The sequence below is a fragment of the Streptomyces pseudogriseolus genome, assembly GCA_002154585.1.
Taxonomy (GTDB): Bacteria; Actinomycetota; Actinomycetes; order Streptomycetales; family Streptomycetaceae; genus Streptomyces; species Streptomyces pseudogriseolus.
On record MUNG01000135.1, the window covers coordinates 1 to 48,857 of the forward strand.

Below are 48,857 nucleotides of genomic sequence, written 5' to 3' on the forward strand. Positions count from 1 at the left end.
GGTGTGCACACCGACCGGACCATGGATCCCGGAGGCACACTCATGGCACACCGTCTGCTGCCCGGCCGTCGCGCCCTGCTGAAGGGCACGCTCGCCGCCTCGGCGGGGCTGGCCCTGCCCGCGTTCACCCGGTCGGGGCGGCCCTCGGCCGAGTGGGGCGTCCAGGCGGGGGACGTCACCCGTGACTCCGCGCTGGTGTGGGTGCGGTCGGACCGGCCGGCGCGGATGATCGTCGAGACGTCGGCCACGGAGTCGTTCCGCAACACCCGGCGGCTGCACGGCCCGTTGATCGGCCCCGGCACCGACCTCACCGGCACCGCCCGCCTGCACGGGCTGCCGCCGGGCCAGCAGATCCACTACCGGGTGCTGCTCACCGACCCCGACGACCCGCGCCGTACGAGCGCCCCGGTCGCCGGCACCTTCCGTACCGTGCCGGACCGGCGCCGGGACGGAATGCGGTTCGTGTGGTCGGGCGACCTGGCGGGGCAGGGCTGGGGCATCAACCCGGCGTTCGGCGGTTACCGCATCTTCGACGCGATGGCCCGGCTCGACCCGGACTTCTTCCTGTTCAGCGGGGACACCATCTACGCCGACGGGCCCATCGCGGCGACCGCCGAACTGCCCGACGGCAGCCTCTGGCGGAACATCACCACCGAGGAGAAGTCCAAGGTCGCGGAAACCCTCGCCGAGTTCCGCGGCGCCTTCCGCTACAACCTCCTCGACGAGCACCTGCGCCGGTTCAACGCCCGGGTCCCGTCCGTCGTCCAGTGGGACGACCACGAGGTGCGCAACAACTGGTACCCGGGTCAGCGGATCGCGGACACCGACACCCGGTACACGGAGAAGAGCGTCGACGTGCTGGCGGCCCGCGCCCGGCGGGCGTTCGGTGAGTACTTCCCCGTGTCGACGCCCCGGGCCGGCGCCCGGGAGGGGCGCGTCCACCGGGTGGTGCGGCAGGGCCCGCTGCTCGACGTGTTCGTGCTGGACATGCGGACGTACCGGAACGCCAACTCGCCCGGCGACCAGGCCGTCGACCCGCAGGGCATCCTGGGCCGGGAGCAACTGGACTGGCTGAAGCGGGAGCTGGCGCGGTCGCGTGCGGTGTGGAAGGTGATCGCCGCGGACATGCCGATCGGGCTGATCGTGCCCGACACCACCGAGGGCCGGCCGCACGTCGAGGCGGTGGCGCAGGGCGATCCGGGGGCTCCGCTGGGGCGCGAACTCCAGATCGCGGAGCTGCTGCGGTTCGTCAAGCACCGGAGGATCACCGGGACGGTGTGGCTGACGGCCGACGTGCACCACACCTCGGCGCAGCACTACCAGCCCTCGCGGGCCGCGTTCGGCGATTTCGAGCCGTTCTGGGAGTTCGTTTCCGGGCCGCTCAACGCGGGCGCGTTCCCGGCGTCGGAGCTGGACGCGACGTTCGGTCCGGAGCGGGTGTGGGTGAAGGCGCCCACCGCCTCCAACGTCTCCCCCGCGGGCGGCTACCAGTTCTTCGGCGAGGTGGACATCGACGGCGGCAGCGGCGAACTGACCGTACGGCTGCGGGAGATGGACGGCTCGGTGCTGTTCACGAAGACACTTCAGCCGGGCCTTGTCGGTCAGTGACGCAGCATTCCGGACAGAAGCGGGCTTTACTCGTCAGTCACAGTACGTTCGTGATCACGAAACACGATTCCTTCACAGTGACTGTATGAGTCGAGACATGTCTGACGTGACGAACGACCGTGACGCAGGGCGCACGCCCCGCCGCTGGAACCCGCTGGCCCGTGCCGCGCGCTGCGGGGAGACGCTCCACGCATGGCGCACACGCCGCCACGGCCACGCGCCGCCTGCGCACGATACCGGCGGCGCTCCGCCGCCGTCCGAGCCGGCCGCGGTCGAGAGCGTGCTGTGGCGGATGCGGACGACGGTGCGGGACGAGCCGGGCGCGCTGGCCGCCCTGTGCACGGCGCTGGCAGAGCGGCGGGTCGACATCCTGAACCTCCAGACCCACCCGCTGGGCGCGCACACCGTCGACGAGTTCCTGCTGCGCGTGCCGGCGGGTACGGACCTCGCCGGGGCGGTGGCGGCCGGCGGGGGCACGGACACCTGGGCCGAGCGGGCCGACGCCCACGACCTGGTGGACGGCCCGACCCGGATGCTGGGGCTGGCCGCCCGCGCGGCGACGGACGCGGCCGAACTGCCGCTGGTGCTGCGCCAGTTGCTGGGGCGCTGCACGATCCGCTCGCACCCCGCCGCGGTGATCGGCGGCGGGGACGCCGTGCCGCCGGCGGGCGTGCTGGAGGACACCGTCATCCGGCTGCCCGACCCGGAGGGCGGTGTCCTCACGGTGGAGCGGCCGTACCTGCCGTTCACGCCCACGGAGTTCGCCCGCGCCCGGGCGCTGGTGGAGCTGGACGCCCGGCTCGGTCCGCGGATGCCGCGCGGCCGGGACGTGCTGACGCTGCCCGAGGGCCGTCGCGTCTCCGTGCGCCGCGCGGACACCGCCGACCTGGACGCCGCGCGGGCGATGCACGAGCGGTGCTCCGCGGAGACGCTGCGCCGCCGGTACCACGGGCCGGTCGGTGACGCGACCCGCTATCTCGACCACCTGCTCAGCCCGCGCTTCGGCCGCACGCTCGCCGCGCAGACCGCGTCGGGCGACATCGTCGCCCTCGGCCATCTGCTGTGGGACGGCGACGAGACCGAGGTGGCGCTGATCGTCGAGGACACGTGGCAGCGGCGCGGCATCGGCGCGGAACTGCTGTCCCGGCTGGTGGACATGGCCGTCGAGGCGGGGTGCGCCCATGTGTACGCCGTGACGCAGGCGTCCAACACGGGCATGGTCGCCGCGATGCGCGGCCTGGGCCTCCCCCTCGACTACCAGGTCGAGGAGGGCACCCTGGTCGTCACCGCCCGCCTGACGCCCGTCCCCTCCCACAGCGCACCGGAAGCGGGCGAGAGGGTCGCCCGCCACTGACCGGCACGGGAAACCGGCCCGGCACGCACCGCGTGCCGGGCCGTCCCCCGTCTCGGGCCGCCGGCCCGTCGACTGCCCCCGCGTGCACGGACACCGGCCGTGAGCCGGTGTCGCCCCGCAGCGGCTCAGGCGCCCGACGGGAGCCGACGTTCCCGGGCGGACCCGCAAGCGTTGGATCCCGGCCTGCCGGGCACCTCTGACCCCGGCGGGCCATCGGCCCCGTTCCCGCGTGTGCCGGGGCGCCCCCGTCCCCCGTGCACGAGGGCGGCCCCCACGTCCCTCGTCCAAGGGCGCCCCGGGGCACCGAAGTCGCCGCCCTCGCGGCGGCGTCCCTCAGCCCCGCGCCGCCGCTGCCTCCGTGCGGGCGGGCCGGCGGGCCGGTGTGCCCAGGGCCTGGTCCAGGTCGGTCCACAGGTCCTCGACGTCCTCCAGGCCGGCCGAGAGCCGGAGCAGGCGGTCGGAGACGCCCGCGTCCCTGCGGTCGTCGGCGTCGACGATGCGGTGACTGATGGACGCCGGGTGCTGGATGAGGGAGTCCACGCTGCCGAGGCTGACCGCCGGGGTGATGAGGCGGACGCCGGCGATCACCGCGTGCGGGTCGCCGTGGACCTCGAAGGCGACCATCGCGCCGCCGATGCTCGGGTAGTGCACCCGGGACACGCGCGGGTCCGCGGCGAGGCGGGCCGCGAGGTCGGCCGCGTTCGCGGACGCCGCCCGTACCCGGACCGGCAGCGTCGACAGGCCGCGCAGCAGCAGGTAGCCGGCCAGCGGGTGCAGCACCCCGCCGGTGGCGAACCGCACCTGCCGCAGCCTCCCGGCGAACTCCTCGTCGCAGGCGACCACGCCCGCCAGCACGTCGCCGTGCCCGCCGAGGTACTTGGTGGCGCTGTGCAGCACCAGCCGCGCCCCCTGCTCGGCCGGACGCTGGAGGACCGGCGTGGCGAAGGTGTTGTCGACGAGCAGCGGCACGGAGCCGCAGGCGTGGGCGACGGCCCGCAGGTCGATCTCGGCCAGCGTGGGGTTGGCGGGCGACTCCACCAGCACCAGACCGGTGTCGGGGCGCAGCGCGTCGGCGACCCCGGCCGGGTCGGTCCAGGTGACCTCGGAGCCGAGCAGCCCGGCGGTCAGCAGATGGTCGCTGCACCCGTACAGCGGGCGCACCGCGACGACGTGCCGCAGTCCCATCGATCCGCGGACCAGCAGGACGGCGCTGAGGGCGGCCATGCCGCTGGCGAAGGCGACGGCCGACTCGGTGCCCTCCAGGCGGGCGAGGGCGGTCTCGAAGCGGGCGACGGTGGGGTTGCCGAGCCGTCCGTAGACGGGCGGGCCGTCGGGTTCGGCGCCGGTGGTGGCGAAGGCGTCGATGCGGGCGGCCTCGGCCCGGCTGTCGTAGGAGGGGTAGGTGGTGGACAGGTCGATCGGCGGGGCGTGCAGTCCGAGTCCGGCGAGGTCGTCCCGTCCGGCATGCACGGCCTCGGTGGCGAGTGCTCTGGTGGGGCGTCGCGTGTCCATGCCGTTGTCCATGGCGGAAAGGGTGAACAACAGCCGGTTCTCTGGGGCCGGAACCCGTGCTACGTTCGCCCGATGGCCGAATCTGTCGTACTGGATCCGGTGGACCTCCACCTGCTGCGGCTGTTGCAGAACGACGCCCGGACCACGTACCGGGACCTCGCCGCGCAGGTCGGGGTCGCGCCGTCGACCTGCCTGGACCGGGTGACCCGGCTGCGCCGGTCCGGCGTGATCCTCGGGCACCGGCTCCAGCTGGACCCGGCGAAGCTCGGCCGGGGTCTCCAGGCGCTGCTGTCCGTGCAGGTGAGACCGCACCGGCGGGAGCTGGTGGGGCCGTTCGTGGAGCGCATCCGGGCGCTGCCGGAGTCGCTGACGGTGTTCCACCTGACCGGCCCGGACGACTACCTGGTGCATGTCGCGGTCGCGGACATGGCGGATCTGCAGCGGCTGGTGCTGGACGAGTTCACCGCCCGTCGGGAGGTGGCGCGGGTGGAGACGCGGCTGATCTTCCAGCAGTGGGACTGCGGTCCGGTCATGCCGCCTTCGCCCTCGGCTCAATCCGCGTGACGTGCGGCGGACGTCGTACCAGGATGGTCCGCATGTCACCAACCAACAGCGCGCTTCCCCGTCAGGTCGCCGACGCCTACGTCGACGAGCTCATCGCCCTCGATCCGATCACCGGGACGTACCTCGGCGTCAAGGAGAGTTCCTCCCGGCTGCCCGATCTCTCGCCGGCCGGTCAGGAGGCGGTCGCCGAACTGCTGCGGGCGACCCTCGCGCGGCTCGACGAGGCCGAGCGCCTGCCCGGCGCGGACAGCGACGCGGAGCGCCGCTGCGCCCGGCTGCTGCGGGAGCGGCTGACGGCCGAACTGGCCGTGCACGAGGCCGACGAGCACCTGCGCGCGGTCGGCAACCTGGGCACGATCGCGCACGCGGTGCGCGAGGTGTTCACGGTGACCCCGGCTCAGACCGAGGAGGACTGGCGGGCGATCGCCCAGCGGCTGCGCGCGGTCCCGGCCGCGCTGGCCGGGCACCGGGAGTCGCTGGCGCTGGGCCTGGAGCGCAAGCTGTACGCGGCGCCGCGCCCCACTCGGACGTTCGTCGGGCAGCTCGACGAGTGGGTGGACACCGGCGAGGGCCGCGGCTGGTTCGAGGACTTCGCCGCCGACGGCCCGGACGCGCTGCGCGCCGAACTGGACGAGGCCGCCCGCGCGGCGACCGCGGCGGTGGCGGAGCTGCGGGACTGGCTGCGGGACGTGTACGCCCCGGCGGTCGCGGACGCGCCGAACACGGTGGGCCGGGAGCGCTACGCCCGCTGGTCGCGCTACTACAACGGCACCGACCTGGACCTGGACGAGGCCTACGCGTACGGCTGGTCGGAGTACTTCCGGCTGCTGGGCGAGATGAAGAAGGAGGCCGAGAAGATCCTGCCGGGGGCGGAGACCCCGTGGGTGGCGCTGGCCCACCTCGACGAGCACGGCCGGCACATCGAGGGCGTGGACGAGGTCCGCGACTGGCTCCAGGGCCTGATGGACCAGGCGATCGACCGGCTCGACGGCACGCACTTCGACCTGGCCGAGCGGGTGCGGAAGGTGGAGTCGCGGATCGCCCCGGCGGGCAGCGCGGCGGCGCCGTACTACACGCAGCCGTCGGAGGACTTCTCGCGGCCGGGCTGCACCTGGCTGCCCACGATGGGGCTGACCCGTTTCCCGGTGTACGACCTGGTGTCCACCTGGTACCACGAGGGCGTCCCCGGCCACCATCTCCAGCTGGCGCAGTGGGTGCACGTGGCGGAGAACCTCTCCCGGTACCAGGCCACCGTCGGCATGGTCAGCGCCAACTGCGAGGGCTGGGCGCTGTACGCGGAGCGGCTGATGGACGAGCTGGGCTTCCTGACGGACGCGGAGGAGCGGCTCGGGTACCTGGACGCGCAGATGATGCGGGCGACCCGGGTCATCGTCGACATCGGCATGCACCTGGAGCTGGAGATCCCCGCGGACTCGCCGTTCCACCCGGGCGAGCGGTGGACGCCGGAGCTGGCGCAGGAGTTCTTCGGCGCGCACAGCAGCCGCCCGGCGGACTTCGTGGAGAGCGAGCTGACCCGCTATCTGACGATCCCGGGCCAGGCCATCGGCTACAAGCTCGGCGAGCGCGCCTGGCTGCTGGGCCGGGAGAAGGCCCGCGAGCGGCACGGCGACGCCTTCGACCTCAAGGCGTGGCACATGGCGGCGCTGTCCCAGGGGTCGCTGGGCCTGGACGACCTGGTGGACGAACTGGCGGCGCTGTAAGCCGGTTCCGGGCGTTCCGGCGCCGGTTCAGCGCCGGAAGCCGCCCTCGGAGTCGATGACCTGGCCGGTGATCCAGCCCGCCTCGTCGGTGGCCAGCCACGCGAGGAGGCGGGCCGGGTCGTCGGGCATGCCCCAGCGCCCGGCGGGGAAGCGCGCGGCGATCGCGTCGTAGATCTCGCCGGTCAGGTAGTCGGTGTCAACGGGGCCGGGGTTGACGGTGTTCACGGTGACGGCGTGCTCGGCGAGCGCGGTCGCCAGGGAGCGGGTGACCGAGGCCAGGGCGCCCTTCTGGAGGGCGTAGGCGATCTCGCCGGGCATGCCGCCCGCGATGTCCTGCCCGGACGTCATCATCAGCACGCGGCCGCCCGGGGTGCCCGGCGGGAGCGCGGCGCGGTGCCGGGCGTGGGCCTGGACGAGCAGCAGCACGGAGCGGGCGTCGACGGCCCAGTGCGCGTCGAGCATGGCGGCGTCGACGGTGTCGAGGTCGCCGTCGGAGCCGCTGAGGGCGTGGTTGGCGACGAGGATGTCGAGACGCCCGCCGAGCGCGTCGACGGCGCGGGCGTGCAGGGCGGCCGGTTCCGCGGGGTCGGCGAGGTCGCCGGGTCCGGCGAGGACGCGCGCGCCGGGGTCGGCGAGCGCCTCGCGCACGGAGGCGGTGACGTCCTCGGTCCGGTCGGCGCCCCAGGGCATGGCGGCGTCGTGCGGCACATGGTGGTGCAGGTAGACGCTCGCGCCGTACGCGGCGAGCCTGCGGGCCACGGCGTGTCCGATGCCGCCGCGCCGGCTCGCCCCGGTCACCAGGGCGGTACGGCCACGCAGCGGCAGGGGGTCACGGCGCAGGTCCTCGGGCGGGGGCGGGGGAAGCTTCGGCATGATCCCCATGATGGGCCGCGCTTCCGGCCCGGGCACGCGATTATGCGGCGCGCCCTCGCGTCAGGGCAGCGGCCGGAGGTGTACCAGGACCAGCCAGGTCTCCGGGCCGGGGCTGACCCGTGCGGCGCGCACGGTGTAGCGGCCGGGGCCGAGGCCGAGGCGGGTGTGGTCGGTGCCCTCGGCCTGCGTGCCGGGCCAGGCCGCGTCGAAGAGGACGACCGGGCCGGGCACCTTCCACTGCGTCTCCCGGTCCCACTGGGCGGTGGCGAGCGCGGCGGGGACGCTCGCCAGCAGGTCGTCCTCCGTGTGTCCGGCGACCCAGCGGACGAGGACGGAGTGCTCGGGGAGGTAGGCGGTCGCGGCCGGTTCGTCGCCCAGGACGAGGGCGGCGGCGTCACCGACCGGGAGCAGCCCGACGAGCCCGTCGACCTCGCACGCCCGGTCGTAGTCCGAGGCGAACTCCTCGCCGTCGGCCCCCGTCCAGAACGGCAGCACCGTCTCCGGCACCGCGACGAGCGGCCCGCCGCCCGACTCCACCCACTCGACCGTCCCCGGCTCCGCGCATCGCTCCATGGCGGAGAAACCTATCGGCTCGACTCCCTTGCCGGGCGGGCGGGTTCAGCATCCGCAGGCGTCGGCGTCCACGACGGTGGTCAGCGGGTCGGCGGCCCGCCGCTCAGGGCCGCGCGAGGTCTCGTACACGTACCCCTCGCGCACCCAGTACTCGAATCCGCCGAGCATCTCCTTGACGCGGTACCCGAGTTCGGCGAAGGCGAGAGCGGCGCGCGCGGCCCCGTCGCAGCCGGGTCCCCAGCAGTACGTCACCACCGGCACGGCCGGGTCGAGGAGGTCCGCGGCCCGCTCGGCGATCCGCGCGGTGGGCAGGTGCAGGGCGCCGGGCACATGGCCCTGGTCCCAGGCCCCTTCGGAGCGGGAGTCGAGCAGGACGAAGCCGGGGTCGCCGCCGGACGCGAGCGCGGCGGCCACGTCGGAGACGTCGGTGTACAGGGCGAGGCTCGCGCGGAAGTGCGCCGCGGCCTCGGCCGGGGCGGCGGGGGCGACCCGCAGGACGGAAGGCACGGTGGTCGTCGTCATGGCAGAGAAACTACGGGCGTGGACGGCCGGTCTGAAGGGACGAATCCCGGTGCGTGTCTTGCCTCGCCGGGGATTCCCCTGCTACTTCTCGGCGATGACCGAGTATTCCCCGGACGCCACCGACTGGCGCATTCTCGACGTCCTCCAGCGGGACGGACGCGCCAGCTACGCCGACCTCGCCCGCGCCGTGTCGATGTCCGCGAGCGCGGTCACCGAGCGGGTACGGCGGCTGGAGGAGGCCGGGATCATCCAGGGCTACGCGGCGGTGGTGGACCCGGAGCGGATCGGGCTGCCGGTCCTGGCGTTCGTCCGGCTGCGCTACCCGACCGGCAACTACAAGCCGTTCCACGACCTCGTCGCCGCCACCCCGGAGATCCTGGAGGCGCACCATGTGACGGGCGACGACTGCTTCGTGCTGAAGGTCGCCGCGCGGTCGATGCGGCACCTGGAGGAGGTGTCGGGACGGATCGGTGCGCTCGGTTCGGTCACCACCAGCGTGGTGTACTCCTCGCCGCTGCCGCGCCGTCCCGTGGGGCGGTGACCCGGCCGCCCCGTCACACCCCGCGCTGCCGCAGTTGGGAGCCGGTGCGGTCCTTCACGACCTCCAGCTGGGCGTGGATGCGGCGGCGCAGGTCGGGGACGTGGCTGACGATGCCGACGCTGCGGTCGCGTTCGCGCAGCGAGTCGAGGACGTCGAGCACCTCGTCGAGGGTCTGGTCGTCGAGGCTGCCGAAGCCCTCGTCGATGAAGAGCGTGTCGAGCCGTACCCCGCCCGCCTCGTCGGTCACCACGTCGGCGAGGCCGAGCGCGAGGGCGAGGGAGGCGAAGAAGGTCTCGCCGCCGGAGAGGGTGGCGGTGTCGCGCTCCCGGCCGGTCCAGGCGTCCACGACGTGCAGCCCGAGGCCGCTGCGGCCGCGCCCGGTGCGGTCGTCGGAGTGGACGAGGGTGTAGCGGCCGGACGACATGCGGAGCAGCCGGACGGTCGCGGCGGCGGCGACCTGCTCCAGGCGCGCGGCGAGCACGTACGACTCCAGGCGCATCCGGCGTTCGTTCTCCGCCGAGGTGCCGGCGGTGAGGGCGGCGAGGCGGGCCACCCGGTCGTACTCCTCGCGCAGCGGTCCGAGCCGGCGCACGGAGGCGGCGGCGCGGGCGGAGAGCCGGTCGAGTTCGGCGCAGCGGCGGGCGGCGGCGTCGCGTGCGGAGGCGGCCTCGCGGACGGCGCGGTCGGCGTCCTCGGCGGCCCGCTGGGCGGCGGCGAGGTCGGTGGCGGGCTCGCGGGCGGCTGCCGCGGTCTCGGGTTCGGCGAGGACGGCGCGTACGGCGGCCTCCTCGTCGTGCCAGGCGTCCAGCCGGCGTTGCAGCTGCCGGTGGGCGGCGTCGTCGAGGAGGGCGTCGGCGGCGGCCCGCGGGGTGTCGAAGCCCGCGCGGAAGGCGGCGTCGGCGAGGCGGGCGTCGGCGTCCTTGAGCCGCCGGGCCGCGGCCTCGGCGGCGCGGGCGGCGTCGGCGGCGTCGGTGAGCAGCGCGACCTGCCGTTCGAGCTGTCCGGCGCGCGCGGCGACGCTGGGGGCGTCTCCGCGCGCCTGCGCCAACTCCTGCTCGAGGGTGGCGCGTTCGAGGTCGAGGCGCTCCCGGTGGCCGACGCGGGCGGCGGCGCGGACGGCGGCGTCGCGCTGGGCGGCGGTGCGCAGTTCGTGTTCGCGTTCGGCGGCGCGCAGCTCCTCCTGGGCGGCGTGCAGCGCGGACGCGGCCTCGCGGGCGCGGGCGTACTCCCGCTCCACGTCGTCGAGTTCGCGGGCGAGCTGCTCGGCCGGGGTGTCCCCCGCCCCCGCGCCGGCCGCGGCCAGCTCCACCTGTACGGCGGCGAGCCGCTGGTCCGCCTCGGCGCGCCGGTCCTCGGCCTGCTGGTAGTCCTTGAGGGCGCGTTCCTCGGTGTCGCGGTCGACGTGTCCGGCGACCCTGCGGGCCGGGGCGGGGTGTTCGGTGGCGCCGCAGACCGCGCAGGGGGCGCCGTCGGTGAGGCCGGCGGCGAGTTCGGCGGCGATGCCGGTCAGCCGCTGTTCCTTGAGGTCGAGCCAGTGCTGCCGGGCGGCGAGGGCCTGTTCGCGAGCGGCGCGGGCCTCTTCGGCGGTGGCCTCGGCGTCCCTGGTGAGCCGGTCGCGGGTGCGGGCGGCCTCCAGGCGGTGGCGGGCGGTGTCGCGTCGCGCCGCGAGTTCCCCGGCGCGGGTCGCGGCCTGCTGGGCGGCGGCGATGCGGTCCTGGAGGGCGGTGCGCGTGGCCTCCCAGCCGGCGAGCCAGGCCTCGGCGTCCTCGCGGGCCTCGTCGTCGGCGCGTTCCTGGCGGTCCAGTCCGGCGCGCTCGTCGAGGAGTCCGGTGAGGCGGCGCTCCGCGCGGCGGGCCGACTCGAGGCCGCCCAGTTCCTCGGCGGCGCGGCGGGCCGCCGCGGCGAGCCCGTCGGGTCCGGCGTCCGCGAGGTGCGCGGGGAGCAGGGCGCGGGCGCGCTCCTCGGCGGCGGCCGCGCGGCGGTGCTCGGCGTCGGCGGAGTCCCGCAGTTCCAGGGCGGGGGCGACGGTTTCGGCCTTGCGGGCCCGTTCCATGCGGGCCTGGTCCTCGTCGTGGGCGCCGGACCGCTCCCGCAGCCGCTCCGCCCGCTCCCGCGCCTCGGCGAACCGGCGTTGCAGCCGGTGCCGTTCGCGCGTCTCGTCCAGGGCGCGGCCGGTCGCGGCGCGCACGGACTCGGCGGTGGCGAGCCGGCAGTGGGCGGCGGTGAGCTGTTCGCGGGCGGTGCTGCGGGCGACGGCGGCCGCGGTCAGCACGGCGTCGGCGAGGCCCGGTTCGCCCGGGGACAGCTCGGGCAGCTCTATGGCGCCGCCCGCGGCCTGCTGCATGCGGTGGGCGTCGGCGAGGAGGTCGGCGTCGCCGTCGCGCACCCGGGCCTCGGCGGCGCGGCGGCGGTCGGCGAGGCGCTTCTCCACGTCGGCGAAGCGCTGGGTGTCGAAGAGGCGGCCGAGCAGTTTGCCGCGGGCCTCGGCGTCGGCGCGCAGGAAGCGGGCGAAGTCGCCCTGCGGCAACAGCACGACCTGGCAGAACTGCTCGCGGCTCATGCCGAGCAGCTGGGTGATCTCCTCGCCGATCTCCTGGTGCGAGCGGCTGACGTCCTTCCAGGCGCCGGTGGCGGCGTCGCGCTCCCGCAGCCAGGTCTGCGCCTTGTCGACGGTGGTGCCGGCGCCGCCGCGCTTCTTGGGGCGCTCCCACGGCGGCTGCCGGGTGATCTCCAGGCGGCGTCCGGCGACGGTGAGTTCGAGGGTGACGGAGGTCCGGGTGCCGGGTGCGGCGTGGTCGCTGCGCAAGGTCGTGCCCTGGCCGCCCTGGCGGGCACCGGGGACGGAGCCGTAGAGGGCATAGCAGACGGCGTCCAGGACGGAGGTCTTGCCGGCGCCGGTGGGGCCGTGCAGCAGGAAGAGTCCGGCCGCGGACAGGGCGTCGAAGTCGACGCTCTGGGTGGTGCCGAACGGGCCGAAGGCGGTGATGTCCAGGCGGTGCAGCCTCACCGGGCCACCTCCCGCGCGGCCTCGTCCGCGCGGACGGCGTCGAAGGCGTCGCGCAGCACGGTGCGTTCGTGCGGGTCGGGTCCCGCGCCGCCGCGCACATGGGCGACGAAGTCCTCCGCGATCTGCCGGTCGTCGCGGCCGGCGAGACGGCGGGCGTAGGACACGTCGGGGTCGTCGGGCGGCCGGTCGGGGTCGAAGACGAGGGCGAGGGTGTGCGGGAAGCGCTCGGCGAGCCGGGCCATGGGGTCGGCGGGCCGGACCGGGTCGGTGAGGGTCGCCTCGACCCACGCCTCCTCGTGCGGGGCGAGTGCGGGGTCGGCGAGCAGCTCCTCCAGGGTGCCGCGGAGGCGAGCGAGGGGGCGGGGCGCGGGGCAGTCGACGCGCTCGGCGGTGACGGCGCCGTCGGCGGCCAGGTCGACGAGCCACATGGACTTGCGGTGTCCGGCCTCGGAGAAGGAGTACGCCAGCGGGGAGCCGGAGTAGCGGACGCGGTCGGTGAGGGTCTGGCAGCCGTGCAGATGACCGAGCGCCACGTAGTCGACGCCCTCGAACACGGCGGCGGGCACGGACGCGACGCCGCCGACGGCGATGTCGCGTTCGCTGTCGCTCGGTTCGCCGCCGGTGACGAAGGCGTGGGCGAGGACGACGGAGCGGGTGCCGGCCGGGCGGGCGGCGAGGTCGGCGCGCACCCGGTCCATGGCGGCGGCGAGGACGGTCTCGTGCCCGGCGCGCTCCACACCGAACTCGTCCCGGACCAGGGCGGGCTCCAGGTAGGGCAGGCCGTAGAAGGCGACGTCCCCGTGCGCGTCGGGGAGCAGCACGGGGGTGCCGCAGGCGGAGGGTTCGGTGCGCAGGTGGACGCCGGCGCGGCCCATGAGCCCCGCGCCGACCCCGAGCCGGCGGGCCGAGTCGTGGTTCCCGGAGATCATCACCGTGGGCACGCCCAGATCGGCGAGCCGGTGCAGCGCGTCGTCGAACAGCTCGACCGCGGCGAGCGGCGGCACCGCCCGGTCGTACACGTCCCCCGACACCACCACCGCGTCCACCTCGCGCTCGCGCACGGTGGAGACGAGGTGGCCGATGAACTCGGCCTGGGCGCCGAGCATGCCGACCCGGTGGAAGGACCGGCCGAGGTGCCAGTCGGAGGTGTGCAGGAATCTCATGGTCCCGGCAGCGTATCGGGCGCCTCCGACAACGCGGCCGGTTGCTCCCGTATCACCCGTCACGCCCCGGTCCGGTTTGGTCCGTTATCGACCCGGGAGGGGGGAACGCGGGGCGCGTCAGGCGTCCCCGTACGCCTCCCCGCCCAGTTCGAGGCGCGCGGTGCCGGAGGTGGCGTCGGCGAGCCAGGCGCGGAAGGCGTCCACGTCGGCGTCGGGGAGGCCGATCTCGATCGTGACCTCCTCGCCGTAGCGCACGTCGCGGACCTCGCGGCCGGTGGAGCGCAGGTCGTTCTGCACCTTGCCGGCCCGCTGGTGGTCGACGGTCACGGTGGCCAGCCGGAAGCGGCGCCGGGTGAGGGTGCCGACGGCGTCCAGGGCCTCGCCGACGGCGCCCCCGTAGGCGCGGATCAGACCGCCCGCGCCGAGTTTGACGCCGCCGAAGTAGCGGGTGACGACGGCGACGACGTAGCGCATGTCGCGGCGCAGCAGCATCTGGAGCATGGGGACGCCCGCGGTGCCGCCGGGCTCCCCGTCGTCGGAGGCCTTCTGGACGGAGGCGTCCGCGCCGATGACGTACGCCCAGCAGTTGTGGGTGGCGTCGGCGTGCTCCTTGCGGACGGCGGCGACGAAGTCCTGCGCCTCCTGCTCGGTGGCCGCCGGGGCGAGGGCGCACAGGAAGCGGGAGCGGTTGACCTCGGTCTCGTGCACAGCCGCGCGGGCCACGGTGCGGTACTCGTCCTGCATCCGGCCAGCCTATGCCGCCCCGGTCAGCGCCTGCCGCGTGGGACGGCGACCGACGTGAGCAGGGCGCCGCCGGGGACCAGGTCGCGCCAGCCGGCGCCGCGCCAGTCGAGCACGGCGACGGCGGAGGTCGGGAACTTGGCGCGGACCCGGGCCAGGGTGTCGTCGAGGCCGTCGGCGGCGAGGGTCAGCACGAGGTCCTCGAGGCCCGGGTTGTGGCCGACGAGCAGCAGCGTCTCGGTCTCGGCGGGCGTCTCGCGGATCACGTCGAGCAGGGCGGGGACGTCCGCGTGGTAGAGGCGCGGGTCGAGCCGGACCGGCGGGGGCGTGCCCCACTGCGCGGCGGCCAGCTCCCAGGTGCGGCGGGCGCGGACGGCGGTGGAGCACAGGGCGAGCCCGGGCAGGCAGTCCATGTCGGCGAGGGCCCGTCCGGCGGCGGGGGCGTCCCGCCGGCCGCGGGCGGCGAGCGGACGCTCGTGGTCGGCGACGCCCTCCGGCCGGGCGGACTTGGCGTGCCGCAGCACGACGAGCCGGCGCAGCGGTCCGGACGCCGCGCGCTCGATCACGCGGGGTGTCCGAGGTCGCGGGCGAGGTCGAGGCCGAGCAGCCGGTCGGCGTAGGCGTACGTCTCGAAGCGCGCGCCGTCCGCCGGGCCGGGGTCGTCCTCCACCGCGCGGAGCACGCCGAGCACCCCGGGGGTGTCCAGGTCGTCCTCCCAGGCGGCGCGCAGCTCGGCGCGCACCTCGTCGGGCACGGGGCGTGAGGGCCGCCGCGCCCAGTCGGCGACCGCGCTCCGCCAGCGGCCGAGGGTGTCACCGGCCCGGGCCAGCGCGTCCGCGTCGATCACCACGGGCACGCTCCTCGGGTGCGTGAGCAGCGCGAGGCGCAGGGCGGCCTGGTCGGCCTCGTCCGGCGCGCCGGGGGCCGACCAGGTCACGGGCGCGACGGCGATCCGTACGCCGTCGGGTCCGGCGCGCTGCTCGTCCACGACGCGCAGCACCTGCGCCTCGCCCAGCCCGGCGGCGCCCTCGCCGTCCTCGAAGGGCCGGATCCCGAGCGCGTCGGCCGCCGCGCGCAGCTCCGCGTGCTGCCGTTCGGCGGCGAGCAGCGCCCACACGGGGGTGCCGCCGAGTTCCAGGGCGCGCACGAGGAGGTCGGCGGCCAGCAGCACACGCAGGCCGGTGGGGTCGAGCCCCCGCGGGTGGGCCTCGACCCGGGTCAGGCCCCGGCGGGCGGGGGCGGCGTCCACGAGCTCGCCGGTTCGGGCGTCGGTGATGCGCAGCACGAGGTGAGCGTAGGCGCGCGAGCGGGCGCACGCAGGTATCTCGCCCGCTTTTCGCGCCGTCGCTTGCGCGGCGCCGTCCGGCGTGGCAGGCGCGAGGCGCCCGGCGGGCGGGCGCGCGGGGCAGGGAATCACCGGGCCGCGCGCCTCGTTGTCCGTGGCGACAGCTCACTTCAGATCCACGGGAGGCCGACGGTGTACGGCGACGACGCAACGGTCCGCAAGATCCTCACCGAGTCCGGTGACACCTGGGCCGTGGTCGGCCTGTCCTCCAACCGGCAGCGCGCCGCGTACGGGGTCGCGCAGCTGCTCCAGCGGTTCGGCAAGCGCGTGGTGCCGGTGCACCCCAAGGCGGAGACGGTGCACGGGGAGCAGGGGTACGCCTCGCTGGCGGACATCCCGTTCGACGTGGACGTGGTGGACGTGTTCGTCAACAGCGAGCTCGCGGGCGCGGTCGCCGACGAGGCGGTGGCCAAGGGCGCCAAGGCCGTGTGGTTCCAGCTCGGGGTGGTCGACGAGGAGGCGTACGGGCGTACGCGGGAGGCAGGCCTGGAGATGGTGATGGACCGCTGCCCGGCGATCGAGATCCCGCGGCTCGGCTGAGGGGGGTGCCCACGGGTTCCGGACGGGCGGGGTGACGCCATAATGGCGCGGTGACCGAGACGCCTCCCTCCACCAACTCCCCATCCCCGCAACGGTTTCCGGTCGTGGTGGTGGGCGCCGGGCCCGCCGGGCTCACCGTGGGGTGCGTGCTGCGGGCGGCCGGGGTGGACTGCCTCGTGCTGGAGACCGAAACGCGGGAGTTCGTCGAGGGACGGCCGCGGGCCGGGGTGGTCGAGGAACCGGTGGTGCGCGGCCTGGAGCGGCGGGGTCTCGCCGGGAACCTGCTGGAGCGGGCCCGGCGGGACACCGCCTGCGAGTTCCGCTTCGACGGGGAGCGCCACCGCTTCGGCTTCCATGAGCTGACGGGGCGTCACCACTGGGTGTATCCGCAGCAGCTCCTGGTGACCGACCTGGTGCGGGAGTACACGGACGTGCGCGGCGGGGCGGTGCGGTTCGGGGTGCGGGACGTGCGGCTGCACGGCCTGGACGGGGACCGGCCGTCGGTGTCGTACGTCTGCCCGGAGAGCGGCCGGCGGGAGGTCGTCGGCTGTGACTTCGTCGCGGGCTGCGACGGGGCGCGCGGGGTGACCAGGGCGGCCGTCGCCGGGCGGGCCCGGGTGGCGCGGCACGACTACGGCATCGGCTGGCTGGCCCTGCTCGCCGAGGCGCCGCCGTCCGCCGACCGTGTGCTGTTCGGCTGCCATCCGGACGGGTTCGCCGGGCAGATGCCCCGCAGTCCCGAGGTGACCCGCTACTACCTCCAGTGTCCGCCGGGCGACGAGCCGGAGAACTGGCCGCACGAGCGGGTCTGGGCGGAGCTGCGCCGCCGGCTCGCCGCGGCCGGCGCGGAGCCGCTGACGGAGGGGCGGCTGATCGAGAAGCGCGTGCTGGACATGCACGACTACGTCACCGAGCCGATGGCCTTCGGCCGTCTGTACCTGGCCGGGGACGCGGCGCACCTGGTCGCGCCGATCGCCGCCAAGGGCCTGAACCTGGCGCTGCACGACGCGTTCGCGCTGGGCGACGCGCTCGCCGCGCGGCTGCTGAAGGGCGACGGGACCGGTCTTGCCGGGTACTCGGAGAGCTGTCTGCGGCGGGTCTGGGACTACCAGGAGTTCTCGCAGTGGCTGTCGGAGTTGTACCACGGGGGCGCCGGGGGCGATCCGTTCCGTGCGGGCACGGCCCTGGCCCGGCTGCGCCGTCTGTTCAGCTCGCCGGCCGCGGCGGCGGCCTTCGCGGAGCGGTACCTGGGCACGGCCGCGCGCTACTGACACGGCTGCCCCGGCCGGCTCAGGCGGCGGGCTTCCCGAGGCCCTCCAGCACGACCGCGCCCGGCAGTTGTGCGAACGCCTTGCCCGGCACCAGCAGCTTCCCGCGCCGCCGCCCGCTGCCGACCAGCACGTACGGCAGGTCCACGACGGCCGCGTCCACCAGCACCGGCCAGCTGTCGGGCAGCCCGACGGGGGTGATGCCGCCGTACTCCATGCCGGTCTCGCCCGTCGCCGTGTCCATCGGGGCGAAGGACGCCTTGCGGACGCCGAGGTGGCGGCGCACCACGCCGTTCACGTCGGCGCGAGTGGTGGACAGCACGACGCACGCGGCGAGCGTGGCGTCGCCGCCGCGCTTGCCCGCGACCACCACGCAGTTCGCGGAGCGTTCCAGCAGGTCGGTGCCGTAGTGCTCGACGAAGACGGCGGTGTCGGCCCAGCGCGGGTCCGTCTCGACGTAGAGGATCTGGTCGGCGGGGACGCTGCCGCTCCAGGCGCGGACCGCGGCGGCGACCGGGGCGGTCAGCTCGTCGAGGCAGTCGGGGGCGGGAGTGGCCTGGTCGAAGTTTCCGATGGGTGCGCGCATGGCGGCACGGTAACAGCGGGCGGAGCGGGCGCCGGAGGGTGTCTCACTGCACGGGCGGCACCGACACCGCCATGATCATCACCATCGGCTCGTCGCCCGTGTTGCCGTACGTGTGGGGCGCGTTGGCCTCGAAGGAGGCACTGGCGCCGTCCGGCACCCGGTGCTCCGTCCCGTCGACGGTGAGCGTCAGCTCCCCGGCCGTGACATGGACGAGTTCGACGGTGCCGGCGGGGTGGGGGTCGGAGTCGCTGCTCTCCCCCGGCATCAGCCGCCACTCCCACATCTCCAGCGGTCCCGGCGCCTCGGTGCCGGCCAGCAGCCGGTTGTAGCTGCCGTGCTCGGTGTGCCAGAGCCGGACCGTCTGGTCGGCGGGGGTGATGCGGACCCGCGGGCCCCGCTCGTAGTCGAGCAGGGTGGGCACGCTGACGCCGAGTGCGTCGCCGATCTTGACGACCGTGCCGATGCTCGGGTTGGTGCGGGCCTGCTCGATCTGGATGAGCATGCCGCGGCTGACGCCCGCCCGCGCCGCGAGCATGTCCAGGGTGAAGCCGCGCTCGGTGCGCCAGCGCTTGACGTTGCGCGCCAGGGACCGGGTCAGCAGGTCGAGGTCCGCCACATTCCGTCCGTTTCGACTGTCCGGATGACCGGGGCCGGCCCGTGCGACTGCGGTGCGGTGCACCCGGTGGTTCACCGCACTGTACTGCGAGGTCGCGGCGGGTGTGACCGGGGCGTCAGGCGCCGGGTTCCAGTTCGGCCAGTCGCGCCGCGCCGTTCGCGCCCAGCCCGGCCTCGTCCAGCTCGGCGAGGCGGGCCGCGCTCTCCTCGTCGAGCTCGGACAGCGCCCGCAGCTGGTCGGGCGTGATGTCGTCGGGCAGCGGCACGGGCGGCGGGGTGCGCAGCGGCGGCTGCCAGCCCTCGCCGGAAGTCCAGCGGCGTACGACCCGGGCGGGCGCGCCCGCGACCACGCAGTGGTCCGGCACCTCGCCCCGGACGACCGCGCCCGCGGCCACCACCACGTTCCGCCCGACGCGCGCGCCCGGCAGGATCACCGCGCCCGTGCCGATCCAGCAGCCGGGGCCGATCTCCACCGGCTCCATCCGCGGCCACTGCTTGCCGATGGGCTCGTGCGGGTCGTCGTAGGAGTGGTTGGTGGAGGTGACGTAGACGTACGGGCCGAAGTAGCAGTCGCTGCCGATGGTCACGGTGGTGTCGGCGATGACATGGCTGCCGCGGCCGAGGACGACGCCGTCGCCGATGCGCAGGATCGGGTCGGGGCCGAGGTCGAGGCCGGGCATGAGGCCGGCGGTGAGGGTGACCTGCTCGCCGACGATGCAGTGCGCGCCGATCCGGATCCAGGGCTCGCCGAAGATCGTGCCGAGCGGGAAGGCGAGTCTGGTACCTGTTCCCATCGCGCCGAAGCGGAAGCGGCCGGGGTGCTCCGCGGTCACCGAGCCCGTGCGCTGCACCCAGGCCCAGCCCGCGTGGACCGCGCGCTGGGCGAGACCGCGCGGCCAGGACGAGAACGTGTTCTTGCGCTTGGGCACCCGCTCACCGTAGTCCGCGGGTGCCGCGGGCACGGCCCGGCGCCCCTGTGATCTTCACCCCACCGGGTGGCGTACCGTTCCACCGACGTCCGACGAGGAGGCGACGATGACGCACCAGGCTCTGATCACGGGTATCGGCGGCAGGGAGCCGCGGATCGACGAGGGGGCGTTCGTGGCGCCCACGGCGAGCGTGATCGGCGACGTGACGCTGCACGCGGGGGCGAGCGTCTGGTACGGCGCGGTGCTGCGCGGCGACGTGGAGTCGATCGCGGTGGGCGCGAGCAGCAACGTCCAGGACAACTGCACCCTGCACGCCGACCCCGGGTTCCCGGTGACCGTGGGCGAACGGGTCTCCGTCGGGCACAACGCGGTGGTCCACGGGGCGACCGTCGAGGACGACTGCCTGATCGGCATGGGCGCGACGGTCCTGAACGGCGCCGTGATCGGCGCGGGCTCGCTGGTTGCCGCGCAGGCGCTGGTGCCGCAGGGGATGCGGGTGCCCCCGGGCTCCCTGGTCGCGGGCGTCCCGGCGAAGGTACGGCGCGAGCTGACGCCGGAGGAACGGGAGGGGCTGACCCTCAACGGGACGATGTACGCGGAGCTGGCGAAGGCGCATCGGGATCAGCACGGGGGGTGACGCGCGGGGCGCGGCCGGTCCAGTGTGCTCGGCTGCGGCGCCGTCGTGGCTGGTCGCGCAGTTCCCCGCGCCCCTGAAGGGGCGCGGGGAACTGCGCGAACAACCCCCACCGGCCCGCACCTGGCCGCCGGCAGTCACCCCTACGGCGCCGACTCGGCTCGAACCGCTTCCTCGGCGGGAGCCGTCTCCGTGACGGCCGTCTTCTTGGCTTTGCGCTTGAGCATCAGCATCGACGTCAGCCCGATGAGTACCGCCAGCACCAGCCCCAGCCAGGAGAACCGCTTCAGCCACGACTCGGCGACGATGCCCACGTAGTAGATGACGGCCGTGGTGCCGCCCGCCCACAGGATGCCGCCGAGCACGTTGGCGATCAGGAACTTCCAGTACGGCATCCGCAGCACACCCGCGAGCGGCCCGGCGAAGATGCGGAGGAGGGCGACGAAGCGGCCGAAGAAGACCGCCCACATGCCCCACTTCTGGAAGGACCGCTCGGCGGTCGCGATGTGCGCCTCGCTGAAGTGGCGCGGGAACTTCCCGCCCAGCCAGGCCAGCAGCGGGCGTCCGCCCTTGCGGCCGATGGCGTAGCCGATCGAGTCGCCGATGATCGCGCCGGCGGTGGCGCAGGCGCCGAGGACCACCGGATTGATGTCGCCGTGCTGGGAGGCGAGCAGCGCCGAGGAGACCAGGATGATCTCGCCGGGCAGCGGGATGCCCAGGCTCTCCAGCCCGATGACGATTCCCACCAGCGCGTACACGGCGACCGCGGGTACGGTCTCGAGCCATTCCTGGACGTGCAACGCCTCTTCCTCCGGTCCGCCGATGCCGTGTGTCCGTGCGTGTGCGTGCCGCCCGGTCGAGGGGCACGGTCGGGAAGCCTACCGGGTCGCGGTGAACCGCCCCTTCAGGGCCGTGTGCCGGGCCACCGGGGGCCGGTCGGCCCATGCGCGGCGGCGGAAGACGGCGGGAGTGTGGAAGCAGCGGCTGGAGATGCCGACGACAGCCCGCACCTCGTATCCGGGAGGCCCGCCATGTTCGCTCCTCCGTCCCCCAGCCTGCCGCGTGCCCTGCCCGCAGAGCACCGGGAGAGGCTCATGGCCACCGCCCGTGAGGTGTCCTTCCCGCCGGGGACCCGGCTGTTCGAGGAGGGCGCCCGGGCGGACCGGTTCTGGGTGATCAGGACCGGCACCGTGGAGCTGGACATGCGCGTGCCGGGCCGCCGGGCCCTCGTCATCGAGCGGCTCGGGCACAACGAACTGGTCGGCTGGTCGTGGCTGTTCCACCCGCACGTCTGGCACCTGGGCGCCGAGGCGGCCACCCCGGTGCGGGCGTACGAGTTCGACGCCGCGTCCGTACTCGCCCTGTGCGAGGAGGACGCCGGTCTGGGCCGGGAGATCACCCGCTGGGTGGGCGAGGTGGTCGCCCACCGGCTGCACTCCTCCCGGGTCCGGCTGCTCGACCTGTTCGGCCCGTACGGCGCCGGCGCGGCCGTGTGAGATCCGCGACCGGCACGCCCCGGTCCGGTGGTTGCTACGTCCCCGTCAAAGGGCAGTGACCGAATCGTGTCAGGGCGCGGCTAGGGTGACTGCCCATGTGGCCAGGACAGCAGCCGCCCGGGGGCGAGCAGAACCCGCAGTCGAACAATCCGTACCAGCAGCCGGGGTACCAGCAGCCGAATCCGTACCAGCAACCCGGCTACCAGCAGCCGAACCCGTACCAGCAGCAGCCGCAGTGGGGCGAGCCGACCACCGTGGGCATGCCGCAGCCGGACGGCGGCGGTGGCGGGAACCGTACGAAGCTGGTGGCGATCGTCGCGGCGACGGCGGTGGTCGTGGCGGCGGGCGTGACGGGCTTCCTGGTGCTCGGCGGCGACAAGGACGACGAGGCCGACGGCAAGAAGGGCAAGCCGAGCGCGACCGCGTCCAAGGACACCTCCGCCGAGCCGACCGCCTCCCCCTCGGGGGACAACCCGCGCGGCGGCGAGGGGGAGAAGGCGACGATCCCCGGCTGGCAGGTCGTGGTGAACACCCGCTTCGGCACCAAGTTCGACGTCCCCGCCGACTGGGAGATCGAGACGCCGGACACCTCGGTGGGCTTCGAGTGGGAGGAGAAGAACGGTGAGATGGGCCGCACCACCGTCACCGCCCCCGCCTATCTGAAGTCGAAGTGGTGCACCGCCGACGAGAACAAGGACGGCCGCACCGAGGACACCGCGCTCGTCACCGCGGGCACCCGCGGCGAGAACGGCGCGAAGGACACCAAGGAGGCGGCCGAGACCCGCGTCCCGTGGTGGATCTTCGGCGGTTACACGCAGCCCGACAAGAAGAGCGTGAAGTTCGACGCGCCGAAGCCGTACACGACGAAGTCCGGCATCACCGGGCACGTGGCCACGGCGCACTCGGAGGGCACGCCGCAGAAGGGCAAGTGCGACAGCGAGGGCAAGGCGATCACGTTCGGGTTCAAGAACGGCGCGGGCGACTTCGTCACCTGGAACCTGTACGGCGCGGCGGGCGTGAAGGACGAGATTCCCGAGGCGACCGTGCAGAAGATCCTCAGCACGGTCCGGCTGACCGAGGAACCGCCGACGGAGTCGTGACGGTCCGGGCCCGCGGGTGGGCGGGCCCGGAACCCATTTGGCAAGACGGCCCTCGCCCGGCGATAGTCACCAGGTGCCGACCTCTGCCGCCCGCCGCCGCCCCGCCTGGGCCGGCCGCAACTACACGCTGCTGACCGCCTCCGCCGTGGTGACCAACCTGGGCAGCCACGGCGCGCTGATCGCCGCCGCGTTCGCCGTGCTGGGCGCGGGCGGCGACGGCGGGGACGTGGGCCTGGTGGCCGCCGCCCGCACCCTGCCGCTCGTGCTGTTCCTGCTGATCGGCGGCGCCGTCGCGGACCGGCTGCCACGGCACCGGGTGATGGTCGCGGCCAACGCCCTGAACTGCGTCTCGCAAGGCGCGTTCGCCGCGCTGGTCCTCGCCGGTGAGCCGCGGCTGTGGCAGATGATGCTGCTCAGCGCGCTCGGCGGCGCCGGGCAGGCATTTTTCAACCCGGCCGCCGAGGGCATGCTGCTCTCCTCCGTCGACGGCGAGCAGGCGGGCCGCGCGTTCGCGGTGTTCCGGATGGCGATGCACGGGGCGACCCTGGGCGGCGCCGCGCTCGGCGGGGCGATGGTCGCCGCGATCGGGCCGGGCTGGGTGCTGGCGGCGGACGCGGCGGCCTTCGCGGTCGCGGCGATGCTGCGGGCGTTCCTCGACGTGAAGCACATACCGCCGCGTGAGCCGGGCGGCGGTATGCTCGCCGACCTGCGGGACGGCTGGCGGGAGTTCACCGGCCGGCCGTGGCTGTGGGGCATCGTCGTGCAGTTCTCCATCGCCAACGCGGTCGTCGGCGCGGCCGACGCGGTCTACGGTCCGCTCGTCGCCCGCGACCATCTGGGCGGGGCGGCCCCCTGGGGCGTCGCGCTGGCCTTCTTCGGCGGCGGCACGGTGACGGGCGCGCTGCTGATGACGCGCTGGCAGCCGCGCCGTCTGCTGCTGGTGGGCACGCTGTGCGTGTTCCCGCTGGCCCTGCCGTCCGCCGCGCTCGCGGTGCCCGTGCCGGTGGCGGTGCTGTGCGCGGTGATGTTCCTGACGGGGCTGTCCGTGGAGGTGTTCGGCGTCTCCTGGATGACCGCGCTGCACCAGGAGATACCCGAGGAGAAGCTGTCCCGGGTGTGCGCGTACGACTGGTTCGGCTCGGTCGCCCTGGTCCCGGCGGCGATGGCCCTCGCGGGCCCGGCGGAGTCGGCGTTCGGCCGGCCGGAGGCGTTGTGGGGCTGCGCGGCGTTGGTGGTTGTCGTCACAGCGGCGGTTTTGACGGTTCCGGACGTCCGCAACTTGCGCCGCCGCAAGCACCAGGTCACGGTCGCTGCGGCGCCCACTACCGATGCGGACGCCTCACTCCCAGCCGGCTGAGACGCGCCGCGGGGGCAGGGGCCGGTACTTCGGCGTACGCCCGGTGGCGGGCCGTTCGCGCAGTTCCCCGCGCCCCCAAAGGGGCGCGGGGAACTGCGCGACCAGCCACGACGGCGCCGCAGCCCGCCGCTCAACCCACCGCGAACGCCCCCGAGGGCGGCAGGGGTGACGGGACCGCCGTCCCGTCGTGAACCACAGGCGCGTCGCCCACAAAGGCATCCAGCACCGCCCCCGCCTCCACCCGCGCCGGAAACGGATCCGCCGCGACCGCACGGGTCAGCGCCGGTACATCCAGCGCGCGGTCGGAGACCGCGAGAACCGCGTTCCCGAACCGCCGCCCCCGCAACACCGCCGGCTCGGCGATCAGCACACACTCCGCGAACCGCGCGGCCACCGTCGCCAGCTGCGAGCGCAGGAACGCGAACGGCGCCGCGTCCGCGAGGTTGGCGAGGTAGACCCCGCCGGGCCGCAGCACCCGCGCGACCTCGTCGACGTACCCGACGGTGGTCAGATGCGCGGGCACCTGGGAGCCGCCGAAGACATCCGCGACCAGAACGTCCGCGCAGCGGTCCGGGGCCGCTTCGAGCCAGGCGCGGGCGTCCACCGAGTGCACGGTGACGCCGGCGCCGGCCGGAAGCGGCAGATGCTCGGCGACGAGAGCCGCGAGACCCGCGTCGGCCTCCACCACCTCCTGCCGTGACCCCGGCCGGGTGACCGCCAGGTACCGCGGCAACGTCATCGCCCCGCCTCCGAGATGCACCGCGTCCAGCGGCGCCCCGGGCTCGCCGGCCACGTCGAGGACGTGGCCGAGCCGACGCGCGTACTCGAACTCCAGGTGCGTCGGCTCGTCCAGGTCGACGTAGGACTGCGGGGCGCCGTCGACGGTCAGCAGCCAGGCCCGCTCCCGGTCGACGTCGGGCATCAGCTTGGCGGTGCCGTGGTCGACGGCGCGGGACACGGGGATGGACTCGCTCACCGTCCCATTGTGCGGCCACCCCCGTGCCCGCCGATCGCTCAGCCGACCTCGGTCACCGTCCCCGCACCCACCGTGCGCCCGCCCTCGCGGACGGCGAAGCCGAGACCGGGCTCGAGCGGCACGTCGCGCCCCAGCTCCACGGTGGCGGTCACCGTGTCACCGGGCCGCGCCACCGCCGCCTCGCCGAGGTCGACGTTCCCGACGACGTCGGCGGTGCGGATGTAGAACTGCGGCCGGTAGCCGGTCGACAGCGGTGTCGTCCGGCCGCCCTCGCGGGCCGACAGCACGTACAGCCGCGCCGTGAACCGCCGGCTCGGCGTCACGCTGCCCGGCGCGGCCACCACGTGTCCGCGCCGCACCGCGTCGCGCGGCACCCCGCGCAGCAGCAGCGCCACGTTGTCCCCGGCCTGCGCCTCCTCCATCGGCTTGCCGAAGGTCTCCAGGCCGGTCACCACGGTCTCGGTGTCCGCGCCGAGCACCTGCACCCGGTCGCCGACCCGTACCGTGCCGCGCTCGACGGCGCCGGTGACGACGGTGCCGCGGCCGGTGATGGTGAGCACGTTCTCCACCGGCAGCAGGAACGGCGCGTCGAGATACCGCTCCGGCACGGGCACATAGGTGTCGACCGCGTCGAGCAGCGCCTCGACGGACGCGGTCCAGCGCGGGTCGCCCTCCAGCGCCTTGAGCCCGGAGACCCGGACGACGGGCGCCGCGTCACCGCCGTAGCCGTGCGCGGTGAGCAGTTCGCGGACCTCCAGCTCGACCAGGTCGGTCAGTTCCTCGTCGCCCGCGTCGGCCTTGTTGAGCGCGACGACGATGTGGTCGACGCCCACCTGCCGGGCGAGCAGCACGTGTTCGGCGGTCTGCGGCATGATCCCGTCCAGCGCGGAGACGACGAGGATCGCCCCGTCGAGCTGGGCGGCGCCGGTGACCATGTTCTTCACGTAGTCGGCGTGGCCGGGCATGTCGACGTGCGCGTAGTGACGGGTGTCGGTCTCGTACTCGACGTGCGCAATGTTGATGGTGATGCCGCGGGCGGCCTCCTCCGGGGCGCGGTCGATGCGGTCGAACGGCACGAACGTGCCGGCGCCCCGCTCGGCGAGCACCTTGGTGATGGCGGCGGTCAGGGTGGTCTTGCCGTGGTCGACATGGCCCATCGTGCCGATGTTGAGGTGCGGCTTGGTGCGGATGTACGCCGTCTTGGACATGGCGGTACCTGGAAGCCTCTCAGGTGATGACGCATCAGGTCCCGGGCGCGGCGATGCGGCGCGCGGCCGGGACGGGGACCCCAGGAACCTGGCCGACCCTCCCCCTGCGGGGTCCGCCGGGCGATCCGGGGAGGGTCAGCTTCGGGCGCCGTCGACTGCGGCGACGAGAACGGTGACGGCAGCCTTCGGGGCATCCGCGACGGCGGATGCTGCGAGAAGGAAGGCGTACCGGAACATGGGGACGATCCTCGCCGACGCCGCGCCCCGCGTCGAACCATTTTCCGCGCGGCGGAAAGCCGAGGTCACGTGACCGCGACGGACGGTGCGGTCACGCGCCGATGTTCTTCAGCGCCTCCCGTACCGACAGCGGCGCGAACCGGTCGCCCTCCCGCGCGAGGAAGCCGCGTACGGCGTCCGGGTCGGTCTTGGCGTACTCGCGCAGGGCCCAGCCGATGGCCTTGCGGACGAAGAAATCGGGGTGGCCGGACTGACGCAGGCAGTAGCCGAAGAGCCGTCCGGTGTCGGTGCGTTCCTTGTAGCGGAGCTGGTGCAGCAGCGCGGTGCGTACGAGCCACATGTCGTCGTCGGTGCTCCAGCGGTCCATCTCGGCGGTGAGCGCGGGGTCGGCGGCGACCAGCGGCCCGACGACGTGCGCGGCGAGCAGGTCGACGGTGTCCCACCAGGGCACGGTGGTGAGGAGGTGGCGGGCGACCGGCAGGAAGCCGGAGGAGCACCTCCGTACGTGCCGGCGGAGATGGTCGACGGCGAAGTAGTGGTACTCCCGCTCCGGCAGTTCCCAGCAGCGCAGGGCGACGGCCGCGCAGTCGGCCTCGGTGGGGCGGGGCAGTCCCGCCTCGACGGTGCGCGACAGCGCGCGGCGCACCGGTGTCTTCAGGCCCAGGAAGGGCGCGACGTCCTTCATGTACGCCCGCATGACGGCCGCCTGCCCGGGGTCGGCGGCGGGGGCGTAGGCGGCGACGAGCCGCTCCAGCACCGTGTCGGCCAGCGGGCTGTCCGGGATCCGCGGCGGCACCGGACGGTCTTCTGTGACGCGCATGAGACGCACACTACGGCGATCTCGTACATATGTCGGTTAGTGTCACCGGATGCTCGATGCCACCGACCGCTCTGGGGGCACCGCCACGGCCCGTCCCCGGGCCGGCTCGTCCGACCTGGTCGCCCTCCCCACGGCCGCTCCCGTTCTCGCGCCCGCGCCGGGTTTCGCCGGCCGCTGCGCGAGAGTCCTGCTGTCGCCGTGGTCACGGCTGTCGCTGCTGGTGGTCCTGCTGGCCTCGGCGGCTGCGGTGATGGTGGCGCTGGAGCCGCAGCGGCTGCTGACCGACGGCCTGCCGAACCGCCTCGGCGGCGCCGCGGCCGTCGTCGCCTACGCGGTGGCGTACGGGGCGTGCACGGTGGCGTTCGTGCCGCGCCCGCTGCTGAACCTGGCCGCGGGGGCGCTGTTCGGCTCCCAGTTCGGGCTGGTGGCCGCGCTGGGCGGCACGGTGCTGGGCGCGGGGCTCGCGTTCTGTCTGGGGCGGGTGCTCGGTCAGGAGGCGCTGCGTCCGCTGCTGCGCGGGCGCTGGCTGAAGGCGGCGGACCACCAGCTCAGCCGGCACGGTTTCCGGTCGATGCTGGCGGCGCGGCTGTTCCCGGGCATCCCGTTCGCCGCCGCCAACTACTGCGCCTCTGTCTCCCGGATGGGTCTGCTGCCGTTCCTGCTGGCGACGGCGCTCGGCTCGATCCCGAACACCGCCGCCTACGTGGTGGCCGGGGCCCGCGCCTCGACGCCGACGTCCCCGGCCTTCCTGATCGCGCTGGCGTGCATCGCCGTACCGGGTCTGGCGGGCGCGGTCGTGGCGTGGCGCAAGCGGAACCGGCTGCGCGCCCGCTGACGGACCGGCGCGCCACCTCCGCTCCTGCCCCGTCAGACCCGTTGCGGTCCGTCAGATTCGTTCCGGTCCTTCAGATCCGTTCGAGGATCATCGCGTTGGCGAGACCGCCGGCCTCGCACATGGTCTGGAGGGCGTAGCGCGCCCCGCGCTCCTGCATGGCGTGGACCAGGGTGGTCGTCAGGCGGGTGCCGCTGGCGCCGAGCGGGTGGCCGAGGGCGATGGCCCCACCGTGCACGTTGACCTTGTCCAGGTCGGCGCCGGTCTCCTGCTGCCAGGCGAGGACCACGCTGGAGAACGCCTCGTTGACCTCGAACAGGTCGATGTCGTCGAGGGCGAGACCGGCCCGGCGCAACACCTTCTCCGTGGCCGGGACGACGCCGGTGAGCATGAGCAGCGGGTCGGACCCGGTGACGGCGAAGCTGTACAGCCGGGCGAGGGGGCGCAGGCCGAGCCGGGCGGCCGTCTCCCCTGCCATGACGAGAACGGCGGACGCGCCGTCGTTGACGGGGCTGGCGTTGCCGGCGGTGACGTTCCACTCGATCTGCGGGAAGCGCTCCGCGAAGCCCGGGTCGTGGTAGGCGGGGCGGAGTCCGGCGAGGACCTCGGCGTTCGTGTCCGGCCGCACGCACTCGTCGCGCGTGACGCCCTCCAGCGGGGCCACCTCGGCGTCGAACAGCCCGGCGTCCCAGGCCGCGGCGGCCCGGCGGTGCGAGGACACGGCGAAGGCGTCCATCTGCTCGCGGGTGATCGACCACTTGGCGGCGATGAGCTCGGCGCTGATGCCCTGCGGGACGAGCCCCTCCGGGTGGCGGGCGGCGATCCCGGGGCCGAACGGGTCCTTGCCCTCGGGGACGTTGGACCACATCGGCACCCGGCTCATGGACTCCACGCCGCAGGCCACGGCGATGTCGTACGCGCCGGAGATGACTCCCTGGGCGGCGAAGTGCACGGCCTGCTGGGAGGAGCCGCACTGGCGGTCGACGGTGGTGGCGGGCACGGACTCGGGCAGCCCGGCGGAGAGGGCGGCGTAGCGGGTGGTGTTCATGGCCTGCTCGCCGACCTGGTCGACGGTGCCGCCGATGACGTCGTCGATCAGTTCCGGGTCCACGCCGGAGCGTTCGACGAGGGTGCGCAGGGTGTGGGCGAGAAGTTCGACGGGGTGGACGTGGGCGAGGGCGCCGTGGGGCTTGCCCTTGCCGATGGGGGTGCGTACGGCTTCGACGACGACGGCGTCACGCATGGTGCGGGCCTCCTCGGCCGGACCGTTCAGGACGGTCACCAGATTCGGGCTACCGGTGAGTAGGAATTTCCAACTCACCATAACGCCGAGCATTGGAAATTCAAACCCACTTCCGGTCATGCCCGTAAACTGGGCGCATGGCCCCCTCCAAAGACCCGCGTCCCTGCTCGATCGCCGACGCCCTCGCCCTCGTCGGTGAGAAGTACTCCCTGCTCGTGCTGCGCGAGGTGTGCCTCGGCAACGGCCGCTTCGACCAGCTCGTGCGCAACATCGGCGCGCCGCGCGACATCCTCGCCACGCGCCTGCGCCGCCTGGTCGACGCCGGGATCCTGACCAAGCGCCCGTACAGCGAGCGTCCGCAGCGCTTCGAGTACCGGCCCACCCAGGCGGGTTACGAACTGGAGCCCGTGCTGTGGACCTTGAAGGAGTGGGGCGACCGCCATCTGCGGGCGGACACCGGCACCCCGATGGTGCTCGAGCACCACTGCGGCCACGAGTTCGTGCCGGTCGTCACCTGCCGGGCCTGCGGCGAGGAGGCGCGGCACCGTGAGCTGACCGCGCACCCCCAGGCGCCGGGCTGGACGGTGGGCGGTCCCGCGGCCGCCTGAGCGTCACCCGGAAGGACGCGGGGGGCCATCGAACCTTCGCCGATGCTTCATCTGCGAGCGCTACAGTTCGCCCTCGGCGCGCCCGATGATCGACAACATCGCACCCGGCGGTGGGGGTGTGCCCTTCGACCTTTCCGCGATCGGCACTTGGACCCCGCTGCCCTATGTCATGGTTTGAATCACTGATCCTCGGACTCGTCCAGGGTCTGACCGAGTTCCTGCCCGTCTCCTCCAGCGCGCATCTGCGGCTGACCGCGGCCTTCTCCGGCTGGGAGGACCCCGGCGCGGCCTTCACCGCGATCACGCAGATCGGCACGGAGACCGCGGTGCTGATCTACTTCCGCAAGGACATCGGGCGCATCCTCTCCGCGTGGTCCCGCTCGCTGACCGACAAGGCGATGCGCCGGGACCAGGACGCCCGCATGGGCTGGCTGGTCATCGTCGGCTCGATCCCGATCGGCGTGCTCGGGGTGACGCTCAAGGACCAGATCGAGGGCCCGTTCCGCGATCTGCGGCTCACGGCGGCGATGCTGATCGGCATGGGCGTCGTCCTCGGCGTGGCCGACCGGCTCGCGGCGCGCGCGGAGAGCGGCGGTCGGCACCGGGTGGCCGCGCCCCGCAAGGAGCTGGGCGACCTGACGGTCAAGGACGGCCTCATCTACGGCGTGTGCCAGGCGATGGCCCTGATCCCGGGCGTCTCCCGCTCCGGGGCCACCATCAGCGGCGGCCTGTTCATGGGCTACCGGCGCGAGGCCGCGGCGCGTTACTCGTTCCTGCTCGCGATCCCCGCCGTGCTGGCGTCCGGTCTCTTCGAGCTGAAGGACGCGGCGGAGGGCGGGCACGTCTCCTGGGGCCCGACGCTGTTCGCCACGGTGATCGCGTTCGCCACCGGGTACGCGGTGATCGCGTGGTTCATGAAGTTCATCTCGACCAAGAGCTTCATGCCGTTCGTCTGGTACCGGATCGTGCTCGGCGTCGTGATCATCGTCCTGGTGGCCGTGGGCGCGCTCAGCCCGCACGCGGCGGAGTCGGCGGGCTGACGTTCCGGACGGGAACGCGGGTGCGGACCGGGCGCGCGGAAACGGTTCGCCGCCCGTCGGGCACGTCCCATACACCCGGGACGTGTCCGCGGCACGTGACCGAACCCATACGGGTCCCGTAGCCGTCCGGTAGCGCACCGTCAGTCCATGGCCCTAGGCTTGTCCGCATGTCCCCCGATTTAACGCCCCCTGGTTCCGTGCGGTCCGCCGCCGAGGTGAACGAGCAGATCCGCGCCCTGTGGCTGCGGGCGGGCGGCTCCCTGTCCGCCCAGGAGCGCGAGGAGTACGAGATGCTGGTCGTCGAGTGGGCGGCCGCCATCCGCGGACGGGTCGTCGAGGCGGCCTGACGGCCGCACCGGACCGCGTCCCCTGTCAGCGTCCGCCCGCGACCCGCAGTACCGTCCCCGTGGTGTACGAGGCGTCCGGCGACATCAGCCAGGCCACCGCCGCCGCGATCTCCTCCGCCTGTCCCGCCCTCCGCAGCGGGATGGTCCCGGCCATCTCGCGGACCCGGTCCGGCGCCCCCATCGCGGCGTGCATCTCCGTGTCGATCAGGCCCGGGGCGACCGCGTTGACCCGCACCCCGGACGGCCCGAGTTCTTTCGACAGCCCCACGGTCAGCGCGTCCACGGCCGCCTTGGTCGCCGCGTAGTGCACGTACTCGCCGGGGCTGCCCAAGGTCGCGGCGCCCGACGAGATGTTCACGATCACGCCCGTGCCGCGCGGCGTCATCAACTGGGCGGCCCGCCGCGCGCACAGCAGCGTGCCCACCACGTTGACGTCGACGACCCGGCGCAGCGTGTCCGTGGCGACCTCGGTGAAGGGCCCGAGCGGCCCGGTCACCGCCGCGTTGTTCACCAGCCCCGTCAGCGGCCCGAGTTCGCGCTCCGTCACCTCGAACAGCCGCTCCACGTCGGCCTCGTCGGACGTGTCCGCCCGCACCGTCACCGCCCGCGCCCCGGCCGCCCGCACGTCCTCGGCCACCTTCTCGGCGGCGCCGGTGTCCCGGACGTAGTTCACCGCCACGTCGTGTCCCTCGGCCGCCAGCCGCCGGCAGGTCGCGGCGCCGATGCCCCGGCCTCCCCCGGTGACCACCGTGACCAGACGCTTCACGAGTACCTCCTGGCGCAGAACGCGGGACGAAGATCCCCAGAGTCGCAGACGGGCCCGCCGGCGTCGCGCCCGGGCCCGCGGGCCGGGGAATGTCCGCGCACGCCCCTTGGCCGCGCTCCCCCGCATGGTCAACACTGAGCCGATGACGCAGCGTGTGGAGCTCGCGACCGTACGGGACCGGCTGGCCCTGGACGGGCTCGTCACCGACTACGCGGTGGCCGTCGACGACGGCGACTGGGCGGCGTACCGGCGGCTGTTCACCGCGGACGGGCGGGCGGACCACCGCGGTGCGGGCGGCATCGAGGGGGACGCCGGCACGGTGGCCGGGTGGCTGGCCGAACGGTCCGCGGAGTTCCCCGTGCGGCAGCTTCTTCTCGTCAACCGCCGCGTGCGGCTGGGCACGTGGGAGGGGGACGCCGGGGACACGGCCGAGATGCGGGCCGACTACGTCAGCCCCGCGTCCCGGGGCGGGGAGGCGGACGGGGCCGGCGGGCTCGACCTGCTGAGCGGCGGCCGGTGCCTGTTCACGACGGTGCGCACGCCCGACGGCTGGCGGCTGAGCCGGGTCGTGGTGGACGAGAGGTGGCGCAGCCCGACCGGCGGGCGGGCGGACGATGTGATCGACTGAAAGTCGTCGCGCGGCGCATCCGGCCGGGTCCGGGACGCACACTGGAGGCAGCACGGGGTAGGGAGGCGCCCATGAACAACGTCGGCCACCTCCTCGCCTCCCCGTGGCGCCGCTCGACCGCCGCCGCGGTCGCGGGCGCGCTGCCCGTCCTGGCGTTCCCCGCCCCGAACCTGTGGTTCGTCGCCTACGTCGCCCTGGTCCCCTGGCTGCTGCTGATCCGCACCGCGCCGACCGGACGGCGGGCCGCGTTCGACGGCTGGTGCGGCGGCTTCGCCTTCATGCTGGCCATGCACCACTGGCTGCTGCCCAGCCTGCACGTGTTCACGTTCGTCATCGCCGCGCTGCTGGGCGCGCTGTGGGCGCCGTGGGGGTGGCTGGTGCGCCGGACGCTGGGCGGCTCGCCGTCCGGGGGCCGGGTCGCCGCCGCGCTGCTCGTGGTGCCGTCGGGCTGGCTGACGATCGAGCTGATCCGCTCCTGGCAGGGGCTCGGCGGGCCGTGGGGCGTGCTGGGCGCGAGCCAGTGGCAGGTGGAGGCCGCGCTGCGGCTGGCGTCCGTGGGCGGGGTGTGGCTGCCGAGCTTCCTGGTGGTGGCGCTGAACGTCGCGGTGGCCGTGCTGGTCGCGATGCGCCGGGTGCGGGTGCCGGCCGTGGCGGGGCTGGTCGCGGTGGCCGCCGCCGGGTCCGCCGCGTGGGCCGGGGCGCCGCGCCCGGAGCCCACCGGGGAGCGGACGCGGATCGCGCTCGTCCAGCCGGGCGTCATAGCCGGGGCGGACAGCGCGGACCGCCGCTTCGACCGCGAGGAGCGGCTGACCCGGCAGCTGGCCGGCCAGGACGTCGACCTGGTCGTCTGGGGGGAGAGCAGCGTCGGCTTCGACCTCGGCGACCGTCCCGACCTGGCCCGTCGGCTGGCCGCGCTGTCCCGCGAGACGGACGCGGAGATCCTGGTCAACGTGGACGCCCGGCGCTCGGACCGGCCCGGCATCTACAAGAGCTCGGTGCTGGTCGGCCCCGACGGCCCGACCGGCGACCGGTACGACAAGATGCGCCTGGTGCCGTTCGGGGAGTACATCCCGGCCCGCTCCCTGCTCGGTTGGGCGACCTCCGTCGGCAAGGCGGCCGGCGAGGACCGCAGGCGCGGCTCCGAGCAGGTCGTCATGGACGTGGGCGACGGTCTGCGGATCGGGCCGATGGTGTGCTTCGAGACGGCGTTCCCGGACATGAGCCGCCATCTCGTACAGGACGGCGCGGGCGTGCTGCTCGCTCAGTCGTCCACGTCGACGTTCCAGGGCAGCTGGGCGCCGGAGCAGCACGCCTCGCTGGCCGCGCTGCGCGCCGCCGAGACCGGCCGACCGATGGTGCACGCCACCCTGACCGGGGTGTCCGCCGTGTACGGCGCGGACGGCGGGCGCATCGGCCCGTGGCTGGGCACGGACGCCTCCGTGGCGCAGGTCTACGAGGTGCCGCGGGCGCAGGGCACCACCCTGTACGTCCGGTTCGGCGACTGGCCCCCGCAGGCGGCGCTGCTGGTCCTCGCGGTGTACGGCGCGGTGCAGCTGGCGCGGTCCAGGGCCTTTCGTTTGGATCAGGCCGGCCGTGAGGCGCGGTGCCTCGTCGACTGACCCGAGCGGGGTCTGGTGCGTGCAGCTGCAAGGCGGAGGAAGGCGACAACGCGATGGGGGCCCCGCCCGCGCGAGCGCAGCCGAGCGTGGGGGAGTTGGCAACTGACGGCAACGCCGCTGGGGGCGCCCCCACGCCCGCTCAGGGCAGTGGGGGAGTGCGTGCCAGGCCCCCCGACGCCGGGGTGATCCGAACGAAAGGCCCTAGGCGAGGCGCTCGTCGACCGCTCGTACCACCCGTTCGCACAGCTCATGGGTCGCCAGTGCGTCACGGGCGCTGAGCGTCCTCCCGGCGCGCACCGCGTCCAGGAAGGCGAGCGCCGCCTGTTCGATGCCGCGCTGCCGGGACACCGGCACCCAGTCGCCGCGCCGCCGCACGGTCGGCTGGCCCTTGTGGTCGATCACCTCGGCGAGGTTGACCACCTGGCGCTTGGTGTCCTGCCCGGACACCTCGAGGATCTCCTCGGCGGAGCCGCTGAGCCGGTTCATCACGCCGAGGGCGGTGAAGCCGTCGCCGGCCAGCTGGAGCACCACGTGGTGCAGCAGCCCGTCCTCGGTGCGGGCGCGCACGGTCACGTCGTCGATCCGGCCGGGCGCCAGGAAGCGCAGGGTGTCCACGACGTGGATGAAGTCGTCGAGGATCATCCGGCGCGGCTCCTCCGGCAGCCCGACCCGGTTCTTCTGCATGAGGATCAGCTCGCGCGGGTGGTCCGCGCACTGCGCGTAGCCGGGGGCGTGACGCCGGTTGAAGCCCACGGCAAGGCTCACGCCGCGCTCCTCGGCGAGCGTCACCAGCCGCTCGGAGTCGGCGAGTTCGTACGCGAGCGGCTTGTCGACGTACGTCGGCACGCCGGCCTGGAGCAGCCGGGTCACGATCTGCGGGTGGACGTCGGTCGGGGCGTGCACGAAGGCCGCGTCGAGCCCCGCGGCGATCAGCGCGTCGAGGTCGGCGTGGAGCCGCGCGGCCGGCAGGTGGAGGGCGTGGCCGACCCGCTCCAAGGTGGCCGGGGTGCGGGTCTGGAGATGGAGCTCCACGCCGGGCTGGACGGCGAGCACCGGAAGATAGGCCTTCTGCGCGATGTCGCCGAGCCCGATGCAGCCGACCTTCACGGTGTGTTCTCCTCTGGTCCTCGCCTGCCGTGGTCCGCAGCGAGCATACGGGGTGCCCCGGAGCCGTCCCCGGCCGCACCGGACGGCCCTCCCGGCGGCCGCCAGTCGGCGACCCCGTCGAACCCGCGCAGGAACAGCGACGGCGCCGCCTTGGCCAGCGCGGCCAGCCCGGCGTCCCGGACGACGGTGCCGACGCGGCCGGTCCTCAGGTTGAGGCGGGCCGTCCGCACCGCGCGGCGCGCGACGGCCGTGGTGCGCGGGAGGCGGACGGCGGTGTAGCCGGGGAGGCCGTCGGCGACGGGCGCGTCCGCGCAGGAGGGCATGTCCGGGCGGGGGAAGGCGAGGGTGATCGCGTCCTCGACGGCCTGGTTGCCGCCCTGGCCGAGGGTGGGCGGCATGGCGTGCGCGGCGTCCCCGACGAGGGCCACGCGGCCGAGGTGGAAGGCGGGCAGCGGCTCGGCGATGTGGTGCACGTCGTGCCGCAGGACGTCCTCGGGCCGTACGGCGGCCAGCACCTCGGGGACGGGGCTGTGCCAGTCGCCGTAGCGGCGCAGCAGTTCGGCCCGCTCGTCGTCCGGGGCCCGCTCCCCCGAGGGCGCGACGGCGGCGGCGTAGGCGTACACCCGGCCGTCCTTGAGCGGGTGGGTGCCCCAGATGGCGCCCCGGCCCCAGGTCTCGTGCGAGGGGAACGCGACGCCGGGCAGCGGGACCAGTACGCGCCAGGTGGTGAAGCCGCTGTACACGGCGCCGGGGTGGCCGGGGAAGAGGGCGCCGCGCACGGCTGAGTGGATGCCGTCGGCGGCCACCACCAGGTCGCCCTCCAGTTCCCCGTCGGGCGTCTCGACCCGGGCCGGCCTGCCGGGGTCGCCCGGGACTCCGGGGTCCGTGAGCCGGGCGGGGGCGCCGGTGCGGACGGCGCCGGAGGGGAGCAGTCCGGCGAGGCGGTCGACGAGAGTGGCGCGGTGCAGCAGGACGAGGGGGCCGCCGAAGCGTTCGGCGGCGGCTGCTGCGTCGGCGCGCGCCAGCCACCGGCCGCTCGGCGTCCGCAGTCCGCCGTCGCCCTGCCAGGCGGACAGGGCGCGGATGTCGTCGCCCAGGCCGATGACGTCCAGGGCGCGCAGCGCGTTGGGGGACAGCGAGATCGCCGCGCCCACCGGCTCCAGGGAGGGGGCGCGCTCCAGCACGGTGACCCGTGCCCCGCGCAGGCGCAGGGCGGCCGCCGCCGTCAGCCCGCCGATGCCCCCGCCGATCACGATCACGCGTTCGGCCGCTGTCATGGCTCCTCCTCGCGACAGTTGACTACACTTGTAGTAGACCCTCGACGGCCACCGTACTACAGCCGTAGTGACACCGGTAGGTTGACCTCCATGTCCGAACGCACCACCACCGGCGCCCGCGCCGACCTCGTCGCCGACACCGCACTCGCCCTGCTCGCCGAGCGCGGCATGCGCGGCCTGACCCACCGGGCCGTGGACGAGGCGGCCGGGCTCCCCCAGGGCTCCACGTCCAACGTGGCGCGCACCCGGCAGGCACTCCTGGAACTGGCGGTACGCCGCCTCGCCGACCGGGAGGAGCGGGTCCTGGCGCTTCACGAACTCCCCGGCCCCGACGACGGCGCCGACGCCGTCCTCGACGCCCTGGCCCTGGCGGGCCACCGCGCGCTGACGCTCAACCGCGAGCTGACCCTCGCCCGTTACGAACTCGCCCTGGAGGCCACCCGCCGCCCGGAGCTGCGCGCCCACTTCGACGCGGCCGGCGCCCGTTTCCGCGACCGCCTGACCGCCCTCGTCACCGCGCTGGGGTCCACCTCCCCGGCCCGCCACGCCCTCACCCTGACCGCCTGGGCCGACGGCCTCCTCTTCTCCTGCGTCGCGGGCTCCTACCACGCCGACGTCCCGTCGCTGTCGGACATCCGCGCGGACCTGCGGGAGATCGTCGAGGGCATGCTGGGGACGCGGCCGTCGTAAAAGCCGTGGTGTGCGGCCCGGTCGGCGGGAAAGGATGCGGGAATGACGACCCAGCGCACCGAACCCGCCCGGAACGCCGACGAACGGACCATGCTCGAAGGGTGGCTCGACTACCACCGCGCGACGCTCGCCCTCAAGTGCGAAGGGCTGACGGACGAGCAGCTGCGGACGGCCGCGGTGGCGCCGTCGGAGCTGTCGCTGATGGGGCTGGTGCGGCATATGGCGGAGGTGGAACGCTCATGGTTCCGCCGGGTGTTCGCCGGCGAGGACGCGGGGCCGATCTACTACGGGGAGGCCGACCCGGACGGGGAGTTCCACCCCGGCGAGGCGGACACCTGGAAGGACGCCTACGAGACCTGGCAGGCGGAGATCGCGGCCTCCCGGCGCAGCGCAGCCGGTCACTCCCTCGACGAGCTCTCCCGGAGCCGTCATCACTCGCACTCCGAGCCGTGCTCCCTGCGCTGGATCCACACGCACATGATCGAGGAGTACGCCCGGCACAACGGTCACGCGGACCTGATCCGGGAGGCGATCGACGGCGCCACCGGCGAGTGACGTCACCCGCCGCGCCCGCGGGGCCCTCGAAGGTGGGCGGACATCACCCGTGCGGAGGACGGCCGCGCCTGTCCGCCCGCCGCGCGGCGGGCGGAGCCAGCAAAGTGGCGGGGGTGCAGCGAACGACGACCACAGCAGCGCTCCTGGTGACCGTGGCGGCCGCCGCCCTCTCGGGCTGCGTGACGGTCCAGCGTCCCCTCGCCCCGGGCCCGGCGACCGCGCCGCCGCCGGGGGCCGGGCACGACGCGGCGGGACGCGACGCGTCACCGGTCGTGCAGGCGCCGGCGCGCGAGGCGCTGACCCGGGTGCCGGCCGACTCCCCCGAGGCGTCGCCGTCGAAGCGGGCCACCCCGAAGGCCGGGCCGTCGAAGACGGACGTGCCTTCCGACGCGCGCGACGGGCAGGCGCCGCGCACGGAGCGGCCCCCGGGCCCGGAGCGGCCTCGGCCGACCCGGCGCGCGCCGGCCCCGCGCCCTCCGGCACAGCTCCCGGGCGGCGGCGGGTCCTCGACCGGGGGCGGCTCGGGCGGCTCGGACGTCTGCGCGCTGGGCAGGGAGTACGGCGGCTGGCCGGCGGACAGCCCGCAGGCGCGGATCTGCCGGGACACCTACGGCCGCTGAGCCCCTCCGGCTCACCGCTGCCGGGGCGGTCCCGGTCCCCCGGGCGGCATCCCGTCCTCCCCCAGCCGCGCCTCCAGCCGGCGGACGGCGGCCCGTACGCCCTCGCCGTAGCGGTCGTCGGCGAGGGCGCGGGCGGCGGCCCGGGCCCGGTCCAGATGGACGCGGGCCGCGTCGGGGCGGCCGAGGCGGGCGTAGTCGGCGGCCAGGTTCACATGCAGCGACGGGTACAGGGCGCGCACCGCCGGGGCGTCGTCCTGGCTCCACGCCCCGCCGGCCTCCTCGGCCGCCGTCAGCGCCCGCAGGTCCCAGGCCAGTTCGTCCTCGGGGTCGTCCTGGGTGTCGGCGAGGTAGTGGGCGAGGGTGCAGCGGTGCAGCGGGTCGCCGTGCTCCCCGATCTCCGCCCACAGGCCGAGGAAGCGGTGCCGGGCCTCCTCCCGGTCGCCCGCGTGGTGCAGCATCACGACCTGGCCGATCCGGGTGAGCAGGGCGTCCGGCGCCGCCTGCTCCTGTCGCTCCGTCACCGCGTCCTCCGCACCGTCGCCCGCTGTCGCCCCCGACGCTAACCGCAGACCGGGACGATCGCGGACAGGCCGCCCCGCGACGTGCCGGGGACGGGCACGGCGGATCAGCCCAGGTTCGGGATGGTCCAGTCGATCGGCCGGTGCCCCTGCGCGGCGACCGCCTCGTCGATCTGCGAGAACGGACGGGAGCCGAAGAACTTCTTCGCGGACAGCGGCGAGGGGTGCGCCCCCTTCACCACCACGTGCCGGCTCTCGTCGATCAGCGGCAGCTTCTTCTGCGCGTAGGCGCCCCACAGCACGAAGACCGCCGGGTCGGGGCGGTCGGCCACCGCGCGGATCACCGCGTCGGTGAACAGCTCCCAGCCGCGCCCCTTGTGCGAGTTGGCCTCGCCCGCGCGGACCGTGAGCACCGCGTTGAGCAGCAGCACGCCCTGCTTCGCCCACGGCATCAGATAGCCGTTGTCCGGGACGGGCGTGCCCAGGTCGGCGTTCAGCTCCTTGTAGATGTTCCGCAGGGACGGCGGGATCTTCACCCCGGGCCGGACCGAGAAGCACAGCCCGTGCCCCTGGCCCTCGCCGTGGTACGGGTCCTGGCCGAGCACCAGGACCTTCACCTCGTCGTACGGCGTGGCGTCCAGGGCCGCGAAGACCTCCTCGCGGGGCGGGTAGACGGGACCGCGCGCCCGCTCCTCCTCGACGAACTCGGTCAGCTCCTTGAAGTAGGGCTGCTGAAGCTCGTCACCCAGAACCCCGCGCCAGGACTCGGGCAGCATGGCGATGTCGGTCACGTCGATTCCCTTGCTCACGTGGTCGTTCCAGCTCTCAGAACCTACCGGCGACCACTGACAGCCGGCCTCGCGGCCGGCTGTCCGGGCGCTCTACCAGCTGGTCTTCCGGGAGAGCTGCCACATCATCATGATCGTGGAGGGGTCCAGGGCACGCTCGGCGCCCGAGATCTCCTGGCTCGCCGCCACGTACTGCCGGCCCTGCCACAACGGCAGCAGCCGCGCGTCGTTCACGAGGATCTGCTGCGCCTCCTCGAACTGCTTCACCACGTTGCCCCGGTCGCTCTCACGGCGGGAGCTGGGCAGCAGCTCGTTGACGATCTTCTTCGCCTCGTACGGCGTGCCGAGCGCGTTCTGCTCGCCGACGAACGGGGCGATGAAGTTGTCCGCGTCCGGGAAGTCGGGGAACCAGCCACGGCCGAACACCGGGTACTCGCCGTTCTGGTAGCCCTCGACGTAGGTCTTCCAGGGGCGGCTCTTGAGCGTGACGTCGAACAGCCCGGACGTCTCCAGCTGCCGCTCCAGCTCCTTGAACTCCGCGGCGGTCTCGGAGCCGTAGCGGTCCGAGGTGTACCAGAGGGTGAGCGGCACGCGCTCGGTGATGCCGGCGTCGCGGAGGATCTCGCGGGCCTTGTCGGCGTCGGGCTCGCCGAAGTCGTCGAAGAAGCCGGTGGTGTGTCCGGTCAGGCCTTTGGGGACCATCGAGTACAGCGGGTCGACGGTGTCCTTGTAGACCTTGTGCGCGATCGCGGCGCGGTCGACGAGCTGCGCGACGGCCTGGCGTACGGCCTTCTTCCCGGCCCACGGGTCCTTCGGGTTGAACACCAGGTAGTTGATGTCGGTCCCGGTGCCGTCGATGAGCTGGATCGCCTCCTCCTTGGAGGTGCTGCCCTGCAGTTCGACGATGTCGCCCGCGGCCAGACCGCGGTAGGTGAGGTCGATGCGCTTGTCGCGCAGCGCCTGCACCATCTCGCCGGAGTCCTGGTAGTAGCGGATGGTGACCGCGTCGTTCTTGCGCTCGGCGTACCCCTTGTAGCGGTCGTTGCGGACCAGCTCGGCCTCCTTGCCCTCCTCGTACGACTGGAGGGTGTACGGGCCGGATCCGACGACGCTCTTGTCCTCGCGGAGCGACCCCGCCGGGTAGGAGTCGGGGGCGACGATCGACATCGCGGGGGTCGCGAGCACGAACGGGAAGGTGGCGTCGGGCTTGTTGAGGTAGAAGACCACCTCCCGCTCGCTCGGCGCCTGGACCCGCTCGAGGCTGCCCAGCAGACCGGCCGGGCCGCCGTTGACGTTGATCTCGCGGATCCGGTCGATCGAGTGCTTGACCGCCTTCGCGTCCAGCGCGCTGCCGTCGGAGAAGGTCAGCCCCTTGCGCAGCTCGCAGCGGAACACCTGGTTGGAGGTGTCGCTGAACTCGCAGCTCTCCGCCGCGTCCGGCTGCGGAGTCGTCGCGCCGATCGGGTAACTCAGCAGCGTCTGGTAGATGTTGCGGAACAGCTCCCAGGAGCTGTCCCAGGACGCGGCAGGATCCAGCGTGCTCGGCGAGCTGGTGGTTCCCACGACGATGGGGCCCTCGTCCTCCGGGCTGTCGGACGACAGAACTCCGCATCCGGCCATCAGGGACGATATGGACGCGATGGCCGCCACCCGCCGCAGGCATCGGTTCCGGTTGAACACGCGCACGCTCCTCGATCTGCCATACCAAGGGTCGGCGAACGATACCGCAGGGAAACGCCCGCTGACCCTGCCCGGAACGGCCCTTGAGATCAACTGGCGGATGACTACGTTGTCACGGACGTTTCGTGCTCAGAACGCCGACACGGACGCCGTTTTCGTCAACGGCGTCCGTGTCCGGCGGGGCGGTGGTGACCGGTGCGCACGCGTGGTGCGCGGCTCGGGCGCGGGCGCCCGGCGGGCCGATCCCGGAGGGCGCGTACGGGTCAGCCGACGCCGGCGTTGAGGAAGATGCCGCCGTCGACGACGAGGGTCTGGCCGGTGACCCAGTCCGACTGGTCGGACGTGAGGAACGCGGCCGCGCCGCCGATGTCGGACGGCACGCCGAGCCGGCCGAGCGGGTAGGACGCGGCGGCCTCCTCCTCGCGGCCCTCGTACAGCGCCTGCGCGAACTTGGTCTTCACCACCGCCGGGGCGATGGCGTTGACCCGCACCTTCGGCGCGAACTCGTGCGCCAGCTGCTGGGTGAGGTTGATCAGCGCGGCCTTGCTGACGCCGTACGCGGCGATGAAGGGCGAGGGCGCGATGCCCGCGACGGAGGCGATGTTGACGATCGCCCCGCCGTTGTCCTTCTGCCAGGCGTGCCAGGTCTTCTGCGCGAAGCCCAGCGCCGAGACGACGTTGGTCTCGAAAACCTTCCGCGCCACGTTCAGGTCGAGGTCGGCGATCGGCCCGAACACGGGGTTGGTGCCCGCGTTGTTGACCAGGAAGTCGACCCGGCCGAAGGCCTCCATGACGCGCTCGACGGCGAGCGCCTGGTGGGCCTCGTCGTGCGCCTTGCCGGCGACGTACACGGCCCGGTCGGCGCCGAGCCGCTCCACGGCCTCCTTGAGGGCGTCCTCGTTGCGTCCGGTGATGCAGACCCGGTCGCCGCGCGCGACCAGCGCCTCCGCGACGCCGTAGCCGATGCCGCGGCTGGCGCCCGTGATCAGGGCGGCCTTGCCGGTGGGTTCCACTGTCGTCATGTCCGGGTCCTTTTAGTCGAGCGGTCCGCCGGCCACGTACAGCACCTGGCCGGAGACGAAGCCGGCGGCGTCGCCGGTGAAGAAGGCGATCGCGTTGGCGATGTCCTCGGGCTCGCCGACGCGGGCCACGGGGATCTGGGTGGCGGCGGCGGCCTTGAAGTCGTCGAAGCCCATGCCGACGCGGTCGGCGGTGGCCTTGGTCATCTCCGTGGCGATGAAGCCGGGGGCGACGGCGTTGGCGGTGACACCGAACTTGCCGAGCTCCTTGGCGAGGGTCTTGGTGAAGCCCTGAAGGCCGGCCTTGGCGGCGGAGTAGTTGACCTGGCCGCGGTTGCCGAGCGCGGAGGAGGACGACAGGTTGACGATGCGGCCGAAGCCGGCGTCCACCATGTACTTCTGGCAGGCCTTGGACATCAGGAAGGCGCCGCGCAGGTGCACGTTCATGACGGTGTCCCAGTCGGAGACGCTCATCTTGAACAGCAGGTTGTCGCGCAGCACGCCCGCGTTGTTGACCAGGATCGTCGGCGCGCCGAGCTCCTCGGCGATCCGCGCGACGGCCGCCTCGACCTGCGCCTCGTCGGAGACGTCGCAGCCGACCGCGATCGCCTTGCCGCCGGCGGAGGTGATCTTCTCGACGGTGTCCTTGCAGGCGGCCTCGTCGAGGTCCAGCACGGCGACCGCGCGGCCCTCGGCGGCCAGTCGTACGGCGGTGGCGGCGCCGATGCCGCGCGCGGCGCCGGTGACGACCGCGACCCGCTGCTCAGTGGTGGACATTGCTGCTTCTCCTCGCCCTTGGGATGCGGCTCCTGCGGCCCGCCCGAATCGGTGAGCGACCGCTTAGTACCTTCAGCAGACGTGACGCTAGAAGCCCTGGCACGCGGTGTCAACGGCGCACCGCGCGTGTGTGATCCATTCCCCGCGGCCGGCCGGACCGCTCCGGCATCCGGTTCTCCTTCCCGGCACCCGTTCGGCCCACCGCTGCGCGCCGTCGCGGCGGGCGGAACCTAGCGTCGAAGCGCGAGCTCCCGCGGCAGGAAAGGAGGCGCCCGATGCGCCGTCGCACCGGTGTCATAGGCACGCTGATCGCGCTCGCCGCGATCGTGCCGATGGCCGACATCGCCCACGCCCAGGACCTGGACTGCGCCGACTTCACCTACCAGGAGGACGCGCAGACGTTCTTCGACATGGACCGCAGTGACCCGCACCGGCTCGACGAGGACCCCGGCCCGGACGACGGCATCGCCTGCGAGCGGCTCCCCCGGCGCGGTCTGACCTCCTCCACGTACCGGCCGGCCCCGACCTCCCGCCCGCCGACGGCGACCCCGAGCCGTACGCCCACCGTGACGGCCTCGCCGACCCGGACCACGGCCGCACCCACGCGGACCCCGACGGCCACCGCGACCGCGTCACCGACCCGCTCCGCGAGCCCGGCGCCGACGCCGACGCGCACCTCCGCCGCCTCCACCCCGACCCGGGGCGTCCAGGGCGGTCTGGGTGGCTCCTCGGCCGGCGGCCCGACGAGCTGGGACATCGGCATCGGCGCCACGTTCGCGAGCGGCGCGCTGCTGGCCACGGGGTACGCCATCCGCCGCCGTCGCGCCTGACACGCGCCGCGGCCGACGCGCCCGACTCTCACGAGGGGCGCGCGTCCGGCCCTCCGCGTCCTACCGCACCAGCAGGTCCAGCATCCGCTCCGTCTCCGCCGCCGGGTCCGCCGTCAGGCCGGTGTGGACCGGGCCCGGCTGGACGATCGTCGAGCGGGGGGCGATCAGCCAGCGGAAGCGCCGGCCGGGGTCGTCCTGGGCCGCCTGGCCCGCCGCGTCGCCGCCCGCGCAGACGCCCTCGACGGCGCGCAGCGCGGCCCGTACGCCGGGCACGTCGGCGGCGGGGTCGAGGGCCAGCAGCCGCGCCTCGTCGAGGTGGGTGCGGGCGCCGACGTAGGAGAGGGGGCGGCAGTACACGAGCACCCCCGCGTTGATGCGTTCGCCGCGTTCGATGCGCGGCACGACGTGCAGCAGCGCGTACTCGTAGACGTGCAGGTCGCTCACCGGTCCCCCTCGAGGCCCTGGATGCGGTGGTGGATCCCGGCGGCGCGGGCGAGCAGCGGGCGGGCGTAGGCGCGCCGGAGGTCGTCGGGGCTGTCGAAGCCGGGTTCTCCGGCCAGCCACACGTCGGGAACCTGGGCGGTGACCTCGGCCAGCAGGTCCTCGGTGATGCGCGGGGCGAGGTCCGCCGCCGCGGCGGCGACGTCGGGCGCGGCGCCCCGCAGGGCGTGGTCGGAGGCGTCGTAGGGGCGGGCGGCGGAGGCCTCGGCGCCGGGCCAGTTGTGGTGCCAGATCATGGTCGCGCCGTGGTCGATGAGCCACAGCTCGCCGCTCCTGAGCAGCATGTTGGGATTGCGCCAGGAGCGGTCGACGTTGTTGACCAGCGCGTCGAACCACACGATCCGGCCGGCCTCCTCGGGGCTCACCTCGAAGGCGAGCGGGTCGAAGCCGAGCGCGCCGGAGAGGAAGTCCGTCCCGAGGTTGGTGCCGCCGCTGGACTTCAGCAACTGCTGCACCTCCGGGTCGGGTTCGCCGAGCCCGAGCACCGGGTCGAGCTCGACGGTGACCAGGCGCGGCACCCTCAGCCCGAGCCGGCGGGCCAGTTCGCCGCAGACCACCTCGGCGACCAGCGTCTTGCGGCCCTGTCCGGCGCCGGTGAACTTCAGCGCGTAGACGCCGAGGTCGTCCGCCTCGATCAGTCCGGGGAGCGAGCCGCCCTCGCGCAGCGGCGCGATGAATCGGGTCGCGATGACTTCCTTGAGCATCGTCCCAGGCTACTGGGGTGTCGCCGCACGTCGGAGGCGGCCCGGTGGCGCGCCGCCGGCGACCGACAGGCGACCGACAGCTGTGGCTTACGCCCCTCCGACCGCACGCAGGCGAAGCTCTCGGCACTGCCTGAACGGCCCGGGCCCGGCGGCCGTACCTGTTTCCAGATCACGCTTCATCCCCGGAAGGGACACACCGGCATGACCGTATCGTTCCAGCCCGCATCGGGACCCGCCCGCCGCACGGTGGTGGCGGCTGCGGGGGCGGCCGGCCTCACCGTGGCGCTGACCGCCTGCGGCGGCTCCGACGACGACGCGTCCGCCGCCCCGTCGCAGTCCGGCGGTGCGGCGGACGACGCCGCGAACGGCGGCGGCACGGGCGGGAGTTCCGGCGGTGGCACGCAGCTCGCCTCGACCGCCGACATCCCCGAGGGCGGCGGCAAGGTGTTCGCCGACCAGAAGGTGGTGGTCGTGCAGCCGTCCGCGGGCGAGTTCAAGGCGTACTCCGCGACCTGCACCCACCAGGGATGCGCGGTGAAGAGCGTCTCCGACGGTCTCATCAACTGCCCCTGCCACAACAGCAACTTCTCCGTCGCCGACGGCAGCGTGAGCAGCGGTCCCGCGACCAAGCCGCTGCCCGAGGTGCGGATCACCGTGGACGGCGACTCCATCACCCTCGCCTGAACCACCGGACCCGTGCACGATGGGGGAATCCGTGCACGGCACACGCACAGCACGACAGCAGAAGGGGCCGTATGTCCGCCACACAGCGCCGGGGTCGCAAGATCATGATGACGCCCGGGGAGCTGGACGACTTCCTGACCGAACAGCGCACCTGCCGGGTTGCCACGGTGTCCGCCGACGGCATGCCGCACGTGAGCACCCTGTGGTTCGTGTGGGACGGCGTCTCGATGTGGCTGTACTCGGTGGTGCGCAGCAGGCGGTTCACGGACCTGCGGCGCGACCCGCGGGTGGCGATCGTGGTCGACACCGGCGAGGAGTACGACGAGCTGCGCGGCGCGGAGCTGTCCGGGCGGGTGGAGTTCGTGGGCGAGGTCCCGCGCACCGGTGAGCTGCGGGCGGAACTGGACGTGCCGGAGACGCTGTTCGCGCGGAAGAACTTCGGCCTGGACGAGATGCCGCACGACGGCCGGCACGCGTGGCTGCGGCTGACGCCGGAGAAGGTCGTGTCCTGGGACTTCAGAAAGCTCGCGCGACTGTCCTGACGGGGGCGCCGGCCCCCGTGGCCCCGGACTGCGAGATGTCAGTGTCCCGGGGAAGCGTCCGCGTGGCACCGTCGGTGTGGGCGCCCTCCGTGTGGGCGCCCTCCGTGCGGGCGAGTCCGTTCACGATGCGGCGCCCACCGGAGCACCGGCCGCGAGGGGCGATCCGTCCACGTGACCCCCGGCCCGCGCGGCCCCGGCGACCGGGGCTTCGGCGTACAGTTCACCGTCGTTGGGGGCGTCGTCCGTGAGGGCGGCGCCCCCGACCCGTTGTCCCGCCGCCCGCAGCGCGCGCACCGCCGCGCGGATCGACGGGCGGCGGTCGGCGTCGGCGCGCCAGACGACGAACACGTGCCGCCGCACGCGCTGCCGCAGCGGCACGGTCACCACCCCGTCGGGCAGCGGGTCACGGCCCAGCAGCGGGGCGACGCACACGCCGAGCCCCGCGGCGACCAGGTTGAGCTGGGTGTGGCTCTCGGCGGCCCGGTGCGCCACGATCGGCTCGACGCCCTTGGAGCGCAGGGTGAACATCAGCCACTCGTGGCAGAACTCGCCCTCGCCCCACGTGATCCACTCGTCCTCGGCCAGCTCCGCGAGGTCGATCTCCTCACGTCCGGCGAGCGGATGGCCGGCCGGCAGGGCCACGTCGGCCGGGTCGTCCAGCAGCAGCGCCTTCACCAGCCCGTCGGGCAGCGGCATCGGCTTGTTGTACCAGTCGAGTACGACCGCGAGGTCGAGGTCCCCGCGGATCACGCCCCGGATGCCGTTCTCGGGCTCCGTCTCCCGCGACCGCACCCGCAGCGCCGGATGGCGTCGCCGCAACTCGGCGAGCGCGACGGGAAACAGCCCGCGCGCGGCGGTCGGGAAGGCGGACATCCGCAGCTCGCCCGCGACCTGGCCGCGCTGCGCCTCCAGATCGGCCTGGGCCAGCTCCACCTGGGACAGGATGCGCGCCGCGTGCTCGGCGAGCAGCCGGCCCGCGTCGGTGAGCCGTACCCCGCGCCCGTGCTTGGCGAGGAGCCGCTGGCCCACCTCGCGCTCCAGCTTGGCCATCTGCTGCGAGACGGCCGAGGTGGTGATGTGCAGCCCCTCCGCCGCACCGCTGACCGAGCCGTGCCGGGCGAGGGCGTCGAGGGTGCGCAGGCGCTCCAGGTTCAACATGTAAGCGATGCTACGAGATACCGCGTGCGATTTCTCGATTGTGCTACGAGGTGAGTCTGCCGCATCGTTACCGGCATGAGCAGCAGTGTCACCCCGACGACCGCGACCACCCCGGTCACCCCGACCATCACGGACTCCGCCACCGCGCCGGACCGGACCGGCTCCGCGCCCGCCCCCGATGTTCCCGACCGCCCCCGCCTGGACTGGCGGCTGCGCTTCGCCGCCCTGTCCCTGATCTGGGGCTTCAGCTTCCTCCTCATCAAGGTCGGTACCCAGGGCTACGCCCCGTTCCAGGTCACCCTGGGGCGGCTGGCGTTCGGCACGGCCGTGCTGGCGGTCGCCATGGCGGTACGGCGGGAGGGGCTGCCGCGCGGCGCCCGCACCTGGGGGCATCTGGCGGTCGCCGGCTTCCTGCTGAACGCCCTGCCGTTCTCGCTGTTCGCCTTCGCGGAGCTGACCATTCCGTCCACCCTGGCCGGCATCTGCAATGCGACCTCCCCGCTGTGGGGCATGGCGCTGTCCCTGGTCGCGCTGCGCGAGGACCGGCCGACGCGGGTGCGGGTGGCCGGCCTGGGCCTCGGCTTCCTCGGGGTGCTGACCGTGCTGGGCGCGTGGCAGGGCTTCGACGGCCTGGACGCGCGCGGCACGACCCTGGGCCTGCTCGCCTCCCTGAGCTACCCCGTCGGCTGGATCTACGTCCGCCGCACCCTCGTCGGCAGCAGCCACTCCCACCTGTCGCTGACCGGGGGCCAGCTGCTGCTCGCCACGGTCCAACTGGCGGTCGTCACACCGCTGTTCACCACCGTGCCGTCGAGCCTGGCGGTCGGCCCGCTGCTCGCGATCGCGGCACTGGGCACGCTGGGCACGGGTCTGGCGGTCCTCGTCCAGTACGGCATCGTCGCCGAGGTCGGCCCGACCACCGGCCAGATGGTCACCTACTTCGTCCCGGTGATCGCCGCCGCGGCCGGCATCCTGCTGCTGGGCGAGACCCTGACCTGGTCGACACCGGTGGGCGCGGCGGCGATCACCGGGAC

Annotated in this window: 52 protein-coding genes; 24 read left to right on the forward strand and 28 right to left on the reverse strand. The window is 74.1% G+C overall.

The features are described from left to right. Nucleotides 1–42: 42 nt before the first annotated feature. Nucleotides 43–1,608, forward strand: coding sequence for an alkaline phosphatase D family protein (locus tag CCN29_RS13595; protein WP_086682067.1), 1,566 nt, complete (start codon nt 43–45; stop codon nt 1,606–1,608). 97 nt (nt 1,609–1,705) lie between these two features. Next, nucleotides 1,706–2,962 (forward strand): GNAT family N-acetyltransferase, encoded by a 1,257-nt coding sequence (locus CCN29_RS13600; RefSeq protein ID WP_086682015.1) that lies wholly within the window; start codon nt 1,706–1,708, stop codon nt 2,960–2,962. A gap of 333 nt (nt 2,963–3,295) precedes the next feature. Here CCN29_RS13600 and CCN29_RS13605 read toward each other — a convergent pair whose 3' ends face one another. Then, nucleotides 3,296–4,486: a trans-sulfuration enzyme family protein gene (locus tag CCN29_RS13605; protein ID WP_031059682.1), complete on the reverse strand. Its 1,191-nt coding sequence runs from the start codon at nt 4,484–4,486 to the stop codon at nt 3,296–3,298. A gap of 60 nt (nt 4,487–4,546) precedes the next feature. On the opposite strand from CCN29_RS13605, the gene CCN29_RS13610 reads away from it, so the two are divergent. Next, complete coding sequence (locus CCN29_RS13610) at nt 4,547–5,038, forward strand: Lrp/AsnC family transcriptional regulator (RefSeq protein WP_006135263.1); 492 nt, start codon at nt 4,547–4,549, stop codon at nt 5,036–5,038. 32 nt (nt 5,039–5,070) lie between these two features. Then, nucleotides 5,071–6,759 (forward strand): DUF885 domain-containing protein, encoded by a 1,689-nt coding sequence (locus CCN29_RS13615; RefSeq protein WP_006135264.1) that lies wholly within the window; start codon nt 5,071–5,073, stop codon nt 6,757–6,759. Between the two features lie 27 nt (nt 6,760–6,786). Here CCN29_RS13615 and CCN29_RS13620 read toward each other — a convergent pair whose 3' ends face one another. Genes CCN29_RS13620 through CCN29_RS13630 form a run of 3 tightly spaced genes read right to left on the reverse strand, consistent with a single transcriptional unit; the run spans nt 6,787 to nt 8,727 of the window. Then, entirely contained in the window at nt 6,787–7,632 is an 846-nt protein-coding gene (locus CCN29_RS13620) for an SDR family oxidoreductase (RefSeq protein ID WP_031016368.1), read from the reverse strand. A gap of 60 nt (nt 7,633–7,692) precedes the next feature. Further along, nucleotides 7,693–8,205 carry an immunity 21 family protein gene (locus CCN29_RS13625; protein ID WP_006135266.1) on the reverse strand — a complete coding sequence of 171 codons (513 nt, stop codon included), beginning with the start codon at nt 8,203–8,205 and terminating at the stop codon, nt 7,693–7,695. 45 nt (nt 8,206–8,250) lie between these two features. Beyond that, nucleotides 8,251–8,727 (reverse strand): rhodanese-like domain-containing protein, encoded by a 477-nt coding sequence (locus CCN29_RS13630; RefSeq protein ID WP_086682017.1) that lies wholly within the window; start codon nt 8,725–8,727, stop codon nt 8,251–8,253. Nucleotides 8,728–8,821: 94 nt separating this feature from the next. On the opposite strand from CCN29_RS13630, the gene CCN29_RS13635 reads away from it, so the two are divergent. Further along, a complete protein-coding gene (locus CCN29_RS13635) occupies nt 8,822–9,268 on the forward strand; it encodes an Lrp/AsnC family transcriptional regulator (RefSeq protein WP_006135268.1) in 447 nt (148 codons plus the stop codon). A gap of 13 nt (nt 9,269–9,281) precedes the next feature. On the opposite strand, the gene CCN29_RS13640 is transcribed toward CCN29_RS13635, so the two are convergent. The 5 genes from CCN29_RS13640 to CCN29_RS13660 all read right to left on the reverse strand — a co-directional run bounded on the left by CCN29_RS13640 (nt 9,282) and on the right by CCN29_RS13660 (nt 15,464). After that, nucleotides 9,282–12,275 carry an AAA family ATPase gene (locus CCN29_RS13640; protein ID WP_086682020.1) on the reverse strand — a complete coding sequence of 998 codons (2,994 nt, stop codon included), beginning with the start codon at nt 12,273–12,275 and terminating at the stop codon, nt 9,282–9,284. Then, complete coding sequence (locus CCN29_RS13645) at nt 12,272–13,438, reverse strand: exonuclease SbcCD subunit D (RefSeq protein WP_006134370.1); 1,167 nt, start codon at nt 13,436–13,438, stop codon at nt 12,272–12,274. Before CCN29_RS13645 ends, CCN29_RS13640 begins: the two co-directional genes overlap by 4 nt. 117 nt (nt 13,439–13,555) lie before the next feature. Next, nucleotides 13,556–14,182: a YigZ family protein gene (locus CCN29_RS13650; RefSeq protein ID WP_031059693.1), complete on the reverse strand. Its 627-nt coding sequence runs from the start codon at nt 14,180–14,182 to the stop codon at nt 13,556–13,558. 23 nt (nt 14,183–14,205) lie between these two features. After that, a complete protein-coding gene (locus tag CCN29_RS13655; protein ID WP_031016363.1) occupies nt 14,206–14,745 on the reverse strand; it encodes a SixA phosphatase family protein in 540 nt (179 codons plus the stop codon). Next, nucleotides 14,742–15,464, reverse strand: a complete 723-nt coding sequence (locus tag CCN29_RS13660; protein ID WP_369149839.1) for a cysteine--tRNA ligase — start codon at nt 15,462–15,464, stop codon at nt 14,742–14,744. The genes CCN29_RS13655 and CCN29_RS13660 overlap by 4 nt, the downstream gene beginning before the upstream one ends. 192 nt (nt 15,465–15,656) lie before the next feature. Here CCN29_RS13660 and CCN29_RS13665 point away from each other — a divergent pair, with 192 nt between their 5' ends. Then, nucleotides 15,657–16,064, forward strand: coding sequence for a CoA-binding protein (locus tag CCN29_RS13665; RefSeq protein ID WP_031059697.1), 408 nt, complete (start codon nt 15,657–15,659; stop codon nt 16,062–16,064). A gap of 50 nt (nt 16,065–16,114) precedes the next feature. After that, complete coding sequence (locus CCN29_RS13670; protein ID WP_086682023.1) at nt 16,115–17,335, forward strand: 4-hydroxybenzoate 3-monooxygenase; 1,221 nt, start codon at nt 16,115–16,117, stop codon at nt 17,333–17,335. 19 nt (nt 17,336–17,354) lie between these two features. Here the strand turns inward: CCN29_RS13670 and CCN29_RS13675 are convergent, their stop codons facing one another. From CCN29_RS13675 to CCN29_RS13685, 3 genes are all read right to left on the reverse strand, one after another. Then, entirely contained in the window at nt 17,355–17,918 is a 564-nt protein-coding gene (locus tag CCN29_RS13675) for a YbaK/EbsC family protein (protein WP_006134362.1), read from the reverse strand. 43 nt (nt 17,919–17,961) lie between these two features. Next, nucleotides 17,962–18,534, reverse strand: coding sequence for a helix-turn-helix domain-containing protein (locus tag CCN29_RS13680; RefSeq protein WP_006134360.1), 573 nt, complete (start codon nt 18,532–18,534; stop codon nt 17,962–17,964). Between the two features lie 115 nt (nt 18,535–18,649). Continuing rightward, a complete protein-coding gene (locus tag CCN29_RS13685; RefSeq protein WP_031016360.1) occupies nt 18,650–19,462 on the reverse strand; it encodes an acyltransferase in 813 nt (270 codons plus the stop codon). A 106-nt stretch (nt 19,463–19,568) separates the two neighbouring features. Here CCN29_RS13685 and CCN29_RS13690 point away from each other — a divergent pair, with 106 nt between their 5' ends. Beyond that, entirely contained in the window at nt 19,569–20,099 is a 531-nt protein-coding gene (locus CCN29_RS13690; RefSeq protein WP_006134358.1) for a gamma carbonic anhydrase family protein, read from the forward strand. 140 nt (nt 20,100–20,239) lie between these two features. Here CCN29_RS13690 and CCN29_RS13695 read toward each other — a convergent pair whose 3' ends face one another. Further along, nucleotides 20,240–20,896, reverse strand: coding sequence for a DedA family protein (locus CCN29_RS13695; protein ID WP_006134357.1), 657 nt, complete (start codon nt 20,894–20,896; stop codon nt 20,240–20,242). A 231-nt stretch (nt 20,897–21,127) separates the two neighbouring features. Here CCN29_RS13695 and CCN29_RS13700 point away from each other — a divergent pair, with 231 nt between their 5' ends. From CCN29_RS13700 to CCN29_RS13710, 3 genes are all read left to right on the forward strand, one after another. Next, entirely contained in the window at nt 21,128–21,592 is a 465-nt protein-coding gene (locus CCN29_RS13700; RefSeq protein WP_031016358.1) for a cyclic nucleotide-binding domain-containing protein, read from the forward strand. Nucleotides 21,593–21,687: 95 nt separating this feature from the next. Continuing rightward, the gene (locus tag CCN29_RS13705) at nt 21,688–22,692 is read left to right on the forward strand and encodes a DUF8017 domain-containing protein (protein WP_031016357.1); all 1,005 of its coding nucleotides are present in this window, start codon (nt 21,688–21,690) and stop codon (nt 22,690–22,692) included. Nucleotides 22,693–22,765: 73 nt separating this feature from the next. Then, on the forward strand, nt 22,766–24,049 hold the full coding sequence (locus CCN29_RS13710; protein WP_086682026.1) for an MFS transporter: 1,284 nt from the start codon (nt 22,766–22,768) through the stop codon (nt 24,047–24,049). A 130-nt stretch (nt 24,050–24,179) separates the two neighbouring features. Here CCN29_RS13710 and CCN29_RS13715 read toward each other — a convergent pair whose 3' ends face one another. From CCN29_RS13715 to CCN29_RS13725, 3 genes are all read right to left on the reverse strand, one after another. Continuing rightward, nucleotides 24,180–25,025: a spermidine synthase gene (locus CCN29_RS13715; RefSeq protein WP_086682029.1), complete on the reverse strand. Its 846-nt coding sequence runs from the start codon at nt 25,023–25,025 to the stop codon at nt 24,180–24,182. Nucleotides 25,026–25,063: 38 nt separating this feature from the next. Continuing rightward, complete coding sequence (gene tuf / locus CCN29_RS13720; protein ID WP_086682031.1) at nt 25,064–26,233, reverse strand: elongation factor Tu; 1,170 nt, start codon at nt 26,231–26,233, stop codon at nt 25,064–25,066. Nucleotides 26,234–26,561: 328 nt separating this feature from the next. Beyond that, nucleotides 26,562–27,290, reverse strand: coding sequence for a DNA alkylation repair protein (locus CCN29_RS13725; protein ID WP_031059714.1), 729 nt, complete (start codon nt 27,288–27,290; stop codon nt 26,562–26,564). Nucleotides 27,291–27,339: 49 nt separating this feature from the next. Here CCN29_RS13725 and CCN29_RS13730 point away from each other — a divergent pair, with 49 nt between their 5' ends. Beyond that, entirely contained in the window at nt 27,340–28,125 is a 786-nt protein-coding gene (locus CCN29_RS13730; protein ID WP_086682034.1) for a TVP38/TMEM64 family protein, read from the forward strand. Between the two features lie 70 nt (nt 28,126–28,195). On the opposite strand, the gene CCN29_RS13735 is transcribed toward CCN29_RS13730, so the two are convergent. Further along, entirely contained in the window at nt 28,196–29,365 is a 1,170-nt protein-coding gene (locus tag CCN29_RS13735; protein ID WP_086682073.1) for a thiolase family protein, read from the reverse strand. Nucleotides 29,366–29,502: 137 nt separating this feature from the next. On the opposite strand from CCN29_RS13735, the gene CCN29_RS13740 reads away from it, so the two are divergent. From CCN29_RS13740 to CCN29_RS13750, 3 genes are all read left to right on the forward strand, one after another. Continuing rightward, a complete protein-coding gene (locus tag CCN29_RS13740; protein ID WP_006134347.1) occupies nt 29,503–29,973 on the forward strand; it encodes a winged helix-turn-helix transcriptional regulator in 471 nt (156 codons plus the stop codon). A gap of 164 nt (nt 29,974–30,137) precedes the next feature. Further along, entirely contained in the window at nt 30,138–31,013 is an 876-nt protein-coding gene (locus tag CCN29_RS13745; protein WP_006134346.1) for an undecaprenyl-diphosphate phosphatase, read from the forward strand. Nucleotides 31,014–31,180: 167 nt separating this feature from the next. After that, nucleotides 31,181–31,360: a hypothetical protein gene (locus CCN29_RS13750; protein ID WP_063823437.1), complete on the forward strand. Its 180-nt coding sequence runs from the start codon at nt 31,181–31,183 to the stop codon at nt 31,358–31,360. A 25-nt stretch (nt 31,361–31,385) separates the two neighbouring features. On the opposite strand, the gene CCN29_RS13755 is transcribed toward CCN29_RS13750, so the two are convergent. After that, the gene (locus tag CCN29_RS13755) at nt 31,386–32,126 is read right to left on the reverse strand and encodes an SDR family NAD(P)-dependent oxidoreductase (RefSeq protein ID WP_086682037.1); all 741 of its coding nucleotides are present in this window, start codon (nt 32,124–32,126) and stop codon (nt 31,386–31,388) included. A 142-nt stretch (nt 32,127–32,268) separates the two neighbouring features. Between CCN29_RS13755 and CCN29_RS13760 the strand changes: the two genes are divergently transcribed. Together CCN29_RS13760 and lnt are read left to right on the forward strand one after the other, a co-directional pair. After that, nucleotides 32,269–32,754 (forward strand): nuclear transport factor 2 family protein, encoded by a 486-nt coding sequence (locus CCN29_RS13760; protein WP_086682076.1) that lies wholly within the window; start codon nt 32,269–32,271, stop codon nt 32,752–32,754. Between the two features lie 71 nt (nt 32,755–32,825). Next, nucleotides 32,826–34,373 carry an apolipoprotein N-acyltransferase gene (lnt, locus tag CCN29_RS13765; RefSeq protein ID WP_086682040.1) on the forward strand — a complete coding sequence of 516 codons (1,548 nt, stop codon included), beginning with the start codon at nt 32,826–32,828 and terminating at the stop codon, nt 34,371–34,373. A 201-nt stretch (nt 34,374–34,574) separates the two neighbouring features. Here the strand turns inward: lnt and CCN29_RS13770 are convergent, their stop codons facing one another. Then, nucleotides 34,575–35,480, reverse strand: a complete 906-nt coding sequence (locus CCN29_RS13770; protein WP_006134340.1) for a Gfo/Idh/MocA family protein — start codon at nt 35,478–35,480, stop codon at nt 34,575–34,577. Next, a complete protein-coding gene (locus CCN29_RS13775; protein ID WP_086682043.1) occupies nt 35,477–36,757 on the reverse strand; it encodes an FAD-dependent monooxygenase in 1,281 nt (426 codons plus the stop codon). Before CCN29_RS13775 ends, CCN29_RS13770 begins: the two co-directional genes overlap by 4 nt. Before the next feature lie 90 nt (nt 36,758–36,847). Between CCN29_RS13775 and CCN29_RS13780 the strand changes: the two genes are divergently transcribed. The 3 genes from CCN29_RS13780 (at nt 36,848) to CCN29_RS13790 (ending at nt 38,622) form a co-directional block, all read left to right on the forward strand. Continuing rightward, nucleotides 36,848–37,447: a TetR/AcrR family transcriptional regulator gene (locus CCN29_RS13780; RefSeq protein ID WP_086682047.1), complete on the forward strand. Its 600-nt coding sequence runs from the start codon at nt 36,848–36,850 to the stop codon at nt 37,445–37,447. Between the two features lie 42 nt (nt 37,448–37,489). After that, nucleotides 37,490–38,002 (forward strand): DinB family protein, encoded by a 513-nt coding sequence (locus CCN29_RS13785; RefSeq protein WP_006134337.1) that lies wholly within the window; start codon nt 37,490–37,492, stop codon nt 38,000–38,002. A 146-nt stretch (nt 38,003–38,148) separates the two neighbouring features. Further along, nucleotides 38,149–38,622 (forward strand): hypothetical protein, encoded by a 474-nt coding sequence (locus CCN29_RS13790; protein WP_006134336.1) that lies wholly within the window; start codon nt 38,149–38,151, stop codon nt 38,620–38,622. An 11-nt stretch (nt 38,623–38,633) separates the two neighbouring features. On the opposite strand, the gene CCN29_RS13795 is transcribed toward CCN29_RS13790, so the two are convergent. The 5 genes from CCN29_RS13795 to fabG form a co-directional block, all read right to left on the reverse strand. Next, on the reverse strand, nt 38,634–39,143 hold the full coding sequence (locus CCN29_RS13795; protein ID WP_006134335.1) for a hypothetical protein: 510 nt from the start codon (nt 39,141–39,143) through the stop codon (nt 38,634–38,636). Nucleotides 39,144–39,247: 104 nt separating this feature from the next. Beyond that, nucleotides 39,248–39,931, reverse strand: coding sequence for a uracil-DNA glycosylase (ung, locus tag CCN29_RS13800; RefSeq protein ID WP_031016332.1), 684 nt, complete (start codon nt 39,929–39,931; stop codon nt 39,248–39,250). Between the two features lie 90 nt (nt 39,932–40,021). Further along, entirely contained in the window at nt 40,022–41,608 is a 1,587-nt protein-coding gene (locus CCN29_RS13805; protein ID WP_031016330.1) for an ABC transporter substrate-binding protein, read from the reverse strand. A gap of 263 nt (nt 41,609–41,871) precedes the next feature. Then, nucleotides 41,872–42,630: an SDR family oxidoreductase gene (locus tag CCN29_RS13810; protein ID WP_006134332.1), complete on the reverse strand. Its 759-nt coding sequence runs from the start codon at nt 42,628–42,630 to the stop codon at nt 41,872–41,874. A gap of 12 nt (nt 42,631–42,642) precedes the next feature. After that, nucleotides 42,643–43,404 (reverse strand): 3-oxoacyl-ACP reductase FabG, encoded by a 762-nt coding sequence (fabG, locus tag CCN29_RS13815; protein WP_006134331.1) that lies wholly within the window; start codon nt 43,402–43,404, stop codon nt 42,643–42,645. A 275-nt stretch (nt 43,405–43,679) separates the two neighbouring features. On the opposite strand from fabG, the gene CCN29_RS13820 reads away from it, so the two are divergent. After that, nucleotides 43,680–44,234, forward strand: a complete 555-nt coding sequence (locus CCN29_RS13820) for an excalibur calcium-binding protein (protein WP_086682053.1) — start codon at nt 43,680–43,682, stop codon at nt 44,232–44,234. A gap of 60 nt (nt 44,235–44,294) precedes the next feature. On the opposite strand, the gene CCN29_RS13825 is transcribed toward CCN29_RS13820, so the two are convergent. Then, on the reverse strand, nt 44,295–44,678 hold the full coding sequence (locus tag CCN29_RS13825) for a DUF3037 domain-containing protein (RefSeq protein WP_086682057.1): 384 nt from the start codon (nt 44,676–44,678) through the stop codon (nt 44,295–44,297). Next, nucleotides 44,675–45,439: a HipA family kinase gene (locus CCN29_RS13830; RefSeq protein WP_006134328.1), complete on the reverse strand. Its 765-nt coding sequence runs from the start codon at nt 45,437–45,439 to the stop codon at nt 44,675–44,677. Before CCN29_RS13830 ends, CCN29_RS13825 begins: the two co-directional genes overlap by 4 nt. Before the next feature lie 201 nt (nt 45,440–45,640). On the opposite strand from CCN29_RS13830, the gene CCN29_RS13835 reads away from it, so the two are divergent. Both CCN29_RS13835 and CCN29_RS13840 read left to right on the forward strand, forming a co-directional pair. Beyond that, the gene (locus CCN29_RS13835) at nt 45,641–46,123 is read left to right on the forward strand and encodes a Rieske (2Fe-2S) protein (RefSeq protein ID WP_086682060.1); all 483 of its coding nucleotides are present in this window, start codon (nt 45,641–45,643) and stop codon (nt 46,121–46,123) included. Between the two features lie 71 nt (nt 46,124–46,194). Further along, nucleotides 46,195–46,665 (forward strand): pyridoxamine 5'-phosphate oxidase family protein, encoded by a 471-nt coding sequence (locus tag CCN29_RS13840; RefSeq protein WP_006134325.1) that lies wholly within the window; start codon nt 46,195–46,197, stop codon nt 46,663–46,665. A 120-nt stretch (nt 46,666–46,785) separates the two neighbouring features. Here the strand turns inward: CCN29_RS13840 and CCN29_RS13845 are convergent, their stop codons facing one another. Next, on the reverse strand, nt 46,786–47,823 hold the full coding sequence (locus tag CCN29_RS13845) for a LysR family transcriptional regulator (RefSeq protein WP_086682064.1): 1,038 nt from the start codon (nt 47,821–47,823) through the stop codon (nt 46,786–46,788). A gap of 75 nt (nt 47,824–47,898) precedes the next feature. Here CCN29_RS13845 and CCN29_RS13850 point away from each other — a divergent pair. After that, nucleotides 47,899–48,857, forward strand: a 959-nt coding sequence (locus CCN29_RS13850; protein ID WP_442538357.1) for a DMT family transporter, incomplete at its 3' end; no start/stop codon positions are given.

Coding starts and splice junctions, on each gene's coding strand:
- CCN29_RS13595 (WP_086682067.1), top strand. CDS start 43: ATGGCACACCGTCTGCTGCCCGGCCGTCGCGCCCTGCTGAAGGGCACG.
- CCN29_RS13600 (WP_086682015.1), top strand. CDS start 1,706: ATGTCTGACGTGACGAACGACCGTGACGCAGGGCGCACGCCCCGCCGC.
- CCN29_RS13605 (WP_031059682.1), bottom strand. CDS start 4,486: ATGGACAACGGCATGGACACGCGACGCCCCACCAGAGCACTCGCCACC.
- CCN29_RS13610 (WP_006135263.1), top strand. CDS start 4,547: ATGGCCGAATCTGTCGTACTGGATCCGGTGGACCTCCACCTGCTGCGG.
- CCN29_RS13615 (WP_006135264.1), top strand. CDS start 5,071: ATGTCACCAACCAACAGCGCGCTTCCCCGTCAGGTCGCCGACGCCTAC.
- CCN29_RS13620 (WP_031016368.1), bottom strand. CDS start 7,632: ATGCCGAAGCTTCCCCCGCCCCCGCCCGAGGACCTGCGCCGTGACCCC.
- CCN29_RS13625 (WP_006135266.1), bottom strand. CDS start 8,205: ATGGAGCGATGCGCGGAGCCGGGGACGGTCGAGTGGGTGGAGTCGGGC.
- CCN29_RS13630 (WP_086682017.1), bottom strand. CDS start 8,727: ATGACGACGACCACCGTGCCTTCCGTCCTGCGGGTCGCCCCCGCCGCC.
- CCN29_RS13635 (WP_006135268.1), top strand. CDS start 8,822: ATGACCGAGTATTCCCCGGACGCCACCGACTGGCGCATTCTCGACGTC.
- CCN29_RS13645 (WP_006134370.1), bottom strand. CDS start 13,438: ATGAGATTCCTGCACACCTCCGACTGGCACCTCGGCCGGTCCTTCCAC.
- CCN29_RS13650 (WP_031059693.1), bottom strand. CDS start 14,182: ATGCAGGACGAGTACCGCACCGTGGCCCGCGCGGCTGTGCACGAGACC.
- CCN29_RS13675 (WP_006134362.1), bottom strand. CDS start 17,918: ATGCGCGCACCCATCGGAAACTTCGACCAGGCCACTCCCGCCCCCGAC.
- CCN29_RS13690 (WP_006134358.1), top strand. CDS start 19,569: ATGACGCACCAGGCTCTGATCACGGGTATCGGCGGCAGGGAGCCGCGG.
- CCN29_RS13700 (WP_031016358.1), top strand. CDS start 21,128: ATGTTCGCTCCTCCGTCCCCCAGCCTGCCGCGTGCCCTGCCCGCAGAG.
- CCN29_RS13705 (WP_031016357.1), top strand. CDS start 21,688: ATGTGGCCAGGACAGCAGCCGCCCGGGGGCGAGCAGAACCCGCAGTCG.
- tuf (WP_086682031.1), bottom strand. CDS start 26,233: ATGTCCAAGACGGCGTACATCCGCACCAAGCCGCACCTCAACATCGGC.
- CCN29_RS13725 (WP_031059714.1), bottom strand. CDS start 27,290: ATGCGCGTCACAGAAGACCGTCCGGTGCCGCCGCGGATCCCGGACAGC.
- CCN29_RS13730 (WP_086682034.1), top strand. CDS start 27,340: ATGCTCGATGCCACCGACCGCTCTGGGGGCACCGCCACGGCCCGTCCC.
- CCN29_RS13735 (WP_086682073.1), bottom strand. CDS start 29,365: ATGCGTGACGCCGTCGTCGTCGAAGCCGTACGCACCCCCATCGGCAAG.
- CCN29_RS13740 (WP_006134347.1), top strand. CDS start 29,503: ATGGCCCCCTCCAAAGACCCGCGTCCCTGCTCGATCGCCGACGCCCTC.
- CCN29_RS13745 (WP_006134346.1), top strand. CDS start 30,138: ATGTCATGGTTTGAATCACTGATCCTCGGACTCGTCCAGGGTCTGACC.
- CCN29_RS13750 (WP_063823437.1), top strand. CDS start 31,181: ATGTCCCCCGATTTAACGCCCCCTGGTTCCGTGCGGTCCGCCGCCGAG.
- CCN29_RS13760 (WP_086682076.1), top strand. CDS start 32,269: ATGACGCAGCGTGTGGAGCTCGCGACCGTACGGGACCGGCTGGCCCTG.
- lnt (WP_086682040.1), top strand. CDS start 32,826: ATGAACAACGTCGGCCACCTCCTCGCCTCCCCGTGGCGCCGCTCGACC.
- CCN29_RS13775 (WP_086682043.1), bottom strand. CDS start 36,757: ATGACAGCGGCCGAACGCGTGATCGTGATCGGCGGGGGCATCGGCGGG.
- CCN29_RS13780 (WP_086682047.1), top strand. CDS start 36,848: ATGTCCGAACGCACCACCACCGGCGCCCGCGCCGACCTCGTCGCCGAC.
- CCN29_RS13785 (WP_006134337.1), top strand. CDS start 37,490: ATGACGACCCAGCGCACCGAACCCGCCCGGAACGCCGACGAACGGACC.
- CCN29_RS13810 (WP_006134332.1), bottom strand. CDS start 42,630: ATGACGACAGTGGAACCCACCGGCAAGGCCGCCCTGATCACGGGCGCC.
- fabG (WP_006134331.1), bottom strand. CDS start 43,404: ATGTCCACCACTGAGCAGCGGGTCGCGGTCGTCACCGGCGCCGCGCGC.
- CCN29_RS13820 (WP_086682053.1), top strand. CDS start 43,680: ATGCGCCGTCGCACCGGTGTCATAGGCACGCTGATCGCGCTCGCCGCG.
- CCN29_RS13830 (WP_006134328.1), bottom strand. CDS start 45,439: ATGCTCAAGGAAGTCATCGCGACCCGATTCATCGCGCCGCTGCGCGAG.
- CCN29_RS13835 (WP_086682060.1), top strand. CDS start 45,641: ATGACCGTATCGTTCCAGCCCGCATCGGGACCCGCCCGCCGCACGGTG.
- CCN29_RS13840 (WP_006134325.1), top strand. CDS start 46,195: ATGTCCGCCACACAGCGCCGGGGTCGCAAGATCATGATGACGCCCGGG.
- CCN29_RS13845 (WP_086682064.1), bottom strand. CDS start 47,823: ATGTTGAACCTGGAGCGCCTGCGCACCCTCGACGCCCTCGCCCGGCAC.